The organism is Leisingera sp. CC-HEC096 (assembly GCF_059429235.1).
Genome location: NZ_JCAIJS010000001.1, coordinates 2,317,317 through 2,373,451, shown reverse-complemented (window position 1 = coordinate 2,373,451; position 56,135 = coordinate 2,317,317). Strand labels below are relative to the sequence as shown.

Genomic DNA, 56,135 nt, shown 5'->3' with positions numbered 1-56,135 from the left:
GGCCGTTTTAGACGGGTCCGCAAGAGGGGGCCGGCCTGACGGCCAAGCCCGGCCAAGTGGGGCGCGCAGGGGTGTCAGAGGCCGAGATCGCTGAGGCCGGGGTGATCTGCCGGGCGCGGGCCCTGCGGCCAGTGGAACAGGCGGTCGTCTTCTGTGATCTCCAGGTCGTTGATCGAGGCGAAGCGGTGTGCCATGCGGCCGTCTTCGGCAAATTCCCAGTTCTCGTTGCCAAAAGAGCGGTACCACTGGCCAGCGGCGTCGTGCCATTCATAGGCAAAGCGCACGGCGATACGGTTCCCTGTGAAGGCCCACAGCTCCTTGATCAGCCGGTAGTCGTTTTCGCGCTCCCACTTGGCGGCGAGGAAGGCCTGGACTGCCGCGCGCCCTTGCGGGAAGTCGGCGCGGTTGCGCCAGTTGGTGTCCGGGGTGTAGGCCAAGGACACGGCCTCGGGGTTGCGGCCGTTCCAGGCGTCTTCGGCGGCGCGGACCTTGGCGATGGCGGTGTCGCGGGTGAAGGGAGGCAGCGGGGGGCGGGGAGCTTCTGTCATGTTTGTTTACCGATCTGTCAAGTTGTGAATGCAAAGGTGAACTGATCAGTTAATCTATTCAAGGCTAATGCCCGCTGTCTGTCCGCACAGATGCGTGATCTGCCGATTCTAAATGAGAAAAACCAATTTGCGAAACTGGTTAGCTTGACGTCCGCAGCGCAAATAATGTTAACTGATCGGTGCATAAACCGTTCCGCTGGAGGTGCTATGCGGCCTAACAAACGTGCCGAGCTGATTCGCAAGTCGCTGGATCTGTTTTATGGAAACGGCTTTCACGCTACCGGAATGGACTTGGTGGCGGCGGAAACGGGGGTGTCGAAAACCTCGATCTACAAGCATTTCCGCTCTAAGGAGGAGCTGATCCTGGCGGTGCTGAAACTGCGGGACGAGGATTTCCGCACTTGGCTGTACGGCCGGCTGGAGGCGCGGGCGGATACCCCGCGCGGCCGGCTGGAGGCGCTGTTTGATGTGCTGGAGGAATGGTTCGAACAGCCCGGTTTCCAGGGTTGCATGTTCATCAAGGCAAGTGCCGAGTATCAGTCTCCGGAGGATCCGATAAACAGGCAGGCGGCGGAGCACAAGCGGCTGTTGCAGGAGCATTTTACGGGTCTGGCGGCCGGGGCCGGGGCAAGGGACCCGGACGCGCTGGCGCGGCAGCTGATGGTGCTGAAGGAGGGGGCGATTGTTCTGGCTGCCCTGACTCACAGAAGCGCCGCGGCCCGGGATGCCCGCGCCGCGGCGGCGGTGCTGATTGATCAGGCAATCGCCTGACGTCCGGGCGGTTTGCCGGCCTGAGCGCAACACTTGCGTTGTCTGGGCGTCAGGGTGTGCTGCCCGGGATGGCGGCGGCTGCGGCAATCCTGTATTCTGGAGGCAACATACGCCAACGGAGTACAGGCTGAATGACGCCATTTTCCATCGCGGGCATCCAAATGCACGTGGACGCACTGCATTCGAATGTCGACGCTATGATTCACCGGATCGATGTGCTGATGGCGCGCTTTCCCTGGACGCAGATGGCCGTGTTCAGCGAACTGGCGCCCTATGGGCCGCTGACCAAATTCGCGCAGCCGCTGCACAATGAGGCGATAGAGCGGTTTTGCGCGGCTGCTGTGAAACACGGGATCTGGGTGGTGCCGGGCTCGATGTTCGAAGTCACGGAGTCCGGCAAGATCTACAATACCTCCTCGGTCATCAATCCGCAGGGCGAAGTGGTGGCGGTCTACCGCAAGATGTTCCCATTCCGCCCGTATGAGCAGGGCGTGGAGGCCGGAACCGAATTCTGTGTGTTCGACATTCCCGATGTGGGCCGGTTCGGCCTGTCGATCTGCTATGACATCTGGTTCCCTGAAACTACCCGCCAGCTGACCAGCCAGGGGGTTGAGGTGCTGCTGCATCCGGTGCTGACCGGGACCGCCGACCGGGATGCCGAACTGTCCATCGCCCGCGCCACCGCGGCGCAGTTCCAATGCTATGTCGTCGACGTGAACGGGCTGGGTGCCGGCGGGGTGGGCCAGTCCTGCATTATTGATCCTTCCGCCACGGTGCTGCACCAGTCGGGCCGCCACGAGGACATGTTCCCGCTGGAGCTGGATCTGGATCAGGTGCGCCGCCAGCGTGAAATCGGCCTGAAGGGGCTGGGCCAGGTGCTGAAAAGCTTCCGCGACCGGGAGGTGGATTTCCCGGTGTACGACCGCAGCAGCGGGGCGGATGCGTACCTGCATACGCTGGGGCCGCTGGAGATCCCGGTGCAGGGCTCGCAAGCGGGTCTGAACGCCCGCGCGCCGGGTGAGGAAACCAACGGATTTGCCGAATTGCATTCAATACACTACCCTGAAAGAAAAGCAGGCGGTTGATCAGTCTCATTTACTAGTAGCCAGAGCCTTTTGATCTCCCGCCGATAACCAGGATGGGAGGTGCATATGCAAGTAATGGGCGACTATTACTCCGCGATCCAGCTGCGTCATGACCAATGGACAACGCTGAGAGAAGTAACTGAAGCCCTGGCCAGTGCCCGAAAACCCAAACGTGAAGCAGCGCTCGTGACGAATGTCCGGGCGCTGTTTGATTTACTGGGCCCGATCGAAGCCTACTGGGCCTTTCCCGGCGTGCAGGCGTTTGATCAGCTGCGGCGCCAGTTCGAGCACGGCAATTACGCCGATGTGGCGTTTTCCGTGCAGCGGATTTGCCGCGCCCTGTCCACCGGCGCCTACCGGCGGCGGCATGTGCCGCTGGACCGCGATTCTGCGGATGCGGACGAGCATGAGGACGAGGTGATCCAGCCGCCCGAGGCCCGGGCGCTGGCCAAGCCCTATTTCGAGGTCCTGGTGGTCGACAACGTCAACGAGCACCAGGAGCGCTGGCTGCACAGCAACTTTAAGAAGATGCGCCGGCCGGAGGATCCGTTTCATTATGAAACCGTGGTGGTGCCCAGCCTGCAGGATGCGCTGATCGGGATCCTGTTCAACTACAACATTCAGGCGATTGTGGTGCGGCCGGGCCTGAAGTTCGATTCAAAGATGGAGATGTCGCTGCTGACCCGCTATCTGGACTGGGCTGGCGGCACCGACGGGATCGAGGCGATGCGCGCCCATGATCACGGCCCGGCGCTGTGCCGGCTGGTGGCAAATGTCCGGCCGGAACTGGACGCCTATCTGGTCACCGACCGCTCCGTTGAGGAAATCGCAGGCCATGACCTGGGGATCTGCCGCCGGGTGTTTTACAATCAGGAAGATTTCATGGAGCTGCACCTCAATATCCTGAGGGGGGTGCAGGCGCGCTATAAGACGCCGTTTTTCACGGCGCTGGTGGAATATTCCAAACAGCCCACCGGCGTCTTCCACGCGATGCCGATCAGCCGCGGCAAATCGGTTTCGCGCAGCCATTGGATTCAGGACATGGGGGCGTTTTATGGCTCCAACATTTTCCTGGCCGAGACCTCTGCCACCTCCGGCGGGCTGGACAGCCTGCTGGAGCCGCACGGGCCCATCAAGCAGGCGCAGGAACAGGCCAGCCGGGCGTTCGGGTCGAAACAGACGTTCTTTGCCACCAACGGCACCTCCACCTGCAACAAGATCGTGGTGCAGGCATTGGTGCGGCCCGGTGATATCGTGCTGGTGGACCGCGACTGCCACAAGTCGCACCACTACGGGCTGGTGCTGGCGGGGGCGCAGGTGGTCTATCTCGACAGTTACCCGCTGCATGAATACTCGATGTATGGCGCGGTGCCGCTGCGGGAGATCAAGCACACGCTGCTGCACCTCAAGGCGCAGGGCAAGCTGGACCGGGTGCGGATGCTGCTGCTGACCAACTGCACCTTTGACGGTATCGTCTACAACGTCGAACGCATGATGGAGGAGTGCCTGGCGATCAAGCCGGACCTGATCTTCCTGTGGGACGAGGCGTGGTTTGCCTTTGCCCGGTTCAGCCCGCTGTACCGGCAGCGGACCGCGATGAACGCCGCCAACGTTCTGCGCGAGCGGCTGCGCAGCGACGCCCATGCCAAGGCCTGGGAAGAGCAGCAGAAGCAGCTGAAGGATGCCGGCGAGGAGGAGTATTTGAGTACTCGGCTGCTGCCGGCGCCGGATGCACGGGTGCGGGTCTATGCCACCCAGTCCACCCACAAGACGCTGACCTCGCTGCGGCAGGGGTCGATGATCCATGTGAACGACCAGGATTTCAAAGGCGAGGTGGAGGTAAGTTTCCATGAGGCCTACATGACGCATACGTCGACCTCGCCGAACTACCAGATCATTGCTTCGCTGGATGTGGGGCGGCGGCAGGTCGAGCTGGAAGGCTTCGAATTCGTGCACCGGCAGGTGGAAGCGGGCATGGCGATGCGGCGGGCGATCATGACGCACCCGCGCCTAAGCAAGTATTTCCGGATCCTGAGCGCTGCGGACATGATCCCGAGCGAGCACCGCGAAAGCGGATTGGAAAGCTATTATGATCCCCAACGCGGCTGGACCGATGTGTGGGACAGCCTTGTGCATGACGAGTTCGTGCTGGATCCGACCCGGGTGACGCTGGCGGTGGGCGGCACCGGCTGGGACGGCGACACGTTCAAGACCCAGATCCTGATGGACAAATACGGGATCCAGATCAACAAGACCTCACGCAATACAGTGCTGTTCATGACCAACATCGGGACGACGCGGTCGTCGGTGGCTTATCTGATCGAGGTTCTGGTGGAAATCGCCACCGATCTGGACGAATTGCTGGATGATGCCTCGATAATGGAGAAGCGCGGGTTCGAGAAGCGGGTGGCCAACCTGATGCACGATCTGCCGCCGCTGCCCGACTTCAGCCGCTTCCACGATGCTTTCCGCTCGTCCCCGGAAACCCCTGAGGGCGATATCCGTTCGGCATTCTTCCTCAGCTATGAAGAAAACAACTGCGACTATCTGGAACTCGACGGGTCGATCAGGGCGGCGATGGAAAGCGGCCAGGAGGTGGTCTCGGCCTCTTTCATCATTCCGTATCCGCCAGGGTTTCCGATCCTGGTGCCGGGGCAGGTGGTGAGCCAGGAGATCCTGGCGTTCATGCGGGCTCTGGATGTCAGCGAAATCCACGGCTACCGGGCCGATCTGGGGCTGCGCGTGTTCACCGAGGAGGCCTTGAAACAGCAGGCCAAGGCCAACGCCGCGCGGCTGAAGCTGAACGCGGCCCGGCACAAGATATTCTAAAGGGAGAAAAATGGTATGCCATCTGCAGTACTGAACAATATCTCTGAGATCCGCCGTCACTTCCACCGTAACGAGGACCCGGTGTATTTTGTCTCGGCAACCAATTTCAACCTGCTGGGCTTGGATGAATGGTGTAAGAATTTCAAATACATATGTTACATTGACTGCTACGGCGGCAAGCACCCGAATGTGTTCTGCCCGTCTGAGCAGCCGCATGCGGAATTCCAGTCGATCGAGGATATCAACAACTACCTGCTGCAGCACAAGGAGGTGGTCGAGTGGATCAAGGGGCGCGGCGGCAAGCCCAAGTTCGTGTTCCTGATGTTCGACGAAGAGACCGAGCGGCTGGCCAAGGAACTGGGCGGCGAGGTCTGGTTCCCCAGCGCCAAGCTGCGCCAGAGCATGGACAACAAGATCGAAACGGTCCGGATCGGCAACAAGGCAGGGGTGCCTTCGGTGCCGAACGTGCTGGCGGAGGTCAAGGATTACGAGGATCTGAAAAAGACCTGCGAGAAGGCGGGCATCGGCCATGACGTGGTGCTGCAGTCGGCCTTTGGCGACAGCGGGCACACCACGTTCTTCATCAATTCCGAAGCCGATTTCCGCCGCCACGAGCATGAGATCGTCGGCGAGGGCGAGATCAAGATCATGAAGCGGATCGACTGCCGCGGCTCGGCCATCGAGGCCTGCGCCACCAAGGAGGGCACCATCGTCGGGCCGCTGATGACGGAACTGGTCGGCTTCAAGGAGCTGACCCCCTACCGCGGCGGCTGGTGCGGCAACGAGATCTTCTCGACCGCGTTCCCGCCCAAGACCCGCGAGCGGGCGCGCGAGCTGACCTTCAAGTTCGGCGAGCAGCTGCGCAAGGAAGGCTACCGCGGCTATTTCGAGCTGGATTTCCTGATCGACAAGAAGACCGGGGATATCTGGCTGGGCGAATTGAACCCGCGCATCACCGGTGCGTCGTCGATGACCAACCACGCGGCCTTTGCCCATGCGGATGCGCCCTTGTTCCTGTTCCACTTGCTGGAGTTCTCGAAGAAGAAGTTCAAGCTGGACGTGGCGGAGCTGAACAACCGCTGGGCCGATCCCAAGATGATCGACAGCTGGTCGCAGATGGTGATCAAGCACACCGACGATTCCGTCGATATCGCCACGGAGGTGCCGGAGACCGGCATTTACCGCATGGCCGAGGACGGCACCGTGCAGTTCGACCGGTTCGACTATCACCGCCGCGCGGTCGAGAGCGAGCAGGAGGCGTTTTTCCTGCGCATCCTGCAGCCGGGCGACTACCGGTACGAGGGGGCTGACATCGGCATCCTGGTGACCCGCGGCCGGTCGATGACGCCGGGGTTCCAGCTGAACGACCGCGGCAAGCGCTGGATCGACGCCATCAAGAGCAATGTCAAAGCGCGGCCGCTGCCGATGCAGGAGGCGGGGCCGGTGGTGTCCGACCCTGCCTTCAAGATCATGTAGACCCCGTGAGGGCATGATCATCCGCTGGCGCGCCATCGACGAACCCCAGCCTGGTCCCAAGTGGGCCGGGCTGTTCCTGGAGTTCTGGCCGGACTACCACAAGTGGTGGATCCGCGAGGGCCCGGAGGCGCGTCCGGGCTACCTGGACAGCGTCAACGCGCTGAAGACCCATATGCCGGAACTGCTGCCGCTTTATGAGGAGCTGTGCGCTCTGGCGGGCGGGGCGGATCATGCGGCGCGGTTTCTGAGCTTCTACTGCCCGCCGCCGTATCTCTCGGCCTGCTCCCAGGCGCTGTGGCCTGGCCCGGATCCGGTGCTGGTGCGCAATTACGACTACAGCCCGCACGCCTTTGACGGGGTGGTGATGCGGACCGAATGGCTGGGGCGCACGGTGCTGGGCACCAGCGACAGCCTGTGGGGGCTGGTGGACGGGATCAATGATGCCGGGCTGGCGGTGTCGCTGACCTTCGGCGGCCGCCGGGTGGTCGGCGAAGGTTTCGGGGTGCCGCTGATCCTGCGCTATGTGCTGCAGACCTGCGAGACCGCGGAGGAGGCGGGGGCGGCGCTGTCGCGGCTGCCGACGCATATGAGCTACAACGTCACCGTGGTCGACCGCTCCCGCAAGTTCCTGACCGCCTTCATGGCGCCGGACCGCAAGGCCGTGCTCAAGCATGTGGGGGTTGCCACCAACCACCAGGAAAAGGTGGAGTGGGACAGCCATGCGCGGTTCACGGCGACCGTCGAACGGGAGCGTTTCCTGCTGCAGCGGCTGACGCTGCATGTGGAGCCGGAGGAGAAATTCATCGGCGCCTTCCTGAAGCCGCCCTTGTATTCCTCAGCCTTCAGCGAGGGCTTCGGCACGCTTTACACGGCGGTTTACCGGCCCCGGAAGCTTGAGATGGAAGTCCGCTGGCCCGGCACCGTCTGGCACCTGCCGCTGGCTGCCTTTGACGAACGTACCCTGGCTGTGCAGGTGCCAGGGTTCTAGGCGAAACCACCTTTTTCCGCTTCGAATGACCGCTGCGCTAGGGCAGGCCGGATTTCTCCGGCTGCCTGAAAGCTTGAGCGCGCAGGTCTGCCGCAATGCAGGCGACGGCCCTGATCGAACCGCAAAAGGCCGCACGTTCCGGGAATATTGGAACTGATCGGGTGTGCCGTGAGTTGTCCAAGTATCGAACCGACCGATACAGCCCGGGGAGGAAGCCATGCACAGTATTTTCTACATCATTGGCGTCGTTGTCGTCGTTCTCGCGTTGCTCAACTTTATCGCCTGATCAAAGGGAGACATCAGATGTCCGGAACAGACAAAGTGAAAACCGCCGCACAAAACGTTGCCGAAAGCGCCAAGTCCGCTGCGGCGACCGCTGCTGAAACTGCAAAGAAAGAGGCACATGCCCGCGCCGAGGCGGCCAAGGAAGGCGTTGCCGATGAGGTCAAATCCGTGGCCTCGGCCCTGCGCACCGCCTCCGATGAGATGCGCAGCGGCTCGCCGCACGAGCGTGCAATCGGCCAGATGGCCGGCACCCTGGCAGACGTGTCCGATACGATCCGCAACCAGGACCTGGGCGAAATGGTCCACTCGGTTTCGGATTTCGCCCGCAAGAACCCGGTCGTGTTCCTGAGCAGCGCTGCGCTGCTGGGCTTTGCCGCCGCGCGTTTTGCCAAGGCATCGGACAACAGCCAGCCTGATGGCCCGCGCGCGCCTGCGGCCGCACCCGCCACCAGCCCTGCGCAGCCGACCGGCGCGTATACGGTCCCGCAGGCGAAGGGGAACATGCAATGACACACACGAATCCTGAACCTGGCACAACGCCGAATGCGGCCAGCATCGTCGCTGAGGCGCTTAACAACATCAGCTCGCTGATCCGCAACGAGCTCGCTCTGGCGCGGGCAGAGATCGGCGAAAACATCAACCGCGCAGCCGTGGCCCTCGGCCTGATTGTTGGCGGTGTCGTCGTGGCGCTGACGGCGCTGAATGTTCTGGCGGCGGCGCTGTCCGCCGGGCTGACTGAGGCCGGAATGGACCCGGGCTGGGCGGCTCTGCTGGTGGGTGTGGCCTTTGCTGCCGCGGCCTTTGGCATGATCGCCAAGGGGACCAGCGATCTGAAGCTGTCGAGCCTGGCGCCCACCCGCACCGCTGAGAACGTGAAGCGCGACGCGCAATCCATCAAGGAGACGTACAATGACAAATGATGACCGTTCTGTTCACGAGATTGAGCGCGAGATTGAACGGGATCGCGCGCAGCTGACCAGCAACCTGGAGCATCTGCAGAACAAGCTTTCCGTTGACGGTGTGATGCAGCAGCTGGGCGAACAGCTGCGAGAGCATGGCGGCGAGATCGGAAATGCCATCACCCGGACGGTGAAGGAAAACCCGGCAGCCGTGGTTCTGACTGGCGTCGGACTGGCCTGGATGATCTTTGGCAAGGGCCGCTCCGGCAGCCGCAGCTATACGGCTGAGACTGGCGACCCGGACTACTCCAGCCGCCGCTACGGCAGCAGCGGCACCTACCGGGACAGCGGCTGGGAAGACCGCGCCGCAGGCGGCAGCTATGGCAGCCACGCTTCCAGCGGCACGCTGGTGACACGGCCCGATCCGCGCATGAAGGGCGGCTCTGAAGGTGTCCCGTCCTGGGCGCGCGAGGATGACGACGATGACGATGGCCGCAGCCTGGCGGACCGTGCCTCTGGCGCTGCTGCATCGGCGCAGGCCAAGGCGTCGGCCGCGGGATCGGCCATGCATGACAAGGCATCGGCGGCGGGCTCTGCCGTCAAGGACGCTGGTGCAGCCGCCAAGGGCAAAGCCGCTGCCGCCGGGCAGGCTGTGCGCGATGGCGCTGCCTCTGCGGCTTCGTCGGTGTCGGATGCCGCAGAAGCTGCCCGGCTTCGCGCTGCCCGCTTGCGTGCCCGCCTGTCGGAAGGCACCGAGAACCTTTCGGAAGAGGCCAAGGCCCGTGTGATCGCGGCGCGTGAGGCAGCGGTCGACGCCCGCCGCAAGGCCGGCGAGGCGCTGGCATCGGGGTCGCGCCAGTCGGCGGATTTCTACAACCGACAGCCGCTGGTTGCGGGGGCGTTGGCACTGGCGCTGGGCGCAGCGATTGGCGGCGCGCTGCCGCGCACGCGCACCGAGGATGATGCGCTGGGGCAGTATAGCGACAAGATGATGGAGCGCGCCGAGGCGATCTTCCGCGAAGAGCAGGAGAAGGCCCTGGCTGTAATGCAGGCCGCCCGCGAAGAGGCCGAAACCATCGCTAAGGAAAAACGCGAAGCTATGGACAGCGCCGCCCCGCAAGGCAAGTCGGCGGCCCAGGCTGCAGCCGATGAGGTGAAGTCTGCGGGTAAGCGGATCGCCAGTGCGGCTGCCGATAAGGCCAAGGAAAAGGACCTTGGAAAACCCTCATCATAAGACGTGTGCGGAGGCTGCTGCTGCGGCCTCCGCCTATTGCACGCATAAGGCTTTGGAGGAGAAACGATGACTCGCGGCAGGCACGCGGAAGCGCCGCATAGGATCCCGCCCAAGGGCTGGAAGGATATCGCCCTGCGGGTCAAGGATGAGATTGCCGCCGACCATGTCGGGCTGATCGCCGCCGGTGTTGCCTTTTACGGGCTGATGGCGCTGTTCCCGGCGATTACGGCGCTGCTGGCCATTGGCGGCCTGATGGTTGAGCCTAGCCAGATCGTGGATCAGATTTCGCAGCTCGAAGGCGTGGTGCCGGACGAGGTGATGGAGATCGTCATCGGCCAGGCCACCCAAGTCGCCGGCTCGCGGGAAGGCGGGCTGGGCCTTGCGGCGGTGGCGGGCATCCTGATTGCGCTTTATTCGGCGTCCAAGGGCATGAACAGCCTGATCGAAGGCATGAACGTGGCCTATGACGAGGAGGAGAAGCGCGGCTTCTTCATGAAGACCTTTGTCACCCTCACCCTGACATTGTTCCTGATTACCGGCTTGCTGATGGGGCTGCTGGCGACGCTGGCGGTGCCTTCGATCATCGCGCTGGTTGACGCCGGGCCCGTGACCGAAGTCCTGGGCTCGCTGCTAGCCTGGGGTGTGCTGCTGGTGATGACCATGGCCGGGCTTGCGGTGCTGTACCGCTATGGCCCGTCGCGGGACAAGCCGGAGCTGCTGTGGGCATCGCCCGGTGCGATTGCCGCCTGTGTGCTGTGGCTGGCGGGGTCGGCGGGGTTTGCGTTCTACGTTGGCAACTTCGGCTCCTACAACGAAAGTTTCGGCGCGCTGGCCGGGGTTGTTGTGCTGCTGATGTGGCTGTGGATCTCCGCCTTCATCGTGCTCCTGGGCGCCGAGATCAACGCCGAGGTCGAGGCGCAGACCGCCTATGACACAACCGTTGGCCCGGAGGAGCCGATGGGCGAGCGCGGCGCGGTGAAAGCCGACAAACTGGGCGCGCGGCAGAGCAGCTGAGGCGGCGGGACCCGCCCCGCGCCTTACGGATACGCAGCGGGTGAAAGCGGCCGCGCGGCGGCCAAGGCGTTTATCGCTGCAGACTGAAGTTTTTCCATAGTGATTGAAGAGAGGCCCGGAATGACAAACTCCAATGATAACAAATCCACACCCCCGACCACCACGGATGCGGGACAGCGCGTTCATAGCGACGAGCACTCGCTGACCGTGGGGCCGGATGGACCGATTGTCCTGAACGACCATTACCTGATCGAACAGATGGCCAACTTCAACCGGGAGCGCATCCCGGAGCGCCAGCCCCATGCCAAGGGCGGCGGGGCGTTCGGCTATTTCGAGACCACGCAGGACGTGTCCAAGTACACCAAGGCCAAGATCTTTCAGCCTGGGGCGAAATGCGATGCGGTTGTCCGCTTCTCGACGGTGGCCGGCGAGCGGGGCAGCCCCGACACCTGGCGCGACCCGCGCGGCTTTTCGGTGAAGATGTACACCGAGGACGGCAACTTTGACATGGTGGGCAACAATACGCCCGTTTTCTTCATTCGCGATCCGATGAAGTTCCAGCACTTCATCCGGAGTCAAAAACGCCGGGCCGACAATGACCTGCGCGACCATGACATGCAGTGGGATTTCTGGACGCTGTCGCCCGAAAGCGCGCATCAGGTGGCCTATCTGATGGGCGACCGGGGGATCCCGAAGACCTGGCGCGAGATGAACGGCTATTCCAGCCACACCTACTCGCTGGTGAATGCCGAGGGGGAGAAGTTCTGGGTCAAGTTCCACTTCCACACCGATCAGGGTGACGGAAATGCGTACCTGAGCCAGGACGAGGCCGGCAAGCTGGCCGGCAGCGACGGCGACTACCACCGGCGCGATCTGTTCAATGCGATCCGCGACGGCAATCCCCCCAGCTGGACCCTGAAATGGCAGGTCATGCCCTATGAGGAGGCCAAGACCTACCGCCTCAACCCCTTTGACCTGACCAAAGTGTGGCCGCACGCGGATTATCCGCTGATTGAAGTGGGCAAGCTGGTGTTGGACCGGAACCCCACCGACTTTCACACGGAGATCGAACAGGCGGCGTTTGAGCCGAACAACATGGTGCCCGGGGTTGGGCTGTCGCCGGACAAGATGCTGCTGGCGCGGGGCTTTTCCTATGCGGATGCGCACCGGGCCCGGCTGGGTGTGAACTACAAGGAAATCCCGGTGAACAAGGCGAAATGCCCGGTCTACAGCTATTCGAAGGACGGGGCGGGGCGCACGGAGAAGGTGGCCGACCCGGTCTATGCGCCCAATTCGTACGGCGGACCGGCAGCGCAGCCCGCCGCTGGTCCCGAGGCGGGCCTGTGGCATGCGGACGGCGATATGGTCCGCCAGGCCTATACGCTGCGGGAAGACGACGATGACTGGAGCCAGGCCGGCCAGCTGGTCCGCGAGGTGATGGACGATGACGCGCGCGACCGGCTGGTGTCGAACGTGGTCGGCCACCTGTGCGACGGTGTCAGCGAGACGGTGCTGCAACGGGCCTTCGATTACTGGCGCAACATCGACGGCGAGACGGGCGACAGGATCGAAGCCGGGGTGCGCGAAAAGCTCGGCGGGGCGTCGGACGCGCCGGGCTTGGCCTCAGCTGAAAGCATCAGCGGCACCAAGGCAGCAGAGTAGAAGCCCCTTTGGTATCGGCAGGCGGGCCCGCTGAGGGCCCGTTTTTGCGTTTGAGGAGGCGTCAGTCCCCGACCGTGCCCGGGGCTTGGTCAGGCAGTGCCTAGCTTTCGCCCGGCTGGAGCCAGTGCCGCAGGGATGGCAGCCACAGGCGTCGGCCTTACGGGCCGTGCCTAGTTCTTCCGGTTTTCATGGGGAAGGGTGGTAGCGGAGGAGGGACTTGAACCCCCGACACGCGGATTATGATTCCGCTGCTCTAACCAACTGAGCTACTCCGCCGCTCGCTGTGTGGACGCGATTTAAGGAATGGCGGCGGTGGGGTCAAGCGGAAAAGCTGACGAAATGCAGATTCTTCCGAATTTTTTCCGATGGGCGAGAAAAGAATTGGAAAAACAAAATCTTACATGCGTCCTCGCGCCTCGCGCGCCGGGCCGCGTTGCGTGGGAGTTCAGATCGCTGAGGAGTTTTGCGGTTATTCGGTCTGGGTGTCCAAGGTGGTCAGCGCTGGCCGCGGCAGGCGGTCCAGCAGCTGGAACACCAGCGCGCGGCAGGTCTCTCCGGTCCAGTCCTCGGGGTGGAAGCTGGGCGGAAGATCCGGGTGGCGCAGCACCACGCGGCGCCAGCGGTGCACGATCAGCGTCCTTAAAGTTCCGGTCTGCGCCGGCGTCAGGCCCGAAGGCGGCGGGGCGATGTTTTCAAGGTCGCGCTGCAGCGCGGAACAGGCGGCCCGCAGCGGTTCGGGAAACAGCCGGGCCTTGAGCCAGCCGGGCACGCTCATGCTGCTGACACGGGCCGCCATCAGATCGTCCAGGCTGCGCGGTACCGGACCGTGGCCAAGCGCGGTGGTGCGGTTGACGGCCACATAATTGGACAGCAGCAGCACCTCGTCCAGTGTTGTCTGGCCTGCGCCATCTTCGGCGATCAGCAGGTGCCAGTCGGTTGGGGTTGCGGCGCGGCGTTCGTAGATGCGGGGCGTCACCGCGGCCGATTGGCTGCGCCCGTATTCGGTCAGGTAATGGACAGAGGCACGGCCCGCGCGCTCGCTTTCGATCCAGCCGTCCTTGCGCAGCCGGTGCAGGGCCACCCGGATTGCCTCGGGCTTGATACCCATCGGGGTGATGATGCGGGTGAGTGCCCCGCCGCTGATCTGGGCGCCCTTGTCCTGCGCCAGATCGCCGAACAGCGATACGATCACCGACCAGACCCGCTGGTTTTGCGGATCGTTCAGCTGCTGGACGGTGGTGTCAAACCAAGGGTTATGCTGTTCGTTCATAGGGATAAATATAGTTCGCCCGGACCGGTAAGGCCAGTCCGGGCGCACGGCAGCTTTACCGCTGCCTGCCGCATTTGCGCTGTCTTAGAAGGCGTTCATCGTCAGCAGTTCATACTCTGCCGCAATCTCGCCGTCCTGGTTGGTCAGGGTCACGTGCCAGCGGACCTCGCCGTATTCCTCGTTGCGGGGGGTCTTCTTCTTGACCGTGAGGCGCACCTTGATGCTTTCGCCTGCCGAAATGGGTTTCATGAAGCGCAGATTGTCGAGGCCGGTATTGGCCAGGACCGGGCCTTCGTCCGGCTGCACGAACATGCCGGCGGCGAAGGACAAGAGCAGGTAGCCATGCGCCACGCGGCCCGGGAAGAACGGGTTCCGCTTGGCGGCCTCGTCGTCCATGTGGGCATAGAAGGTGTCGCCGGTGAAATGGGCGAAGGTCTCAATATCTTCCAGCGTGACGGTGCGCGGGGCGGTGTGCAGGGTCTCGCCGATGGAAAGCTCGCCGAATTTGCGGGTGAAGGGGTGTGCCGGGCCTTCGATCTCGGTGCCGCCGGGGACCCATTTGTCGCCGATTGCTGACAGTATGTCGGGCGAGCCCTGGATGGCGGTGCGCTGCATGTAGTGTTTGACGCCGCGCACGCCGCCCATTTCTTCGCCGCCGCCGGCCCGGCCCGGGCCGCCGTGCACCATGTGGGGCAGGGGGGAGCCGTGGCCGGTCGATTCCTTCATCGAGTCGCGGTTGTTGAAATAGAGGCGGCCGTGGTAGGCGCCGGCGCCAATGGCGACCTCGCGGGCGGTGGCGGGGTCATGGGTGATGACCGAGGCCACCAGCGAGCCCTGGCCGCGGTTGGCCAGATCAATCGCGTGGTCCAGATCGCGGTAGCCCATGATGGTGGAGACGGGGCCAAATGCCTCAGTGTCGTGCACGCGCTGGGCGTTGTCGGGGGCGGCGCAGTGGAACAGCATCGGCGGGACAAAGGCGCCTTTTTCAGCGTCGGCGCCATCGACGGAGAAGTTCGCCGGGTCGCCAAAGACGCGCTCTGCTTCCTGGCCGATGATTTCAGCCTTTTCAAGAACGTCGCGTTTCTGGCTGTTTGAGACCAGCGCGCCCATCCGGGTGGTTTCAAGGCGCGGATCGCCGATAACGGTTTTGGACAGGCGGGCAGAGAGCGCTTCGATCACTGCATCCACTTGCGCTTGCGGTGCGATGATGCGGCGGATGGCGGTGCATTTCTGGCCCGCCTTGGTGGTCATCTCGCGGCTGACTTCCTTGACGAAGAGGTCGAACTCCGGCGTGCCGGGCTGCGCATCGGGGCCCAGGATCGAGGCGTTGAGGCTGTCCTGTTCAGCGACGAAACGGACCGAGTTTTCTAGGATCACCGGGTCGGCGCGCAGCTTCAGAGCGGTGCTGGCGGAGCCGGTGAAGCTGACCACGTCCTGCATGGTCAGATGGTCCAGCATGTCGCCGAGGCCGCCGGAGACCAGCTGCAGCGCGCCCTCGGGCAGGATGCCCGAGTCCAGCATCAGTTTCACCGCCAGCTCCGTCACATAGCAACTGTTGGTGGCGGGTTTGACGATGGCCGGGACACCTGCCAGCAGGGTAGGGGCGAGCTTCTCCAGCATGCCCCAGACCGGGAAGTTGAAGGCGTTGATATGCACCGCGACGCCGCGCAGCGGGGTGCAGATGTGCTGACCCAGGAAGGTGCCGTTGCGGGAGAGCTGCTCCACATCGCCATCGAGGTAGACATGCGCGTCCGGCATCTCGCGGCGGCCCTTGGAGGCGAAGACGAACATGGTGCCGATGCCGCCGTCAATGTCGATCATGTGGTCGGACTGCGTGGCGCCGGTGTTGAACGACAGGTCATAGAGCGCTTGCTTGTGCTGGTTCAGGTGGCCGGCGAGCGCCTTCAGCATCCGGGCGCGGTCGTGGAAGGTCAGCTTGCGCAGGTTGGCGCCGCCCACGGTGCGGGCGTAGTCGAGCATTCCTTGCACGTCGAGCGCGTCATTGCCGGCGCTGGCAATCACCTCGCCGGTGATGGCGCTGGCGATGTTGCGGGCACCTGCGCCCGGTGCGACCCATTGACCCGCTGCAAAGCTGGAAATCTTTAGAAGGCTCATGATGCTGTCCTTTTCGTCAGGCCGGCAGGGGCCGGCTGGCTGGAATCCGATGCTGAGATATATTGACCGTCCGGTCGGTTTATGCAAGGAATTTGTCAAATGCACCGCTGACAGGGTGAGGGAGCGATGAGCGATACGATTCTGGTGGAGGACCACGGGACCTGGGTGGAGATCACTCTGAACCGTCCGGACCGGTTGAACAGTTTCAACGAAGAGATGCACAACGCATTGCGCGCGGCACTTGAGGCGGCGCGTGATGGCGGCGCCCGCGCGGTGCTGCTGACCGGAGCGGGCCGTGGCTTCTGCGCCGGTCAGGATCTGGGCGACCGCGACCCGCGCAAGATGGACGGGCCGCCGGACCTGAGCCAGACGGTGCGCAAATTCTATGCGCCGCTGGTGCGGTTGATCCGTGACCTGGACTTTCCGGTGATCTGTGCCGTCAACGGCGTGGCCGCTGGGGCGGGCGCCAATCTGGCGCTGGCTTGCGACGTCGTGCTGGCGGCGGAAAGCGCCAAGTTCATCCAGTCATTTTCAAAGGTTGGCCTGATCCCGGACACGGGCGGCAGCTGGCATCTGCCGCGGCTGCTGGGCGAGGCGCGCGCCAAGGGGCTGGCGCTGACGGCTGAGCCGCTGCCAGCCAGGAAGGCCGAGGACTGGGGCCTGATCTGGAAGGCGCTGCCGGATGACGAACTGATGACAGAAGGCCGCGCGATGGCAGAGAAATTCGCCAACGGGCCGACACTGGGGCTGGGACTGACCAAACAGTGCATTCAGGCGGCTGCGGTCAACACGCTCTCTGACCAGCTGGAGATCGAGGCGGACGCGATGAAGACCTGCGGCGAAAGCGCGGATTATGCAGAGGGTGTTGCCAGCTTCCTGGAAAAGCGCGCGCCTGAGTTCAAGGGCAAGTGACCATGACCCCGAAAGAACGCGCCGAAAAATCCGCCGCCGCCATGTGGGCCGACGACCACGCGTCCAAGTGGGCGGGCATGGAGATCACCCATGTGGACGAGGGCGAGGCCACGCTGAAGCTGACCATCGCGCAGCACCACTGCAACGGGCACGGCATTTGCCATGGCGGTGTGACCTTCATGCTGGCCGACAGCGCCTTTGCCTTTGCCTGCAACAGCCGAAACCAGTCGACCGTGGCGCAGCACAACGTGATCAGCTTCACCGCGCCGGGACGGCTGGGTGACAAACTGATCGCAAAGGCCCGCGAGATTTCCCTGACCGGGCGCAGCGGTATTTACGACGTGACAGTGACCAATCAGGACGGCCAGCAGATCGCCGAGTTCCGGGGCTTTTCCCGGGCGGTCAAAGGCCAGTTGTTTGACGAATAAGGTGTGGAGGACGCCATGGAAGATCTGAGCCCCAAGAAGGGTGAACTGGAGCCGATCGAGATTGCCTCGATCGACGAAATCCGGAGCTTACAGCTGGAGCGGCTGAAGTGGTCGGTGCGCCATGCCTATGACAACGTGGCGATGTACAAGCAGCGGTTCGACGAGGCGGGTGTGCATCCAGACGATTTGCAGCAGCTGTCCGATCTGGCCAAGTTCCCCTTCACCTACAAGAACGACCTGCGGGACAACTATCCGTTCGGCCTGTTCGCGGTGCCGCGCAGTGAAATCATCCGTCTCCATGCGTCTTCCGGCACCACCGGCAAGCCGACGGTGGTGGGCTATACCGCCAATGACATCAGCAACTGGGCGGATCTGGTGGCGCGCAGCTTGCGTGCCTCGGGCCTGCGCAAGGGCGATATGGTGCATAACGCCTATGGCTACGGGTTGTTCACCGGCGGCCTGGGCGCGCACTACGGGATTGAGCGCTTGGGCGCGACCGTGGTGCCGATGTCGGGCGGCCAGACCGAAAAGCAGGTTGGCCTGATCACCGATTTCAAGCCTGATGGCATCATGGTGACGCCGTCCTACATGCTCAACATCCTGGAGCAGTACCACAAGGTCGGCATGGACCCGCGCGAATGCTCGCTGAAGGTGGGTGTTTTCGGGGCTGAACCCTGGACCGACGCGATGCGCAAGGAGGTCGAGGATGCCTTTGACATGCATGCGGTCGACATCTACGGCCTGAGCGAGATCATGGGGCCGGGTGTCGCCAACGAATGCGTCGAGACCAAGGACGGCCCGGTGATCTGGGAGGACCACTTCCTGCCCGAGATCATTGATCCGCAGACCGGTGAAGTGCTGCCGGACGGCGAGCTGGGCGAGCTGGTATTCACCACGCTGACCAAGGAAGGCCTGCCGATGGTCCGTTACCGCACACGCGACCTGACCCGGCTGCTGCCGGGCACCGCGCGGTCGATGCGGCGGATGGAGAAGATCACCGGCCGCAGTGACGACATGATCATCCTGCGCGGTGTCAACGTCTTCCCTAGCCAAGTGGAGGAACAGCTGATGGCGACCGGCGGGCTGGCACCGCATTACCAGATCGAGCTGTACAAATCCGGCCGCATGGATGCGATGCGGGTGTTTGTGGAGGCCAATCCGGATGCCACTGACGAACTGAGCAAAACAGCCGCGGCGCGGATGCTGACCAAGCGGATCAAGGATATGGTTGGCGTTTCGACCGAGATCATTGTAGGCGACCCGGGGTCCGTCGAGCGCAGCCAGGGCAAGGCCAAGCGCGTCGTCGACAACCGCAGCAAGTCCTGAACCGGGGAAGTGAGCCTTGGCCCGCACGATCGCAAAAGACCATGATGAGAAACGCGCGCAGATCCTGAAGTCGGCGGCAAAGGTGTTCGCCGAATCCGGTTACGACCGCGCGTCGATGACCCAGCTGGCGCGGGAATGCGGGATCTCCAAGGCAAATATCTACCACTATTACGACAGCAAGGACGCCGTGCTTTTCGGCGTCCTTGACACGTACCTCAAAGACCTGCGCGACCGGGTCTGCGAGGTGGAACTGGACGGTTACGGCCCGCAGGAGCGGCTGCGCCGCATCGTCTCGGAAATCCTGCTGGCCTATCAGGGCGCGGATCACGAGCACCAGGTGCAGCTGGGGGCGATGGGCGCGCTGCCCGAGGAGCAGCAGAAGCATCTGCGCAGCTATCAGCGCGAAATGGTCCAGTTCATGAGCGATGCCCTGCAGGCCGTGGCGCCCGAGATCTTTGACGGCGACGGCACCAAGCTGCGCGGCGCCACAATGTCTGTCTTCGGGATGCTGAACTGGTATTACATGTGGAACAGCGGCGCCGGCTCCAAGGCCCGCGAGGACTATGCCCGTCTTGTTTCGGATCTGACGTTGCACGGGGTAAGGGGGCTGTAATAGCGCGCCCGTGTTGCGTTTCCGCCTTTCTGCGCTAGCTTTCTCCGCCAAGGGAGGATGCGATGCAGAAACCTGAGAGCTTTGAGAATTTCTACTACAAGAAAGTCGGCCTGGGCGAAGCCTGCGGCTGCGCCGAACGGGCCATCGACATGTATGAGTTCGACCGGACCTCGGGCGGGCGGAAAGGTGCAAGAACCGGCAGGCGTCGGTTTTCCCTGAAGTCATTTGCCCTAAAGTACGGGCTTTTGTCCCGCCGCAGGACACCGGCGGAATAGGGACGGAAATACACCCGGCGGGGAAGTCCCGCCGGGTGCAGTTGTTCAAGCTTTAAGATCAGCCTTCGCTGCCCAGCAGCGGCGTGATCCGGCGCACGGCGACGCGGCGGTTGACGCGTTCGGCGTCCAGTGTCTTCACGGCCAGATCGCTTTCGCCATAGCCCTGCACCACCATGTTTTCCGGCGGCACGTCGAAGTATTCGGTCAGCGCCAGCGCCACGGTTTCGGCGCGCCGGTCCGACAGCGCCAGGTTATAGGTGGCTGCGCCCACCGCGTCGGTGTGGCCTTCGATCAGGAACACCTCGCCCGGGTTGCGGTCGATCATGTCGCGCAGGGCGTTGCCCAGGGCCGCCAGCTCTTCGGCTTCCTGCGGGCGGATCACTGCAGAGCCGGTATCGAAGTTCACCGAATCCACGTTAATCACCGGCACCAGGCGGCGCACGGCGTCGATGTTGCGGACCTGCGCCAGCGAGAAGCGGCGGTCAACCTGGGAAGCGTCCTGTGCGGCCAGCGCTGCGGCCAGGTCCTCGGCCGATACCGCGCCGGTGCTGGAGAAGGCGCGGCGGTTGTCCTGAACCTGCGGCAGTTCATTGACGACCACCTTTTCCGCCTTTTGGGTGTCATCGAACAGAACCACGCTGCGGCCGTCCGGCAGAATGCGGGTGCGGCGCAGAACCCGGCCCTCGGCGGAGCGGATGGTTTCCACCTCAACCCCGTTCTCGCGGGTCACCACGGTGCGGGTGGAGCCGTCCTGGAACCGGTAGGTGGTCACGTTCGAGCCCGGCTGGCGCAGCAGCGCGTCGTCGTCTTTCAGCACGCGGTACTGGCCGTCCTGCTCGACGATGGCGCGGTCGCCCGTGTTGGAGACCACCTTGCCGCCGTTGTTGAGCAGCGTGCCGATGGCCAGGGCGCCAAGGCCGAGCAGGGCGTTACGCTGCTGGTCGGACAGGCCGCCGTCATCCTCTTCCGCAGCGGCATTGGCCTGCGGGGCAGGGGCTTCTGCCGCCTGAGTGTTTTCACCGACTTGGGTTTCAAATTCCTCGTCAGAGCTGCGTACGGTGTCTTCGGTCACCGTTTCCTCGATCACCTCGGCTTCGCCTTCGCTGCTTTCCGCGGCGGCTGCGGCAGCTGCTGCGGTCTCAGTCTCGGCTTCGGCCTGAGCGTCGGCCTGGGCCTGGCTGTCCAGTTCGACCAGCTCGGGGTTGTCGGTTTCCTCGCTGGTCTCACCCTGTGACTGGGCCAGATCGGCGGCAATGGCTTCTGCAGTTGCGCCGGTGCTTTCAACCGCTGTGTCCTCTGCGGGCTGTTCCATGGTCTGGTCAGCTTGCACTTCGGTCTGCTGCCCGGCCTGGGTTTCGTCTTGCTGTACGGCCTCAGCTTCGGGCTGCGGTTCGGTCTGGGCCTCTGCCTGCTGGTCAGCCTGTGCTTCGGTTTGTTCTTCCTGAGCGCCGGCCTGAGTCTCGGCCTGAGCTTCGGCTTGCTGTTCCAGTGCCTCTGCCAGAGCCGCGGCTTCTGCAGCTTCCTGAGCGGCCGCGGATTCAGCGGCGGCCTCTGTCTCAGCGTTGGCCTCTGCATTGGCCTCGGCCCCGGTCTCAGTCCCGGCGGCCTCTTCCGGCTGCTGGGTGTCTTCACCGCCGGCCGCCTGGCCTTCCGCAGCGGCCTGGGCTTGCACCTCTGCTTCGGCAGCGGCCTGTGCTTCGGCGATGACTTCGGTTTCCGCCTCAGCCTCAGCACCGGCGGTCATCTCCGCCACGCTGGCCAGCACGCTGGCGGATTGCAGTTCACCCGGCAGCTCCGCGTCAAAGGCGCCAGTGCCGTAGGCCTGGCAGAACTTGGCGATCCGGCCGGTCTTTTCTTCGATCTCCGCGCCAGCGGCCAGTTTCTTCTGCCGCTTCTCGGCGCGTTTCCGGCAGCGGTCGACCAGATCGCCGATCTCGGCGGTGGTCATCTGGGTGAGGTCAATGCGCTTGTTGCCCTTGTCCTGCGACAGGGCGGGCAGCGGGGCTGCCAGCGAGACCATCACTGCCAGCGCCGTGGTCGATTTGAAAATTCCCGGTTTCATTGCGGTTCCTTCCTTGTTCCGGCACGGGGCCGTACGGGGGTAACCGCTGAGTGGCGGAAAAGTTTCCGCGCGTCCCGGCAAAAAAGAAGCCGCCCCCGGAGGGGCGGCTGAAATGCGGCCGGTTTCCGCCAGCGGCGACCCGTTTCAGAGGCTTACGGGCGGAACCATGCCGACGATGTCATAGGTCTTGCGCAGGATCGGCGCGGTGATTTCGCGTGCGCGCTCCGATCCGCGGGACAGGATCTTGTCGATTTCGTCCTGGTGCTGCATCAGCCGCGCCATCTCGGTCGAGATCGGAGCCAGTTTCGACACCGCCAGATCCGCCAGCATCGGCTTGAACTCCGAGAACTGCTTGCCGCCGACATCCGCCAGCACCTGTTCCACGGTTTGCTCGTTCAGCGCTGCGTAGATGTTGATCAGGTTGCGTGCCTCGGGGCGGTCCTCCAGGCCTTCGGTTTCGGAGGGCAGTGCCTCTGGGTCGGTCTTGGCCTTGCGGATCTTCTTGGCGATGGCATCGGCGTCATCGGTCAGGTTGATGCGGGAGGCGTCGGAAGGGTCCGATTTCGACATCTTCTTGGACCCGTCGCGCAGGCTCATGACGCGGGTGGCGGCGCCTTCAATCACCGGCTCGGTTTCCGGGAAGAAGTTGACGCCGTAGTCATGGTTGAACTTGATGGCGATGTCGCGGGTCAGCTCTAGGTGTTGTTTCTGGTCTTCGCCCACCGGAACATGGGTGGCGTGGTAGACCAGGATGTCCGCCGCCATCAGCGCCGGATAGGCAAACAGGCCCAGCGAGGCGTTCTGCTGGTTCTTGCCCGCCTTGTCCTTCCACTGGGTCATCCGCTGCATCCAGCCCATGCGGGCGACGCAGTTGAAGATCCAGGCCAGCTGTGCGTGTTCGGGCACCTGGGACTGGTTGATCAGAATCGAGTCTTCAGGGTCGATCCCGGCGGCGATGAAGCCGGCGCAGAGCTCGCGGGTAGATTTCTGCAGATCCGCGGGATCCTGCCAGACGGTGATCGCATGCAGATCGACCATGCAATAGATGGTCTCAATGTCCTTGGCCTGCCAGTCGACGAAGCGCTTCAGCGCACCGAGGTAATTCCCCAAGTGCAGGTTGCCCGAAGGCTGGATCCCCGAAAAGACGCGCGGGGTGAAGCTGGTTTCGCTCATGGCCGGAAACTCCCGTCTGGAATTATGCACCATCGTCGCTTACCCATGGGGCCAGGATAGGTCAACAGGCGCGGGAGATTCCGTGCCGCAAGGAGTTTGGATGAGCAGCCAGCCCCACAATGCCCCGGTCAACCCTTTGCCCGCCGCGGTGGTGGCGCTGGTCCTGATCATCATCGGGATCGAGGCCGTGTTTTCACTCGGCGCGCGCGGCATCCTGGGCGGTCCGGAGGCAATTGGCTGGCGGCTGGAGGCGGTCCAGTCCTATGCGTTTTCCAGCGAGATTTTCTGGTGGATGCAGGAGAGCGGCCGCTGGCTGCCGGAGCATTTGAAGCGGTTTGTTTCCTACATCTTCGTGCATGGCGCCTTTACCCATGCGTTGTTTGTCTGCGTCTTTGTGCTGGCGATGGGCAAGATGGTCGGCGAGGTGATGGGCGATCTGGCGATGGTCATCATCTTTATCCTGTCCGGCGCCGGCGGCGCGCTGGGCTATGCGCTGCTGGTCAGCGGCGGACAGCCTCTGATCGGCGGCTTCCCGGCGGTCTATGGGCTGATCGGGGCGTTCACCTTTCTGCTGTGGCGCTCGCTGGCCTCGGTCGGGGCGCAGCAAAGCCGGGCGTTCACGCTGATTGCCTTCCTTATGGGGGCGCAGCTGGTGTTCGGACTGCTGTTTGGCGGCCAGAAGGACTGGGTCGCTGACCTGGCGGGTTTTGCCACCGGGTTCGGGCTGTCGTTTTTCCTGGCGCCGGGCGGCTGGGCACGGATCCGCAACCGCATCCGCCACGATTGAAGCGGGGCGCTCCCGCCCGCTGGTGACGCCCCTGGCGGGGCATCGCCAGCCGTTGGGCCGGGCCGCGCTGACGCGCGGCGGCTTTGCCGCCCTTGACCCGGCATTGGCCAGAAGGCTCAGCCCTGTTTTTTCAGCGAGCAGGTGTTCAGGCCGATGATCTGATAGAGCGGGCAGTAGCCCATGAGGCCGGTCGCCAGCGGCACCAGGCCAATGAGGCCCCACAGGGTTTGCGGGCCGATGAACACCAGCGACAGCAGGATCAGGCCGAGGATTACGCGCAGGGCGCGGTCGAGGGTGCCTTCGTTACGGAGCATTGTGCGGTCCTTTCGAACTCAGGTTGCAATTTCTGAGCCTATTTTAGACCGCAGCAGGGGGGCTGTCGGTGACAGTGTCACCAAAGCTCAGGTTTCATCCTGAGCCACCCGCTCCAGCCCGGCGCGGTCGAGGATGCGCAGCTGCCCGCGCTGTGTTTCGACCAGCCCGAGGCGGGCGAATTCGCGCAGGCGGCGGGTGACGAATGCGCGGCCGGAAGCGGTTTCGGCGGCCAGCGCGTCATGGGTGGTGCGGATCTCATCGCTGTTCTGTGCCAGCCGCAGCAGCACCCGGGCGAGGCGGGCGTCAAAGCCGGTGAGGGCGACGTCCTCGACCAGCTGCTCATAGTCGGCAAAGCGGCGGGCGACGGCGGTCAGGACTTCGCTGCGGAACGCCCCGTCCTCCGACATTGCCTGGCGGAATGCGGCGTGCGGGATGATCTCGCCTTCCAGCGGGGTTTCCGCGACGCCTTCCGCCGCATAGGTGCGCCCGTCGGTGAGGCAGGCGAAGGTCTGCAGGCAGACATCGCCCGGGCCGACGCGGTAGAGCACCACCTCGCGGCCGTTGGCGGCGGTCAGCGTGACCTTAATGCGGCCGGAGGTGAGGCGGACAAAGCCGGGGCAATCCTGGCCCGGGCGGAATAGAACTGTACCAGCGGGGCAGGCGAGGCGGTTCATGCCTGTCTCCGGCGGCTGAGCGCACTGCGGAATTCCGACAGGCGGAAGGCTCCAAGCGCCTGGCCGGCGGCGAAATAGACCACGCCGCCCAGGACCACCAGACCCAGCAGGGACAGGTAGCGCCAGTAGTTGAGGGTGAACAGCCAGCCCGCCGTTTGCGCCACCGTGTAGAGCACCGCGCCCATCACCGCAGAGGCGGCCAGGATACGCCAGGCGCGGCGGCGGAAGCGGGCATCGAACCGGGCTTCCTCCCCCATGCCGCGGGCGCCAAGTGCCAAGAGCGCCACCATGGCCCAGCCGGCGGCAGAGGCGGCAATGGCGGGGGCGATCCAGCCCAGAACCGGTTTGAGTCCAAAGGCCAGCCCGGCGTTCACCGCCATCGCCACCAGCGCATAGTGGAACGGGGTCCGGGTGTCTTCGCGCGCGAAATAGAGCGGTTGCAGCACCTTCTGCAGCATGAAGGCCGGCAGGCCCGCGCCGTAGATGGCAACGGCGATAGCGATGGCGGCGACGTCTTCGGGGCCGGTGGCGCCGCGTTCATAGAGAACAGAGACCAGTGGCAGCGGCACGGTGATGAAGGCAACGGCGGAGGGGACGGCCAGCAGCAGCGAGAACTCTCCGGCACGCGACAGGGCGTCTTGCGAGCCCGCGCCGTCACCGGCCCGCAGGCGGCGCGACAGGGCGGGCAGCAGCACGATGCCGACGGCAATGCCCACGACGCCCAGCGGCAGCTGATAGAGGCGGTCGGCGATGAACAGCCAGCTGGCGGCCTTCTCGATGTCCGAGGCTACGTATTGCCCGACCACAAGGTTGATCTGGGTGACACCCATGGCCAGCGCCGCAGGCACGGCAACCCGGACCAGATTGCGCATTTCGCTGTTCCAGCGCGGCAGGCCGGGGCGCAGAGCGATGCCTGCCCGGGCTGCGGCAACCCAGACCAGCGCCAATTGTGCTACGCCGGCCACAGGGATGGTCCAGACCAGCCAAATTACCACATCGCCTCCCAGGATCGCCCCGGCTGTCATCGCTGTGCAAGCGAAGATATTGAGCAGCACCGGCGCGGCGGCCGCGGCGGCAAAGCGTCCGGTGGCGTTTAGCACTCCGGAAAACAGCGCCGCCAGCGACATGAACAGAATGTAGGGAAAGACGATATGGCCGTATCCCACCGCCATATCGAACCGCGCATCGCCGACAAAGCCGCCCGCCGTGAGCCAAACCAGTCCAGGCATGAACACCATGCCCAGGCCGACCAGCGTCAGCACCGCAGCAGCCAGCAGGTTAAAGGCCTGCTGCGCATAGGCGTTGGCGTCATCGCCAGCCTCGTAGCGCTTGGCAAAGGCCGGGACAAAGGCCGCGTTGAAGGCGCCTTCGGCAAAGAAGCGGCGGAACATGTTGGGCAGGCGGAAGGCCACAATAAAGGCATCCAGCACCGGCCCCGGGCCGATGAAGGCGGCGATCAGGATCTCGCGCGCAAAGCCCAGCACGCGGCTGGCCAGCGTCCAGAACCCGACGGTCAGGAACCCCGAAAGCAATCTGATTGGCTTCATATATCCGCCCGCTTTGCGCCCTCGGCAATCGCCTCGCGCAGCTTCTTCTCCAGCGTCCGCTGTTTGGACTCGGAATAGTACTTCAAGCCGAACATGTCCTTGACATAGAAGGCATCCACCACCTGCTCGCCATAGGTCGCAATCACCGCATTGGCAATATAGACATTGGCCGCGGCCAGGGCGCGTGCCAGGTCATAGAGCAGGCCCGGCCGGTCGCGGGTGTCGACCTCGATGATGGTGTAGATCTCCGAGCCCTCGTTGTCGAAGGTGATATGCGTCGGCACCTTGAAGGCGCGCTCGCGCTTCTTGATCTTGTCGCGGGATTTCAGCGCATCGCGGGCAATTACCTCGCCATTTAGCGTCTTCTCGATCATCTGCTTGAGCCGGTGCAGGCGCATCGGGTCGAAGGGGTGGCCTTCGCTGTCCTGGATCCAGAAGGCGTCCGTGACATACCCGTCCTTGGTGGTGTAGGAGCGCGCGTCCACCACATTGGCCCCGACCAGCGCCAGCGCGCCGACGATGCGGGCAAAGATGCCGGGGTGGTCTTCCATCACGAAACAGGCGCGGGTGGCGTCGCGGTCGACGTCAGGGTAGAGCCGGATCATCACCTCGCCAGGGTCGCCCTTGGCGGTGAATTCGCGCAGCATCTCGGCAAAGTCCACATGCGCGGTGACATGCAGCCCGTGCCAGTAGGGCGGGTAGTGGCGGGCGGTTTCTGTCTTTAGGTCTGCCTTGGACCAGTCCGGCAGCGCCTGGCGCAGGGCTTTCTTGGCGGACGCGCCGCGGTGCTCGCGGTTCAGTGCTTCCATGCCGCCTTCGAGTGCGGCGCGGGTCTGGCCGTAGAGCGCCCTGAGCAGCGCCGCTTTCCAGTTGTTCCAGGTGTCCGGTCCGACGCCGCGGATATCGCAAACGGTCAGCAGCAAGAGAAGGTCCAGCCGCTTGACGGTCTGCACTGCCTTGGCGAAGTCGCGCACCGTACGCGGGTCGGCAATATCGCGTTTCTGGGCCATATCCGACATCAGCAGGTGATAGCGGACAAGCCATTCCACAGTTTCGCATTCCGAGGGTTTCAGCCCCAGCCGCGGCGCCACCTTGCGGGCAATCTGGGCGCCGAGGATCGAATGGTCCTGCGCACGGCCCTTGCCGATGTCATGCAAGAGCATCGCCACCATCAGCACCTTGCGGTTCAGCCCCTTGCGCAGCACCTCTGACGACAGCGGCAGCTCATCTTCCAGCTCGCCGCGCTCAATGGCGGCGAAATTGGCGATCACCTGGATGGTGTGCTCGTCCACCGTATAGGAGTGGTACATGTTGAACTGCATCATCGCCACGATCGGCTCGAACTCGGGCAGGAAGGCAGACAGCACGCCCAGTTCGTTCATCCGCCGCAGTGCGCGTTCCGGGTTGCCGTGCTTGAGCAGCAGATCGAGGAAGAGCTTCCGCGCTTCCTTGTCGTTGCGCATGTTTTCGTCGATCAGGTGCAGGTTCGCTGTCACCAGCCGCATCGCGTCCGGATGGATCAGCATACCGGTCCGCAGAGCTTCCTCGAACAGCCGCAGAAGGTTGACCTTGTCCTGCAGAAACGCCTCCGGGTCGACGACATCCAGCCGGTTGTGGACCACCCGGTAGCCCGGCTTAATCCGGGGGCGGCGGCGGAAGATCCGTTCTAGCAGCGGCGCGCCTTTCTGGTGGCTAGCCTCCAGCTTGGTCAGGAAAATCCGCGTGAGGTCGCCGACGCGGGTGGCGTGTCGGAAATAATCCTGCATGAACAGCTCGACGCCGCGACGGCCGGCCCGGTCCTCATACCCCATGCGCGAAGCCACTTCGACCTGCATGTCAAAGGTCAGCTGCTCGGTGGCGCGGCCGGTGGCCAGATGCAGATGCGAGCGCACCGCCCACAAGAAGGACGCCGCCTTGGCGAACAGCTCCATTTCCTCGGGGTGGAACAGGCCCAGGGGCACCAGGTCTTCGGCGTCCTTGACCTGGTAGAGGTACTTGGCGATCCAGAACAGAGACTGCAGGTCGCGCAGGCCGCCTTTGCCCTCTTTCACGTTGGGCTCAACCACATAGCGCTGGCCTTGCTTCAGGTGGCGGGCGTCGCGCTCGGCCAGCTTGGCTTCGATGAACTGCTCGGCATCCTTCGAGAACAGCTCTGCCCGCAGCCGCTTGTCCAGCTCCTTGGCCAGCGGTGCGTGGCCGGCCAGGAACCGGTGCTCCAGCATCGCGGTGCGGATGGTGTAGTCCTCGCCGCCCAGCCGGATGCAATCCTTGATGGTGCGGCTGGCGTGGCCGACCTTCAGCCGCAGGTCCCACAGGATATAGAGCATGGATTCGATGACGCTCTCGGCCCAGGCGGTGATCTTGTAGGGGGTCAGGAACAGCAGATCGACATCCGAGGCCGGCGCCATCTCGCCCCGGCCGTAACCGCCGACAGCCAGCACGGCGATACGCTCGCCGCGGGTCGGGTTGGCAAGCGGATGCAGCAGGCCGCTGGCCACATGCAGCGCGGTGGTGACCAGCCCGTCAGTGAGGAAGGTGTAGGAGCGGGTCAGCTCGCGCGCGGCAAAGGGTTTGGCGGCAAAGGCCTCGGCAATGACTGCGCGCCCGGCCTTGTTCGCGGCGCGCAGGATCTTCACGGTTTCGCCGCGCAGTTCTGCCGGGCTGGTATCCGCTGCCGTTGCTTCGATCTGCGCACGGACGGCCGTGGCGTCAAAGATGTCCGCGGGGTCGCAGATGAGCGGCCCCAGCGGTTCGGGATACCCGTTGGCAGTGTGCCGCGGGGAGCCGGCGGAGGCTTCAGAAACCTGCGCCGGCGAAGCTGCTTGGGGCTGGGTCAATGACTACGACCTTCTGTTCTTGGATGGTGGCAACTGCCAGGCCGCGCTCATTGGTGCCGTCGGGCCGCAGACGGAAGATGCCGCCCGCCCCTCTGAAACCTGCCCCTTGGGTCAGTGCGCCGCCGGTCAGGGCGTCGGATTTACCGGCCGCGACCAAGGCGCCGATGGCGGCAATGCCGTCATAGGCGAGGCTGCCGATGGAATGCGGCGCTGCACCATAGCTGGCCTGGTAGCGGGCGCTGAACTGCTGCACCTTGCTCTGGTCCGGCAGGGCAAACCAGCCGCCTTGCACGCCGGGCAGGGTCAGGGTTTGCGGCGGGATGTCCCAGCGGGTCAGGCCGATGTATTGCGTCACCGACGGATCGACGCCTGCTTCGGGCATCAGCTGCGCCAGCAGCGGCAGCGCGCCTGCGGTAGTCGAGGTCAGGAACACAGCATCCGCACCCGCCACTTCGGTGCGGATGGTGGGGATGGCATTGATCACGCCCTGCTGCGACAGCTCATAGCCCACGCTGCCTGCAATACTGACACCGCTCTCGCTGGCTGCGCGCTGGATGGCAGCACGGCCTGCAGAGCCGGCTGCATCATTGCCGCCGACAATCAGGATGTTGCGCTTGCCGTTGCGGGCCGCAAAGCTGGTCAGCCTGCGGGCGGTGTTGTCGAACGTTGGCCCCAGGATAAAGACATTGCCGCCGGCAATCGCCGGGTTGTTGGAGAAGGCCAGCACGTTCACCCCGCGCTGGCGGGCGGCGATACCCGCCGCATTGGCGGCCTCGGCATAGACCGGGCCCAGGATCACCCGGGCGCCGTCGTCCAGCGCCTGCTGCGCGGCGGTGGAGGCGGTTGCCGGGTTGCCTGCGGTGTCATAGACCCGCAGGTCGATCTGCGCCCCCTGCAGGTCGCCGATTGCCATCCGGGCGGCATTTTCCAGGCTTTGGGCCAGCACCCGGTCGCCCTGCTGGGCGGAACCGCGCGGCACCAGCAGCGCTACCGGCACGGGCTTGGACGTGTTAATTGTCGGGCCGGTGCCGATGGCAACCGGATCACAGGCAGTCAGGGCAATGGCGGAAAGTGCCGCAGCGGCTGTCAATGCCGCCTTGCGGGCCCGTTTGAAAACAGCAAACATAATGGCTTGAAACTCCGTTCTCCCGGCGCGGTTGCGCCGTGTGGGTTTAAAGACGGATCATAAACGACCAAAAAGGCGGGTCCAGCGTTGAATCACCAGAATGTCATATTGTCCCCCGGGCTGTACTTTGTTGCCACTCCGATAGGCACTGCCCGCGACATTACCCTGCGTGCGCTGGATGTGCTTGCCTCGGCCGATGTGCTTGCGGCTGAGGATACACGCTCGCTGCGCAAGCTGATGGAGATACATGGCGTGCCGCTGGGCGGGCGGCGGATCATCGCCTACCACGACCACAGCGGCACCGGCGCGCGGTCGAAACTGCTGGAGGCGCTGGCGGAGGGGAAATCGGTTGCCTATGCCTCCGAGGCCGGGATGCCGCTGATCGCCGACCCGGGATTTGACCTCAGCCGCGCCGCGGCGGAGGCCGGGCACACGGTGACTTGCGCACCCGGCGCCTCGGCGGCGGCGACTGCGCTGACATTGGCCGGGCTGCCGACAGATGCGTTTTTCTTTGCGGGCTTCCTGCCCAATGCCTCCGGCACCCGCCGCAAGCGGCTGGAGGAGCTGCGGGAGATCCCCGGCACGCTGATCTTCTATGAATCGCCCAAGCGCGTTGCCGCCTCGGTGGCGGACATGGCCGCGGTGCTGGGCAACCGCCCGGCAGCGATGTGCCGCGAGCTGACCAAGAAGTTCGAGGAAGTGCGCCGTGCGCCGCTGGCGGATCTGGCCGCGGGTCTGGAGGACAGCCCGGTCAAGGGGGAGATCGTGCTGCTGGTCGACCGCGCGCAGGAAGCGGAGGTGAGCGAAGGCGATCTGGAAAGCGATTTGCAGGCGGCTTTGCTGGGCAATTCGGTCAAGGACGCCGCCGGGATCGTCGCCGAGATGCACGGGCTGCCCCGGCGCAAGGTCTATCAGCTTGCACTGCAGCTGGCGAAGGGCAGCTGAGGCATGACCCGCGCCCGCCAGCACCGCGGTGCCCGCGCCCACCTGGCGGGCGAAGCGGCAGAGGAGATCGTGGCCCGCCACTATGAAAACCGCGGTTATACCGTGGCAGAGCGCCGCTGGCGCGGGCAGGGCGGCGAGATCGACCTGATCCTGCGCGGGCCTGACGGGCTGGTGTTTGTTGAAGTAAAGCACAGCGCCACCAGCGCCGCCGCTGCCCTGCGCATCACACCGCGGCAGGCGGAACGCATCTATGCCAGCGCCGGGCAGTATCTGGAGAACACGCCCCAGGGGCAGCTGACGCCGGTCCGCTTCGACGCGGCGCTGGTTGATGGAACCGGCGCCGTGGAAATCATCGAAAACGCTTTCGGAATGGATTGAACCGCGTCTGACCCATTGAACCCCGGAGCGGGGTGCGCCATGTATTTGGCCAGTTTATAAGGGATAAAGCCATGAAGATCGCCTTTCAGATGGACCCGGTCATGGGCGTGGACATCAACGCGGACAGCAGCTTCCGCCTGGCCGAAGAGGCCCAGGCGCGCGGGCATGAGCTGTTCTTCTACGGCCCCGACCATCTGGCCTATCAGGAGGGCCGCATTACCGCCCGCGGCCATGACATGACCGTGCAGAGGGTGGCAGGCACACCGGCGGTCCTGGGTCCGGAACGCGAGGTGGATCTGGCGGATTTCGACGTGGTCTGGCTGCGCCAGGATCCGCCGTTTGACATGCACTACATCACCTCGACCCATCTGCTGGACATGCTGAAGGGGCAGACGCTGGTGGTGAATGACCCGTTCTGGGTCCGCAATTACCCTGAAAAGCTGCTGGTTCTGAACTTTCCGGATCTGACGCCGCCGACCACCATCGCCCGTGATTTGCAGACCATCAAGACCTTCAAGGAGAAGCATGGCGACGTGATCCTCAAGCCGCTTTACGGCAATGGCGGCGCCGGCGTGTTCCGGCTGGATGCAAACGACCGCAACCTCACTTCGCTGCACGAGCTTTTCACCGGCTTCAGCCGCGAGCCGCTGATCGTGCAGAAATTCCTGCCCGACGTCAGTAACGGCGACAAGCGGGTGATCCTGGTTGATGGCGAGCCGGTTGGAGCAATCAACCGCGTTCCCGCGGCGGGCGAGACCCGGTCCAACATGCACGTGGGCGGCCGGCCCGAGAAGATTGGTCTCAGCGAACGCGATCTGGAGATCTGCGCCGCCATCGGCCCGTTGCTGCGCGAAAAGGGCCAGATCTTTGTCGGCATCGACGTGATCGGCGACTACCTGACCGAGATCAACGTGACCTCGCCCACCGGCATTCAGGAGCTGGAGCGCTTTGACGGGGTGAGCATCGCCGAAAAGATCTGGCAGGCGATCGAAGCCAAGATCCGCTGATGAGCTGGCAGCGCCGGGCCATCAATGCGTGGATGCGCTATGGCATGAAACCGGTGCTGCAGGTGACCAGCAGCCCGCAGCTGGCGCGCAGGGTCTTTGAGCTGACCGCGCCGCTGTTCTGCCCGGCGCTGCCATACACCCGGGTGCTGCGGCGGCCTGCACCGGTGCCGCTGTATCTGGTATCTGCCGGACGGACCCGCAGCAGGCAGGTCATCCTGTTCCTGCATGGCGGCGCCTTTCTGGCTGGCAGCGCCCGGGCCTATCAGGGGATGCTGTCCCGTCTCTCTTATGCTTCCGGGTTGGAAATTGCGGTACCGGATTACAGGCTGTTGCAGGAGGCTCCGTTCCCGGCGGCGTATGACGATGCGATGACGGCGTGGCAATCCCTGCGCCGTATGGGGTACGGGCCGGGTGACATTCTGCTTGCGGGCGACAGTGCAGGCGGCGGGCTGGCACTGGCACTGCTGGGCGGGCTTCTGGCCAAGGGCGAGCGCCCGGCGGGTGTGGTTGCGTTTTCCCCCTGGTGCGATCTGACGCTGAGCGGCGCAAGCATCAGCGCCAACCAGGCCAAGGATGTGCTGATCCCGACGGGGCGGATGAATGAGGTAGTGGAGCAGTATCTGGCGGGCGCGGACCCTGCTGATGCCCGTGCGTCGCCTCTCTTCGCCGAGTTTACCGATCCTCCGCCGGTGCTGATCCAGGCAGGCGACGTCGAAGTGCTGCTGTCGGATGCGGAGCGGATGGCGGAACGGCTGCAGGCCGCGGGCGGCAGCGTGCGCCTCACCCTGTGGCGCGATGTGCCGCACGTCTGGCAGTTCATGGCCGGGCACTTGCCGGAAGGGCAGGCGGCGCTGGAAGAGGCGGCCGCCTTTGCGGTCACGGCGCTGGACAGCAGCTCAGCGGGTTGAAGGCAGCCGGAAGCTCAGCGCCTCGGCGAAATGGGGGCGCTGGACCTTTTCTTCGCACGCGAGATCCGCAATCGTGCGGGCAACCCGCAGCACCCGGTGATATCCGCGCGCGCTGAGGCCGAACCGTTCGGCAGCGCGGACCAGCAAGGCGCGGCTTTCGGTACAAGGCGCGGCGATTTCCTCCAGCAGGCCGCCCTCGGCATCGGCGTTCTGGCGCAGGCCGGCATGGTCATAAAACCGCGCTGCCTGCATCTCGCGGGCGATGGCCACCCGCTGCGCCACCTCAGCAGAGCCTTCAGCGCTGGGCGGCAGCTCCAGGTCGGCGACATCCACCGGCGGCACGTCCAGGTGCAGGTCGAAGCGGTCCAGCAGTGGGCCGGAGATCCGGCCCAGGTAATTCGCCCCGCAAATAGGCGCCTGAGAGCAGGCGCGGTTGGCATCGGCCAGATAGCCGCATTTGCAGGGGTTGGCGGCGGCCACCAGCATGCAGCGGCTGGGGTATTTCACATGTGCATTGGCACGCGCCACCATCACCTCGCCGGTTTCCAGCGGCTGGCGCAGGGTTTCCAGAACAGGGCGGCCGAACTCCGGCAGCTCATCCAGGAACAGCACGCCGTTGTGGGCCAGGCTGATCTCCCCGGGCTGCGCCCGCCGCCCACCGCCCGCAATCGCCGCCATCGAAGCAGTATGGTGCGGCTCGCGAAAAGGGCGGGCGCGGCTGATGCCGCCCTCGTCGATCAGCCCGCACAAGGAATGAATCATCGAGGTTTCCAGCGCTTCCGCGGGCGACAGCGGCGGCAGGATCGAGGGCAACCGCGCCGCCAGCATCGACTTGCCTGAGCCCGGCGGGCCGATCATAAGCATATGATGGCGCCCGGCGGCAGCGATTTCCAGCGCCCGCTTGGCCGTTTCCTGGCCTTTCACGTCACGCAGGTCCTTGCCGCCCAGCCCGCTGAAGGCCTCACCGGGTGCCGAAGGTTCAATGCGCCGCTGGCCGGTGAAATGCTGCACCACCTCCGTCAGCGTGGCGGCGCCGATCACCTGCGCGGCATCGACCCAGGCGGCCTCCGGCCCCGATGGTTTCGGGCAAAGCAGCATCCGGCCTTCCTCCGCAGCGGTCACAGCGGCAGGCAGGGCGCCGACCACCGGCATCAGATGGCCGTCCAGCGATAGCTCCCCCAGCGCGATGGTCTCCTCGGCCTTTTCGGCCGGCAGGATGCCGATGGCGGCGAGCAGGGCCAGGGCAATCGGCAGATCGAAATGGCTGCCCTCCTTGGGCAGGTCCGCCGGCGACAGGTTCACGGTGATCCGGCGCGAGGGCAGGGCGATGGACATCGCCGCAAAGGCCGCCCGCACCCGCTCGCGCGCCTCGGAAACCGCCTTGTCCGGCAATCCGACCACGGAGAAGGCGGGCAGGCCCGGGGCAACGGCGCATTGCACCTCGACCAGCCGGGCCTCGACCCCTTGAAAGGCAACTGTGTAGGACCGTGCGGTCATCTCTCCCAACCCTCCTGGTTCAGGGAGAAATGCTTGGCAATCGTGGTTTCCGAGTCGTTAACGCGAGGGGCGGGCGAAGGCGAATTCACGCAGAATTCGCGCTCGCTGCAGGTTCAGTCCAGCGGCCAGGGGCGCCGCGGCAGATCCATTGCGTAAGGCTCAGGGTCATATCTGACTTCATGCGCCTGCTCCTGCCAGCGCAGGACCGCGGGGTCGGACAGCAGCAGTTCGCAGTAGTCCCGGGTCTCAGCGGACACCGGAAGGCCGTAACCCACGATCCGCGCCGCCACCGGGGTGTAGAACACATCCGCCAGCGAATACGCCCCGAACAGATAACCGCTGCTGCGGCCCGAAACTTTGCGGGCATGGTCAAACAGGGTTTCGATCCGGTTCAGATCCGACTTCACAGCCTCTGAGACCTCAAACCCCTCGTACACATGGGCCAGTTGCATCGGGCACGCGCTGCGCAGCGCGCCAAAGCCCGCGGCCATTTCTGCGCAAAGCCAGCGCGCCGTGGCACGTTGCTCCGGGGCGGGCGGCCACAGGCCTGCCTCCGGGTGCCGTTCGGCCAGGGTCTCGGCGATGGCAAGGCTTTCGCCGACCACCGTGCCCTCGGGCGTGCGCAAGGCGGGCACCAGCCGGGCAGGGGCCAGATGCGCCATGTCATCGGCCATGGTTCCGGAATACAGCCCCACCATATGCACGGTGTGGGGCAGGGAGAATTTTTCGAGCATGAGCCAGCCGCGCAAGGACCAACTGGAGAACATGCGGTCGCCAATATAGAGTTCATAAGCCATGTCAGGAGGCTAGCGCCTGGCGGGGTATCGCGAAATGGAATGTTTGTGATGTTATCCGTCACGGAAGGTGATTGATCACACCCGTTTGCCAGCCCTCGGGCCCATGCAGCACTTCGCTGACCGACAGGTTGTCGATGCGGTGTGCAAAGGCCTCTTCCGCGGTCAGCAGCTCCGCCCGCTGAATCTGCGTCAGGATCTGGCCGAAATGGCCCACCACGATCAGATCGCGGCCCCGGTGCGCGTCAATCAGCCCGTCAACCGCCGCATTCACCCGGTTGCAGACCTGGTGCCAGCTCTCGCCGCCCGGCGGGGTCACATCGCCCGGGGTCTCCCAATAGGCGCGGATTCGCTCCGGGTCCTCGGCGTCCACCTCGGCCCAGGTCCGCAGCTCCCAGGCGCCAAAGTGGATCTCGCGCAGGGCCTGCACGTGCGGCAGGCGCTGGCGGCGTCCCTGGATGGCGGTGGCGGTCTCTGCCGCGCGGGACAAGTCCGACGACACTACCAGCGCGTTTGCGGGCAGGTAGTCCGACAGGCGCGCCAGCGCTGCCGAATCAGACAGGTCGGCGGGCAGGTCCGACCAGCCGACCATTGATTTGGCGTGAGTTGGCCCATGCCGGATCAGGAACAGCCGGGTAATCATATGGCCCCCTTCAGCACCAGCGGCAGCCCCGCGGTCACTTGCACAACGGTGTCCGCCCGCGCCGCCAGCGCGATGTTGAGCCGCCCCTGCGCCTCGCGGAACCGGCGGGCCAGCGCGTTTTCAGGCACGATGCCAAGGCCGGTTTCATTGGACACGATCACCAGGTCCGCCTGGCAACTTTCCACAGCCGCCAGCAGCCCGTCCTGGGCGGCGTGCAGGTCATGATCTGCCAGTAAATGATTGGTCAGCCACATGGTGGCGCAGTCCATCAGGCAGATCTGGCCCGGCTCCAGTGCGGCTAGAACATTGCCCGCCGTTTCCGGTTCCTCAACAGTGCGCCAGCCCGAGCCTCTTTGTTTGAGGTGCCGGGACACTTTCGCGCGCATTTCACTGTCGAAAATTTGCGCAGTAGCCCAGTAAACTCTGTCTTTCCCGGAGTTTATGCAAAGCTGTTCGGCAAAGGCTGACTTCCCCGAGGCGGCGCCGCCAAGAATAAAAGTTACATTTGCAGGCATTCTTTGCTAACCTGTAAGTACGAAGCCGTTCCTGTGGGTAACCGCAGGGCCCGGTGAAGACAAGAGACCGCAGCATCCCGGGGTTCCACTTATTAAGGCCGGGAAAGTCTGTGCAAGGGGCCAAAATAAAATTTTACCTTCCCATTTTGGCCTTTGGATGAGCCAAGAGTCGCATCCAGTGCGCGGTTGCTGTCGGCCTATATAAACCGGGCCCCCGTTTGTTCCATGCGCGTCCCCAGGCGGCAGTTTGTTAATTAGTTTCCGGGGGGAAATCACATGGCACTTGATCAAACAGTCGAAAACCCATTGCCGAGACAGGCGATGAAGGCGGAGCTTTTGGACGCCGAAACAGAGCGGCGGCTGGCCTATGCCTGGCGCGACGACCGTGATGTCGAATCGCTGCACCGGCTCATTAACGCGTATATGCGCCTCGCCATTTCCATGGCAGCCAAGTTCAAGCGGTACGGGGCGCCGATGAACGATCTGATCCAGGAGGCGGGCCTCGGCCTGATGAAAGCGGCCGACAAGTTCGATCCGGACCGCGGTGTCCGGTTCTCGACCTATGCGGTCTGGTGGATCAAGGCATCGATCCAGGACTACGTGATGCGCAACTGGTCGATGGTGCGTACCGGCTCGACCTCGTCGCAGAAGTCTCTGTTCTTCAACATGCGCCGGGTGCAGGCGCAGCTGGAGCGGGAAGCGCGGTCCTCGGGCGTGCGTCTGGACCAGCATCAGCTGCACCAGAAGATCGCCACCGAGATCGGCGTGCCGCTGCGCGATGTGGAGATGATGGAGGGGCGCCTGTCCGGCGCCGACTTCTCGCTCAACGCGGTGCAGTCCACCGAAGAAGAGGGTCGCGAGTGGATCGATGCGCTGGAGGATGACGCTTCCCAAGCCGAAGAGCTGGTGCAGGAGCGGCACGACCGCCGCCAGCTGCGCAAATGGCTGGTCACGGCGCTGCAGGCGCTCAATGACCGCGAGCGCTTCATCATCACCGAGCGCAAGCTGCGTGAACGGCCGCGTACGCTGGAAAGCCTCGGCACCGAGCTGGGTCTCTCCAAAGAGCGGGTGCGCCAGCTGGAGGCTGGAGCCTTCCAGAAGATGCGCAAGAGCCTTGAAAGCCAATCGCGCGAGGTGCACAGACTGCTTTCATGAGAAAGCGGTTTCAGATCCTGAAAACACTGGCAAGCGCCGCCGTTCTGGCGGCGCTTAGCCTGTCTGCCGCCCGCGCTGGCGAACTGTCCGAGGCGATTGAAGTGCTGCGGGGCGCGGATGTGGCGATACTTGGCGAGGTGCATGACAATGCGGTTCACCACCAGCGGCAGGCAGCGCTGCTGGCAGCGTTGCAGCCCAAGGCCGTGGTCTGGGAGATGATCACGGCAGAGCAGGCGGCAGGGCTTGACCCGGACATGATGGCAGATGCGGAGCAGGTCGCGCAGGCCTTGGATTGGGCGCAGTCCGGCTGGCCGGAGTTCGTCCTTTATGCGCCCGTCTTTGCGGCAGCCAAGGGCGCCCGCCAGTACGGCGCGCTGGTGCCGCGGGAGGAAGCCTACAGGGCGCTGGATCAGGGTGTGGCCGCCTATTTCGGCGCGGAGGACGCTGCACGCTTTGGTCTTGATCAGCCGCTGCCGGCTGCTGAGCAGGCGGCGCGTGAAACAGATCAGCTGGCCAATCACTGCAACGCGATGCCGGTAGAGATGCTGCCGGTTCTGGTGGATTTCCAGCGCCTGCGCGACGCGGCTTTGGCCGCTGCCGCGGACAAGGCCCTGGCGGAAACCGGCGGTCCGGTGGCTGTCATTACAGGCAATGGCCACGCCCGCGCCGACCGCGGGCTGGCGGTGTACCTGGCCAAGGCACGACCTGAGGCCCGGATCCGCAGCCTGGGGCAGTCGGAGGACGGGCAGATCAGCGGCACTTTCGATGTGGTGCTGGATGCCCCGGCGGCAGAACGTCCCGATCCCTGTCTGGTGTTTCAGAAAAGCAATTGAGGAACTTTGCGCACGCAGCTGACGGTGCATTTGTACCTGACCGCGCCGTGCGCAGCGCGGCGCCCGGCCCAACGCAGCCAGGGGCAGGGGCAGCAGGCCCGTGCCGCGCGGAGGCGGGAGCTTCTGCGTGCGCCCTCGTGCTGCGGGGCGGGGCCGGGAAAACCGTTTCACACTTGCGCTGCGGCGCAGTACAGTCGCGGCAAACCGGGCGAGGACGCGCAAATGCTGGCTGGCAAACATATTCTTCTGATCATCGGCGGCGGCATCGCGGCCTATAAATCGCTGGAGCTGATCCGCCGCCTGCAGGATCAGGGCGCCCGGGTGACCCCGGTGCTGACCAAGTCCGGTGCCGAGTTTGTGACCCCCCTGTCAGTCTCGGCGCTGGCCGGAACGCCGGTGCATCAGGAGCTGTTCGACCTGACGGCGGAGGCTGAGATGGGCCATATCCAGCTGTCGCGCAGCGCCGATCTGCTGGTTGTGGCGCCTGCAACGGCTGACCTGATGGCTAAGATGGCCCAGGGCCACGCAAATGACCTCGCCTCGACGCTGCTGCTGGCCACCGACACGCCGGTTTTGCTGGCGCCCGCCATGAACGTGCGCATGTGGGACCACCCCGCCACCCGGCGCAATCTTGAAACCCTGAAAGGGGACGGTGTCTCTTTCGTGGGCCCAAATGAGGGCAGCATGGCCTGCGGCGAATTCGGCCCCGGGCGGATGGCGGAACCGGAGGAGATCCTGGCCGCCATCGCGGCCAAGCTTGCGGACGGGCCCTTGAAGGGCAAGCGCATTCTGGTGACCTCCGGTCCCACGCATGAGCCGATCGACCCGGTGCGCTATATCGCCAACCGCTCCTCCGGGGCGCAGGGGGCGGCGGTCGCCCGTGCTCTGCGGGACCAGGGCGCGGACGTGGTGTTCATCACAGGCCCGGCAGCGGTCCGCCCGCCGGAGGGCGTGCAGGTGGTGCCGGTGGAAAGCGCCCGCGAGATGGAGGCGGCGGTGCAAGCGGCGCTGCCCGCCGATGCCGGGGTCTTTGCCGCCGCGGTGGCGGACTGGCGGGTCGCCAGTGCCTCTGACCGCAAACTGAAGAAATCCAAGGACGGGCTGCCGGTTCTGGAGTTCGCGGAGAACCCCGACATTCTGAAATCCGTCTCGCAGATGAAGGACGGCCGCCCGCCGCTGGTGGTTGGTTTTGCCGCGGAAACCAACGACGTGGTCGAGAACGCCACTGCCAAGCGCAAGCGCAAGGGCTGCGACTGGATCGTCGCCAATGACGTCTCGCCTGCAACCGGCATCATGGGCGGCAGCGAAAACGCGGTGGTCCTGATCTCTGACGACGGTGCTGAGGAGTGGCCGCGCATGGGCAAGGATGAGGTCGCGCGCAAGCTGGCAGAACGGATTGCTGCGGCGCTGGCCGGGTGATTTTGAGTATTTTGGGAAAGATGAAGAGGGAGCGGGTATGGTCACGATCCGTGTGAGCCATGAGGAAGCTGCGGACCGGGATGTGCCGCTGCCGACTTATGAGACTGCTGGTGCCGCCGGCGCCGATGTGCGTGCCAACCTGCCGGACCGAGGCTGCCTGGTGCTGCAGCCGGGGGAGCGGGCTCTGGTCCCCACCGGGCTGCGCATTGAGATCCCGGCAGGCTATGAGGTGCAGATCCGGCCCCGCTCCGGGCTGGCGCTGAAACACGGGATCACCTTGCCCAACACCCCGGGCACCATCGATAGCGACTACCGCGGTCCATTGGGGGTAATCCTGCTGAATGCGGGGCAGGAGGCATTTCAGATCGCGCACGGCGACCGTATTGCGCAAATGGTGGTGGCCCCGGTGCTGCAAGCGGGTTTCGAGCTGGCGGATACGCTGTCAGAAACCAGACGCGGTGCTGGCGGCTTTGGCTCCACCGGGCAGGCCTGATGCTGCGGATCCTGATCCTGGCAGCGCTGATCTGGTGGGGCGGCCGGTTCCTTGGCCTGCCGCGCAATCTGCGTATCACGCTGCTGGCGGTGCTGTTCCTCGCCGTGCTGGCGGTGCAGCTGACCCTGCCGGACGGGCATCCCTTGCGCGAAGGGACCGGCGGCTCGGTGGCACCCTGGCTGATGCTGGGCGGCGTTGCCCTTGTGGCCGGATTCTATGCGCGTATCGTGACGGCTTTGAAGACCCGCGCCCAGCCTCAGGATACACCGGTGACTCAGCCCGCAGGGACGTTCACCGAAAGCGAGCTTGACCGCTATGCCCGCCATATCGTCCTGCGGGAACTGGGCGGGCCGGGGCAGAAGAGACTGAAGCATGCCAAGGTGCTGGTGATCGGCGCGGGCGGTCTCGGCGCACCTGCGCTGCAGTATCTGGCCGCCGCCGGTATTGGCACCATAGGGGTGATCGACGACGATCAGGTCGACAATGCCAATCTGCAGCGCCAGGTGATCCACCGCGACAAGGATATCGGCACGCCCAAGGTGTTCTCCGCTCAGGCCGCGATGGAGGCTCAGAACCCCTATGTGGAGGTGCGTCCGTACAACCGCCGCCTGACGGAAGAGATCGCGGCGGAGCTGTTTGCGGAGTATGACCTGATCCTGGACGGCACCGATAACTTTGACACCCGCTATCTGGCAAACCGCACCGCCGTGGCGCTGGGCAAGCCGCTGATTTCCGGCGCGCTGTCGCAGTGGGAGGGGCAGCTGAGCGTGTTTCACCCGGCCGAAAGCGGGCCTTGCTATCAGTGCATCTTCCCCGAGGCTCCCGCTGCCGGCCTGGCGCCCAGTTGCTCCGAGGCCGGGGTGATCGGCCCGCTGCCGGGCGTGGTCGGGTCGATGATGGCGGTGGAGGCGGTCAAGCAGATCACCGGGGCCGGAGCCGTCCTGCGGGGCGAGATGCTGATCTATGACGGGCTCTATGGTGAAACCCGCAAGATCCGGCTGTCCCGGCGGGACAGTTGCCCGGCCTGCGGCGGCACGCCAGAAAGCTGATCGTTTCCCGTGAACGAAGCCTACTACATTGCGCTGCTGTGCGGCGCCCTGTTCGGCGGCCAGCCGGAAACGGTGCATGAGTTCACCTATCCTGGCGGCGCGGCGTCGATCCGGACTGACTGTGAAAACGGCAACCGGGTCATCGAATTCGGCCTAGACAAGCGCAGCAGCCTGGACAGTCTCCAGCAGTCGATGTTTGCGGCGGAAATCACCGGGAAGGAGCCTGTGGTTGTGCTGATTGACACCGATGGCGCGATGGGCCGGTTCGAGTGGCGGATCGCCCGCGCAGCCAATGTGGCAGGGGTTCCGATCCGGATCATTCCAGCGGTTCTGGCGGACGGCCTGGGGGCTGGCGGCTGAACAGCCCATGCCTTCAGAGCTTGGAGGCCCAGACAAGCTTATGCGCGTTTCTCAGCCTGATTGCAGCCCCCTGGCTTTCCCGCTAGCGTCGCCAGCAAAGGAGATCAGCACATGTCCAACCCGCTTTTGTCCCGCTGGGACACGCCGTTTGAAATCGCGCCGTTCCACAGCATTTCCGATGACGATTTCGCCCCCGCGCTGGAGCAGGCGCTGGCGTCGCACAAGGCACAGATAGACGCCATCGCAAGCAGCAGCGAGCCGCCTGGCTTTGCCAATGTAATCGAGGCGCTGGAAACCCCGTGCCGGGAACTGGAGCAGGTGCTGGGCGTGTTCTTCACCGTGGCAGGTGCCGACAACAACCCCAAGCGGCAGGAGCTGCAGCGGGAGTTTTCGCCGAAGCTTGCAGCGCATTTCTCCGCCATTACTGCCAACAAGGCGCTGTATGCGCGGGTCAAGGCGGTGTGGGACCAGCGGGAGGAGCTGGATCTGACAGCAGAGCAGCAGCGCGTCCTGATGCTGACCCATCGCGGTTTTGTCCGCGGCGGCGCGGCGCTGGAGGGCGCGGCCGACACCCGGATGCAGGAAATCAAGGGGCGGCTGGCGACCCTGGGCACCCAGTTCACCCAAAACCTGCTGGCGGATGAACGCGACTGGTTCATGGAGCTGTCCGAGGGCGATCTGGAAGGCTTGCCGGAGTTTGTCGTAAAGGCCGCGCGCGCAGCGGGGGAGGAAAAGGGCGCGGGCGGCCCGGTTGTGACCCTGTCGCGCTCGCTGATCACGCCGTTCCTGCAGTTCTCCCCGCGACGCGACCTGCGCGAGAAAGCGTTCAACGCCTGGGCCGCCCGCGGCGCCAATGGCGGTGAGACCGACAACCGTGCGATTGCGGCCGAGATCCTGCAGCTGCGCGAGGAGCGGGCGCAGCTTCTGGGTTATGATAACTTTGCCGCATACAAGCTGGAAACCGAAATGGCCAAGACACCGGAGGCGGTGCGCGGGCTGCTGATGGAGGTCTGGGAGGCGGCCAAGGCGCAGGCGGAAACGGATGCGGACGTGCTGACCGGGATGATGCAGGCCGATGGCATCAACGGCGACCTGGAGCCCTGGGACTGGCGCTATTATGCGGAGAAACGCCGCAAGGCCGAACACGATCTGGATGATGCGGAGCTGAAGCCCTATCTGCAGCTGGACCGGATGATCGAGGCATCCTTTGCCTGCGCAAACCGCCTGTTCGGGCTGGAGTTCACACCGCTGGATGTGCCGCTCTACCACCCCGACTGCCGCGCTTGGGAGGTGACCCGGGGCGGCCGGCATGTGGCGGTGTTCATCGGCGACTACTTCGCCCGCAGCTCGAAACGTTCCGGCGCCTGGTGTTCCGCGATGCGGCAGCAGGCCAAGTTCCCCGAGGTGCAGGCGCCGGTGGTGATCAACGTCTGCAACTTCGCCAAGGGCGACCCTGCGCTGTTGTCCTGGGATGATGCCCGCACCCTGTTCCATGAATTCGGCCATGCGCTGCACCAGATGCTGTCGGATGTGACCTATGAGAGCATCTCCGGCACGTCGGTGGCACGCGATTTTGTCGAGCTGCCCAGCCAGCTTTATGAACACTGGCTGGAGGTGCCTGAAGTGCTGCAGGAGTTTGCCACCCACGCGGAAACGGGCGCGCCGATGCCGCAGGAGATGCTGGAGAAGGTGCTGGGCGCGGCCAATTTCGACATGGGCTTCCAGACCGTGGAGTATGCGGCCTCTGCGCTGGTGGATCTGGCCTTCCATGACGGCCCGGCACCTTCCGACCCGATGGCCAAGCAGGCCGAGGTGCTGGCGGAAATCGGTATGCCGCACGCGATCATCATGCGCCACGCCACGCCGCATTTTGCGCATGTGTTTTCCGGCGACGGCTACTCCTCGGGCTACTACAGCTACATGTGGTCGGAGGTGATGGACGCCGATGCCTTTGCCGCCTTTGAGGAAGCAGGCGGGGCCTTTGACTCGGAACGTGCCAAGGCGCTGGAGGCGCATATCCTTTCTACCGGCGGTTCCGCGGACCCGGCGGAGCTGTATACCGCCTTCCGCGGGCGGCTGCCCGGTGTTGATGCGCTGCTGAAAGGCCGCGGGCTGGCTGCGGAGTAAGTGAAGCGCCCTGACGGGCGCTGCCTCCCCTTCCGGCGGCAAAGCCGCCTTCCGGGCAGCGGGGCTTGAGTATTTGGGAAAGATGAAAGAGCGGGCGGCTGTCCGCTCTTTTTCGTTTAGTAGCCGAGGCTGCGGTCGACGAGGTGCAGCAGCGGCTCGCCAGCCTCGGCGCGGCGGATGTTTTCGGCAATGACTTCGGCCGCGGTGCTTTCGCGGGTTTCCGAGGCGATATGCGGGGTCACCGTTACATTGGGATGCGCCCAATAGGGGTGTTCCGGCGGCAGCGGCTCGATGCGGAAGACATCCAGTGTCGCATGGCCCACCTGGCCGCTGCCGAGCGCGGCCAGCAGCGCGTCATCGTCGATCAATGGCCCGCGGCCCGGGTTGATGATCATTGCCCCTTTGGGCAGCAGGGCCAGCGTTTCGGCGTTCAGCGTGTTTTCAGTCGCAGGCGTGTCCGGCAGCAGCAGGATCACGATTTCCGCGAGCTTAAGCGCCGCCTTTAACCCCTCGGGCCCGGCGTGGCAGGTGATGCCTTCGATCTCCTTCGGGGTGCGGCTCCAGCCGGAGACATCAAACCCCAGCCCCGCCAGCGCCCTGGCCGATGCGGTACCCAGCGCGCCGAGGCCCAGCACGGTGACGTGCCGGTCCTTGGCCAACGGCGGGATATGCCGGTGCCAGCGCCCGTTCAGCCCTTGGATATGCATGTCCATGCCCAGGTGATAGCGCAGCGTGTGGCCAACCACCCATTCGGTCATGCCCTGTTCCAGCCCGCTGTCCACCATCCGGGTGAGCGGAACCGCGGCAGGAACAACAGGCACAATTTTCTCAACGCCGGCCCACATGCTCAGCACGGCTTTCAGCCGGCTGAACGGGGTAAAATCACTGACCGGACCGCTGGGGGCGTAGACGATGTAGTCCACCTCTTCCGGCGCAAAATCATTGCGCAGGTCTGCCTCAACACCCAGCCGGACCAGCTCCGCTTTCAGCAGCGGCTCATAGGTTGGCCAGCTATCGGCGCGGCCTGCAAACAGGACATTGGCGGTCATGGAAACTCCCTGAATTTCTAGCGTGAGGCTTGCCTTGGACGGTGGATATGGGCGCTTTGCACGATGCCGAAGGCGCCCAAGAGCACCAGCATCGCCGAGCCGCCATAAGACACCATCGGCAGCGGCACGCCAACCACCGGCGCCAGCCCCATCACCATCGACATATTCACAGCAAAGAACAGGAAGAAGGTGATGGCGATGCCCATGATCACCAGCGAGGAGAACCGGTCCTTGGTCGCAATCGCCGCGGCGATGCAGAACAGGATGATCAGGATGTAGATGAACAGAAGGGTCACGCCGCCGATAAAGCCGAATTCTTCTGCCAGGGTGGTGAAAATGAAGTCGGTGTGTTTCTCCGGCAGGAAGTTCAGCCGCGATTGGGTGCCTTGCATGAAGCCGCGCCCCGACCAGCCGCCGGAGCCGAGCGCGATCTTGGACTGGGTGATGTGATAGCCCGCGCCCAAGGGGTCCTGCGAGGGATCCAGAAAGGTGTCGATGCGGCGGAACTGATAGTCCTTCAAGAGCTGCCACTCGGTGCCGCGGCTTTGGAACACGGCGCTGACCAGTCCCACAGCGGCTGCAATCACCGCGGCGAAATAGGCCCAGTGCACGCCCGCGAGGAACATCACCCCGCCGCCTGCCGCCATCAAGAGGATCGAGGTGCCAAGGTCCGGCTGTTTCAGCACCAGAGCCGTGGGCAGCAGGATCAGGGCCACCGGCAGCAGCACCCACAGGGGCCTGGAAGTTTTCTCGGGCGGCAGCCAGTCGTAATAAGCCGCCAGCAGCATCACCAGGGCAATCTTAGTGACTTCCGAGGGTTGCAGCCGCATAAACCCAATGTCGATCCAGCGCTGCGCGCCCATGCCGACGGTGCCGAACAGCTCCACCGCGACCAGCAACGCCAGCGACCCCAGGTAAGCCACCACCGAGACATTGCGCCAGAACCAGATCGGGATCATCGCAACCACGAACATGGCGGCGAGGCCCAGGGCAAACCGCTTGACCTGCGGCTCCACCCAGGGGCTGAAGGAACCGCCCGCCACCGAGTAGAGCATAAGAAAGCCGACACAGGCGACCGTGACCAGCAGCAGCGTCAATCCCCAGTTCAGATAGAGGATCTTGCGCAGACCCGTGGGGGTCGACTTGGCGTGGTACTCAAGATAGCTCATGCCCGGCTGCTCCTGCTGCCCAGGGGCCGTTTGACGCGCTCGCGTTCCAGCCGTTCCTGCTGGGCCTTGATGCGGCTGCGATCGGCCTTGGGGTAGGCCTCCAGCGGCGGGGTGCCGTCGTAAAGCGCCTGCAGCATCACGTCGCGGGCAATCGGTGCCGCCGCCTTGGAACCGCCGCCGCCGTGTTCAACCACTACGGCCACCGCGTATTTCGGGTTGTCATAGGGCGCGAAGCTCACGAACAGCGCGTGGTCACGGCGCTCCCAGGGCAGGTCCTCATTGCGGATCACACCTGCGGCACGCTCGGCGGCAGTGATGTTGCGCACCTGGCTGGTGCCGGTCTTGCCCGCCATCCGCATGCCTTCGCCGATGATGCGCGACCGGTAGGCGGTGCCGCGGCGGTCATTGCTGACCGAATACATGCCTTTGCGCACCATCCGCAGGCTGCTTTCGCTGACCCCTAAAGGCTCGCCGGCACCGCTTGGCTGCTCCACGCCGTCCAGCGATTTCAAGAGCCGCGGGGTCACGCTGCGCCCGGTGGCAATGCGCGCCGACATCACCGCCAGCTGCAGGGGTGAGGCCAGCATGTAGCCCTGGCCGATCGACGCGTTTGCAGTGTCGCCGATCAGCCAGTCCTTGCCATAGGAACTAGCCTTCCAATCCTTGGTCGGGGTGATCCCCTGTGCCACCGCGGACATCGGCAGGTCGTGCTTGATGCCAAGCCCGAATTTGTTCGCCATGGCAGAAATCTTGTCGATGCCGGTTTTGATGGCCACGTCATAGTAATAGACGTCGCAGGACCGCTTCAGCGAGGTGTTCAGGTCAACATGCCCGTGGCCTGCACGCTTCCAGCAGTGGAACCGGCGGCCCGCAACCTTGAGGTATCCGGGGCACCAGACTGTTTCCTCCGGGCCGACCACGCCTTCTTCCAGCGCTGCCAGCGCGGTGATCATCTTAAAGGTCGATCCTGGCGGGTAAGTGCCCTGCACGGTCTTGTTGGACAGCGGGCGGTATTTGTCCTCGGTCAGCATCCGGTAGTCGGCCACCGAAATGCCGCGCACGAACAGGTTGGGGTCAAAGCTGGGCGAGGAGCAGATTGCGCGGATGTCCCCGTCCTCGCAGTCGATCACCACCGCGGCGGCGCTTTCCCGGCCCAGCCGCGCCTGCACATAGTTCTGCAGCATGGCGTCGATGGTCAGCTGCATATCGGCGCCGGAGATCCCCTCCCGCCGGTCCAGCTCGCGCATCACCCGGCCCGTGGCGTTGACCTCCACCCGCTTGGCACCGGCCTTGCCGCGCAGCACATCCTCGCGCTTGGCCTCGAACCCCACCTTGCCGATCTGGAAGCGCGGGATCAGCAGCACCGGCTCCGGATCTTCCATCTTGCTCAGATCATAGTCGGATACCGGCCCCACGTAGCCCACCACATGGGCGAAATCGCCCAGTTGCGGATAGACCCGCGTCAGGCCGACCTCCGGCGTGACGCCGGGCAGGGCGGGGGCGTTCACCGCCACCTTGGAGATGTCCTCCCAGCCGATCCGGTCGGCCAGGGTGATCGGCAGGAACGGCGGCGAGCGGCGCATTTCGGTGCGGGCGCGCTCCAGATCCTCCGGATCCAGCAGCACCAGGCTGGAAAGCTTGCCGATCACCTCTTCCACGTCGCCCGCGTCCTCAGGCACCACTGTGATCCGGTAAGAGGGTGAATTCTGCGCGATGATCAGCCCGTTGCGGTCAAAGATCTGGCCGCGCGCGGGCGGCAGCAGGCGGATGTTGATCCGGTTTTCCTCGGCCAGCAGGCGGAATTCATCAGCCTGATCCACCTGCAGATAGCGCATCCGGGCCGCCAGCCCGCCGGCAAAGGCCAGCTGCAGCCCGCCCAGGAACAGCGCCCGCCGGGTCATCCTGCCGTGTGAGGCATCCACGTCCTTGGAATTGCGTTTCATCGGCGGCTCACCAGGGTTTCAGCTTCAGCAGGGGACAGTTTGCGCACACCCAGAATAGACTGGCTGGCCCAAACCGCCAGCGGGTAGGCGGCGATGGTCATAACCGCCTCGATCACCGTCAGGCCGAGCGGCGCCTGCTGAACGCCGAACAGGACCAGAACCAGCCGGTTCACGGTGGCGATCCCGGTCACCGCGACGGCCACCGCCAGCCACTCGCTGGCAAAGGTGCTCTCGCGGTGCGGGGCGGCGCGGGCCTTAAGAAAGCCGCAGCCCAGCACGGTGAGCAGCGCCAGCAGGCCCGGCGGGCGCTGAAACAGCAGATCGGCCAGCAGCATCACCAGGCCGATCGACAGCGCCGGCACAAAATCAGGCCGCCGCAGCGACCAGGCCATTGCCAGCAGAATCAGCAGGTCCGGCGGCGCCCAGAAGCGCGGCTCGGTCTCCAGCGGCAGCAGGTGAAAGAACATGATCATGAGCGCCAGCGCCGGGAATGCCGCGCGCATGGTCCAGATCCGGGCAGGGGAGGTGTTAGCCATTGCCTGCCTCGGCCGTGCTGCCAGCGCTCTCGGCCCCCAATCCCTCGGGCCGCGGTTGCGGAACCGGATCGCCGGGAGGTGCCCCGACCAGCCCGCCCGGGTCCTGGATCACTTCGGTGCCATGGTGGCGCAGCACCCGCAGGAACTCCAGCCGGCTGTAATCCGCGGCCAGCCGCACCCGCATCCGGCCTGAACGGTCCTTGGCGACCTGGCCGATCAGCAGCCCGGCCGGAAACACCGCGCCATCGCCGGAGGAGATCACCCGGTCGCCGGGGCGCACCATGTCTGGGTTTTCCAGAAAACTCAGTACCGGGGCGGCGCTGTTGTCGCCGGTCACCAACGCGGTCTGGCCCGAGGGCTGGATGGTGGCTGGCACCGCGCTGGCGGCGTCGGTCAGCAGGACCACCCGCGCAGTGTTGTGCCCGGTTCCGGAGATCCGGCCCACCAGCCCGATCCCGTCCATCGCCGCCCAGCCGTCATGCACCCCGTCGCGGCTGCCCACGTTCAGCAGCACCGACTGGCGGAAGGGGGAGCCGCTGTCGGCCATCACCACCCCGGTGATATAGGTGAGCTGCGGGTCGAGCCGCACGTTGTTGAGATCCAGCAGCCGGGCGTTTTCCTGCTCCAGCTGCAGGGCTGCCTCTTTCCAGGCCCGCATCTGCCGCAGCTCGCTGCGCAGCTCGCGGTTCTGCTCGGACAAGCGCTGGTAGCTTTGGAAGTCGCGGAGCAGATTGATTGTGGCGGTTACCGGCACCATCGCCCAGTCCATGCTGGGCACCACCTTGTCGACAACCTGGGCGCGGAAGCGTTCCACCCGCGGGCTGTCGATCCGCCAGACGATGAAGATCGCGGCCAGGCACAGGCACAGCACCGCTGTCAGCAGACGCCGCAGCGGGGTTGCGTAATCGTCGCGCTGTGACTTGTCCTTCGCCACGGTTCTCCTTCCAGCCGCCCTTCCAGCTTGTCAGCTGGCGCCGTTCCGGCGGTCAGGGTCTGTTAGCTGTCGTAGTCGATCGCGTGGGCAAGCTGTTTTTCGTATTCCAGCGCTTTGCCGGTGCCCAGGGCCACGCAGTTGAGGCTCTCGTCCGCAATCGACACGGCCAGGCCGGTCTGCTCGCGCAGGGCCAGATCCAGATCGCCCAAGAGAGCGCCGCCGCCGGTCAGCATTACGCCGCGGTCGACGATGTCGGCGGCCAGATCCGGCGGGGTGGTTTCCAGCGCGGTCATCACCGCTTCGCAGATCTGCTGCACCGGTTCGGCCAGCGCCTCGGCCACCTGGGCCTGGGAAATCTCGATCTCTTTCGGGACGCCGTTCAGCAGGTCGCGGCCGCGGATCTGCATCGACTGGCCGCGGCCGTCGTCGGGCATCCGGGCAGTGCCGATGGAGGTCTTGATGCGCTCGGCGGTGGATTCCCCCACCAGGAGGTTCTGCTGGCGGCGCAGGTAGCTGATGATCGCCTCATCCATGCGGTCGCCGCCGACGCGGACAGAGCGGGCGTAAACGATGTCACCCAGCGACAGGACTGCCACCTCGGTGGTGCCGCCGCCGATGTCGACAACCATGTTGCCGGTTGGGTCGGTGATCGGCATGCCTGCCCCGATGGCGGCAGCAATCGGCTCGGCAATCAGCCCGGCGCGGCGTGCGCCTGCGGACAGCACCGACTGGCGGATCGCGCGTTTTTCAACCGGGGTGGCGCCATGCGGCACGCAGACAATGATCTTGGGCTTGGAGAAGGTCGAGCGCTTGTGAACCTTGCGGATGAAGTGCTTGATCATCTCCTCGGCGGTGTCGAAATCGGCAATCACGCCTTCGCGCATCGGCCGGATCGCCTCGATCGAGCCGGGGGTGCGGCCCAGCATCAGCTTGGCGTCCTCGCCCACGGCCAGCACTTTCTTGACGCCGTCCTTGACGTGGTAGGCCACCACTGAAGGCTCGGACAGGATCACACCGCGGCCTTTGACGTAGACCAGGGTGTTCGCCGTGCCGAGGTCAATGGCCATGTCCGAGGAGAACAGACCGCCCAAGTTTCCGAAAAGCGCCATATAGAAGGGATCCTGTAAGTGCTGCCATTGTACCTTGGGCGACTCCGGAGGAGCCGCCTGCTTCCACCTTATAAGCGGCACGGGAGTGCCGCGAAAGGGCGTATTATGGTGAAACAGCGCGTTTCCGCCAAGTTGCCGTGGCTGCGCGCCGGACCGGCGGGCAAAGGCAATGTCGGTCAGGCAGCAAGGCCCGCCGCGCCGGGTTTCCTGCCAGCGCCGGTGTGCTGCACGCGCGCTGGGTGCCGATGCCCAGTCATCCTTCGGATCAGCTTGGGAAAATCCGTTGCATCTCCGACTTGAAATGGCCCCAGGTCAGGCTGGCGCTGTTGCCGGCATAGCCCTCGTAATACGATTTGCCGGTCGAGATGGGCAGCCCGGCCCAGATTTTGGCAAGGTTCAGCATGAAGGTCTTACGCGGCATTTCTGACGCCAGGAAATCGCTGTAACCCGCTTCCTCGATCAGCTGATGCGCCAGCTGGTCTTGCAGCTCGGGCGAGAAGCGGGCCTGCGGTTTGACCCCCTGGTGGCGGACCAGCCGCCGCAGGGTCGCCGGGATCATCTGATACCGCCCGATGGCGTGGGGCTGGCCCGGTGTGGCATCGATCCAGGCGTTGATTTCGGCGATCGTCATCTGGGTCGGCTTCTTTGGCGGCTTGCGGGTGGCGCCATACTGCACCGCATCGTATTGCGCCTTGCCTGCCTCGGCGCTGGCGATCAGGTCCAGCAGCTGTTTGACGCTGGGCGGCGCTTTCAGGATCGGGGCAAACAGGCCGCCGCCGCTGCGGCCGCGGAACAGGCTGGCGGCACCGGGGTTGAGCGACACCGCCCCGCGGCCCGGGTTTGCACCGGGCAGGGTGTCGGGCAAAAGGCTGGCCGCTGCCTGCGGCGCCGTGGCCCGGGCTGGCGCCGGGCCGGGTTGCGGGGCAGAGGCCTGGTGTAGGAAAAACTGATTGCCCACCAGTGAGTAGCCTTGCGCGCTGACAACCGCCGCGGCGCACAGCAGCAGGGCCAGAATAGTCAGGAAAAGGGCAAGCGCGCTCATTCTAAAGGGCATCGGAACCTGCGTTCTGCGGCAAAAGCAATAGGGGCAGTCTGCCTCTTCGGGGTTGAGATTCCGTTTATCCGCCGCACGCCGCCCCTTCCGCCCTTTTGAAATAGCGGCTAGAGGGGGCGCATGCTCTCTTATCAGCACATCTATCACGCCGGGAACCTGGCCGACGTTCAAAAGCACGCGCTGCTGGCCTGGATGCTGGCCTACCTCACGCGCAAGGACAAGCCGCTCAGCTATATCGAGACCCACGCGGGCCGGGGCCTCTATCAGCTGGATGCGCCGGAAGCAGTCAAAACGGGCGAAGCGGAACAGGGCATCACCCGGGTTCTGGCAGATCAGGGCCTGGCGGCGGATCACCCGCTGCACCGCGCGCTGTCGGAGACCCGCAGGCAGCACGGTCAGGCGGCCTATCCCGGATCGCCGCTGATTGCGGCCTCTCTGCTGCGCCAGGGCGACTCGCTGCATTTTGCGGAGCTGCATCCGCAGGAAAACGCCGCCCTGCGCGCCGCTCTGAAACCTTGGAAAGCCAAGGTGCATCAGCAGGACGGGTTCGAGCTGGCGCTGTCGCTGGCGCCGCCTGCGCCCCGCCGCGGTCTGCTGCTCATCGACCCCAGTTACGAGATCAAGTCCGACTATGCCCGCATCCCCGGCATCATCGGCCAGCTGCACAAGAAGTGGAACGTGGGTGTTCTGGCGCTGTGGTATCCGATCCTCAGGGAAGGCTCCCACAAACAGATGCTCAAAGCACTGGAGGCACAGGACCTGCCCGGAGCGCTGCGCCACGAGGTCTCCTTTCCGCCGGTCCGTGAAGGGCACCGTATGACCGGCTCAGGAATGTTTGTGGTCAATGCGCCTTATGGCGCTGCGGAGGAGGCCGCCCGGATTTCAGCGCTGTTCAAGGCCATCTCCCCGAAATAGCCGCGCAAAGGCCGAACGGAAATGGAAAAGGGCACCCGCGCGGGTGCCCTTTGCAGTTCACAGGAGGCAGACCGGCTCAGGCCAGGTCTTTATAGGAAATCTCCTTGGTGTCGGCGCCTTCGCCAACCCGGCCGCGGCGCACGATCAGGCGGTTCAGCGCGTTCACATAGGCTTTGGCAGAAGCCACCACCGTGTCGGTGTTGGCGCTCTCGCCGGTGGCGATGTTGCCATCCTCCTCCAGCCGAACGGAAACGGTCGCCTGCGCGTCGGTGCCTTCGGTCACGGCATGCACTTGGTAAAGCTGCAGACGCGCGGTGTTCGGGTAGATCTTGCGGATTGCCTTGAAGGTGGCATCCACCGGGCCGTCGCCCTCAGCCGTTTCCGTCACATCCTTGCCGTCGATCTCCATCTCGACGGTGGACTCCGCCGGGCCGCCGGTGCCGCAGACCACTTTCATCGACACGATCTTGAGGTGATCGTTCTCCGCGTCTGTGCCGATGCGCATCAGCGCGATGAGGTCGTCGTCAAACACCTCTTTCTTGCGGTCGGCCAGCTCTTTGAAGCGGACAAAAACGTCCTTCAGCTGGTTGTCGCCCACGTCATAGCCAAGATGCTCCAGCTTGTCGCGCAGCGCCGCGCGGCCGGAATGCTTGCCCAAGGGCAAGGAGGTGCCGGAGAGGCCGATGTCCTCGGGCCGCATGATCTCGAAATTCTCGCGGTTCTTCAGCATCCCGTCCTGGTGGATGCCGCTTTCATGGGCAAAGGCGTTCTTGCCGACAATCGCCTTGTTCGGCTGCACCACAAAGCCGGAAACGGTCGAGACCCGGCGCGAGATATGCATGATCTTGGTGGTGTCGATGCCGGTCGACCAGGGCATGATGTCGTTGCGCGTCTTCAGCGCCATCACCACTTCTTCCAGCGCTGTGTTGCCCGCGCGCTCGCCCAGGCCGTTGATGGTGCATTCGATCTGACGCGCGCCGCCCGCCACGGCAGCCAGCGCGTTGGCGGTCGCCATGCCGAGGTCGTTATGGCAATGGGTGGCAAAGACCACCTCATCCGCGCCCGGCACGGTCTCGATCAGGCGCTTGATCAGGTCGGCGCTCTCCGCAGGCGCGGTGTAGCCCACGGTGTCGGGGATGTTGATGGTGGTGGCGCCGGCCTTGATAGCGATCTCGATCACCCGGCACAGGTAATCCCATTCGGTCCGGGTCGCATCCATCGGCGACCATTGCACGTTGTCCACCAGGTTGCGGGCGTGGGTGACGGTTTCGTGGATCTTGTCCGCCATCTCATCCATGGTGAGGTTCGGGATGGCGCGGTGCAGCGGCGAGGTGCCGATGAAGGTGTGGATGCGCGGCTGCGCGGCCTTGCGCACCGCTTCGGCGCAGCGGTCGATGTCCTTGAAATTGGCGCGCGCCAGGCCGCAGATCATCGAATTCTTCGACCGTTCCGCAATCTCGGACACCGCAGCAAAGTCGCCTTCGGAGGCAATCGGGAAACCTGCCTCGATGATGTCCACGCCCATTTCATCCAGAAGCTCGGCAATCTCCAGCTTCTCGTCATGGGTCATGGTGGCGCCGGGGCTCTGCTCGCCGTCGCGCAGGGTGGTATCGAAAATCAATACACGGGATTTGTCGCCGGAAATCGGGGATGTGTTTGTCATTTTGGTATCTCTTGTCTCTGTCCTAGGCCCTTCCAGGGCATTCATAGCCTTCGATGGCGCGCGTGCGGCAATCCTCTGAGCGGGCGCGCCGGAAGGGCACGCTCAGAGGCGGGCTAGGATCAGTAGGGCGCGCAGAGCTGCACCGCGGGTCGCGGCGGCGGCAAAAGGGATATCTGCGCAAATGCTCATGGGACGGATTTATACAGACGTGCAGCCGAATGGGAAGGGGGATTTTGACCTGGGGGCACGCTGGCACTTTTGCTGCAGCAAAAGGCGGTAAATACCCGCCACAGGTAATTTCGCGACACTGTTGAAAAAGACGTGTAACATAATTATGGGGCGTAGCCAGTTTCAATGCGACAGTTTGTCAGTGCTGCGCCAGGCTTTGGTGCGGAAGCGCAAGCAGCTCGCATTGGCGGGTTTCCTGGCGCCTTAAGCCGGGATCCGGCGCCTTGGCCAAAAGAGGCGCCATCGATAGGAGGAAACAGTGTCGAATAAAATTGTTCTTGGGTATGACGACAGCGAGGCAGCCAAGTCAGCGCTTGCTTTTGCCGTCAGCCTTGCCAAAGCGCAAGGGGCAGAACTGGTGATTGCGCATGTGCTGGAATGGTCGCCCTATTCCTTCCTCACACCGGAGGAGATCGAGCAGCGCCACAAACGCCGGGAGGATGAGCTGAAGCGGGCCGAGGATGCGCTGCTGGCGCCGGTGCGCAAAAGCCTGGAGGGCAGCGGTGTCACCGTCACGACTGAACTGAAATACGGGCATATCGCGGAAACCCTGATTGATGTGATCAAGGAGTCCGGAGCCAGCCACCTGATCATCGGGCGCACCGGCCATTCCGCGCTGTCATCGCGGCTTTTCGGCTCTGTTGCGGGCAGCCTGGCGCAGGCCGCGCCGGTTCCGGTCACCATCGTTCCATAACAACTATTTCAGAGGACAGTCATGAGTAATTCAGTCAAGGCAGCAGCTCTGTCTGCACCGCTGCTGCTGGCCGCATCCGCGCCAGCGATGGCACAATCTGTCGACGAGCGGGTCAATGAGCTGTTTGCCAATTCGACCGGCTGGTTCGTCAACCTGATCTTCAGCCCGTTCCCCGGCACCAGCTTCCCCTGGATCGTCGCCTGGCTGGTGATCGCGGCCACCGTGTTCACCATCTACTTCGGCCTGATCCAGTTCCGCGCCTTCCCGCACTCGATCTCGCTGGTTAAGGGCGACTATTCCGACCCTAACGACGCGGGCGAGGTCAGCCACTTCCAGGCGCTGGCAACCGCGCTGTCGGGCACCGTCGGCCTCGGCAACATCGCCGGCGTTGCGGTGGCCGTGGGCATTGGCGGCCCCGGCGCGACCTTCTGGATGATCCTGGCCGGCCTGATGGGCATGGCCTCCAA

General features: G+C 64.5%; 53 protein-coding genes and 1 tRNA gene (2 of these 54 cut by a window edge). 31 read left to right on the top strand and 23 right to left on the bottom strand.

Annotated features, from left to right (window positions below; genetic code table 11):
- Positions 1-11, top strand: partial view of a GlxA family transcriptional regulator gene (locus AC5STI_RS11455; RefSeq protein WP_495446733.1) — the 3' end only. The gene continues 973 nt to the left of window position 1, outside the view; 11 of the gene's 984 nt are visible here — the last part of the coding sequence; its start codon lies off the left edge, out of view; the stop codon is at positions 9-11.
- Positions 12-74: 63 nt separating this feature from the next.
- On the opposite strand, the gene AC5STI_RS11450 is transcribed toward AC5STI_RS11455, so the two are convergent.
- Entirely contained in the window at positions 75-548 is a 474-nt protein-coding gene (locus AC5STI_RS11450) for a nuclear transport factor 2 family protein (protein WP_495446732.1), read from the bottom strand.
- 207 nt (positions 549-755) lie between these two features.
- On the opposite strand from AC5STI_RS11450, the gene AC5STI_RS11445 reads away from it, so the two are divergent.
- From AC5STI_RS11445 to AC5STI_RS11400, 10 genes are all read left to right on the top strand, one after another.
- On the top strand, positions 756-1,319 hold the full coding sequence (locus AC5STI_RS11445; RefSeq protein ID WP_495446731.1) for a TetR/AcrR family transcriptional regulator: 564 nt from the start codon (positions 756-758) through the stop codon (positions 1,317-1,319).
- A 131-nt stretch (positions 1,320-1,450) separates the two neighbouring features.
- Positions 1,451-2,404, top strand: a complete 954-nt coding sequence (locus tag AC5STI_RS11440) for a carbon-nitrogen hydrolase family protein (RefSeq protein ID WP_475047474.1) — start codon at positions 1,451-1,453, stop codon at positions 2,402-2,404.
- A 66-nt stretch (positions 2,405-2,470) separates the two neighbouring features.
- Complete coding sequence (locus AC5STI_RS11435; protein WP_495447757.1) at positions 2,471-5,233, top strand: aminotransferase class I/II-fold pyridoxal phosphate-dependent enzyme; 2,763 nt, start codon at positions 2,471-2,473, stop codon at positions 5,231-5,233.
- A 15-nt stretch (positions 5,234-5,248) separates the two neighbouring features.
- A complete protein-coding gene (locus AC5STI_RS11430) occupies positions 5,249-6,709 on the top strand; it encodes a biotin carboxylase (RefSeq protein ID WP_495446730.1) in 1,461 nt (486 codons plus the stop codon).
- Positions 6,710-6,722: 13 nt separating this feature from the next.
- Complete coding sequence (locus tag AC5STI_RS11425; protein ID WP_495446729.1) at positions 6,723-7,697, top strand: C45 family autoproteolytic acyltransferase/hydrolase; 975 nt, start codon at positions 6,723-6,725, stop codon at positions 7,695-7,697.
- 303 nt (positions 7,698-8,000) lie between these two features.
- Positions 8,001-8,492 carry a hypothetical protein gene (locus AC5STI_RS11420; RefSeq protein ID WP_495446728.1) on the top strand — a complete coding sequence of 164 codons (492 nt, stop codon included), beginning with the start codon at positions 8,001-8,003 and terminating at the stop codon, positions 8,490-8,492.
- Entirely contained in the window at positions 8,489-8,902 is a 414-nt protein-coding gene (locus tag AC5STI_RS11415; protein WP_490399769.1) for a phage holin family protein, read from the top strand. The genes AC5STI_RS11420 and AC5STI_RS11415 overlap by 4 nt, the downstream gene beginning before the upstream one ends.
- Positions 8,892-10,115 carry a DUF3618 domain-containing protein gene (locus AC5STI_RS11410; protein WP_495446727.1) on the top strand — a complete coding sequence of 408 codons (1,224 nt, stop codon included), beginning with the start codon at positions 8,892-8,894 and terminating at the stop codon, positions 10,113-10,115. Before AC5STI_RS11415 ends, AC5STI_RS11410 begins: the two co-directional genes overlap by 11 nt.
- A gap of 66 nt (positions 10,116-10,181) precedes the next feature.
- Positions 10,182-11,129 (top strand): YihY/virulence factor BrkB family protein, encoded by a 948-nt coding sequence (locus tag AC5STI_RS11405; protein ID WP_495446726.1) that lies wholly within the window; start codon positions 10,182-10,184, stop codon positions 11,127-11,129.
- Between the two features lie 120 nt (positions 11,130-11,249).
- Entirely contained in the window at positions 11,250-12,791 is a 1,542-nt protein-coding gene (locus AC5STI_RS11400) for a catalase (RefSeq protein ID WP_495446725.1), read from the top strand.
- Between the two features lie 199 nt (positions 12,792-12,990).
- Here the strand turns inward: AC5STI_RS11400 and AC5STI_RS11395 are convergent.
- The 3 genes from AC5STI_RS11395 to paaZ form a co-directional block, all read right to left on the bottom strand.
- Positions 12,991-13,067 (bottom strand) — tRNA-Met (locus AC5STI_RS11395).
- A 193-nt stretch (positions 13,068-13,260) separates the two neighbouring features.
- On the bottom strand, positions 13,261-14,061 hold the full coding sequence (locus AC5STI_RS11390) for a PaaX family transcriptional regulator C-terminal domain-containing protein (RefSeq protein WP_495446724.1): 801 nt from the start codon (positions 14,059-14,061) through the stop codon (positions 13,261-13,263).
- Between the two features lie 84 nt (positions 14,062-14,145).
- Positions 14,146-16,176: a phenylacetic acid degradation bifunctional protein PaaZ gene (paaZ, locus tag AC5STI_RS11385; RefSeq protein ID WP_495446723.1), complete on the bottom strand. Its 2,031-nt coding sequence runs from the start codon at positions 16,174-16,176 to the stop codon at positions 14,146-14,148.
- Positions 16,177-16,302: 126 nt separating this feature from the next.
- Here paaZ and paaG point away from each other — a divergent pair, with 126 nt between their 5' ends.
- From paaG to AC5STI_RS11360, 5 genes are all read left to right on the top strand, one after another.
- A complete protein-coding gene (gene paaG, locus AC5STI_RS11380) occupies positions 16,303-17,088 on the top strand; it encodes a 2-(1,2-epoxy-1,2-dihydrophenyl)acetyl-CoA isomerase PaaG (RefSeq protein ID WP_495446722.1) in 786 nt (261 codons plus the stop codon).
- 2 nt (positions 17,089-17,090) lie between these two features.
- Entirely contained in the window at positions 17,091-17,516 is a 426-nt protein-coding gene (gene paaI / locus AC5STI_RS11375) for a hydroxyphenylacetyl-CoA thioesterase PaaI (RefSeq protein WP_495446721.1), read from the top strand.
- Between the two features lie 15 nt (positions 17,517-17,531).
- Complete coding sequence (gene paaK / locus AC5STI_RS11370) at positions 17,532-18,842, top strand: phenylacetate--CoA ligase PaaK (RefSeq protein WP_495446720.1); 1,311 nt, start codon at positions 17,532-17,534, stop codon at positions 18,840-18,842.
- A gap of 16 nt (positions 18,843-18,858) precedes the next feature.
- Positions 18,859-19,455: a TetR/AcrR family transcriptional regulator gene (locus tag AC5STI_RS11365; protein ID WP_495446719.1), complete on the top strand. Its 597-nt coding sequence runs from the start codon at positions 18,859-18,861 to the stop codon at positions 19,453-19,455.
- 62 nt (positions 19,456-19,517) lie between these two features.
- Positions 19,518-19,730, top strand: a complete 213-nt coding sequence (locus AC5STI_RS11360; protein ID WP_495446718.1) for a hypothetical protein — start codon at positions 19,518-19,520, stop codon at positions 19,728-19,730.
- 58 nt (positions 19,731-19,788) lie between these two features.
- Here AC5STI_RS11360 and AC5STI_RS11355 read toward each other — a convergent pair whose 3' ends face one another.
- Complete coding sequence (locus AC5STI_RS11355; RefSeq protein WP_495446717.1) at positions 19,789-21,792, bottom strand: OmpA family protein; 2,004 nt, start codon at positions 21,790-21,792, stop codon at positions 19,789-19,791.
- Between the two features lie 144 nt (positions 21,793-21,936).
- Positions 21,937-22,965: a tryptophan--tRNA ligase gene (trpS, locus tag AC5STI_RS11350; RefSeq protein WP_495446716.1), complete on the bottom strand. Its 1,029-nt coding sequence runs from the start codon at positions 22,963-22,965 to the stop codon at positions 21,937-21,939.
- 100 nt (positions 22,966-23,065) lie between these two features.
- Between trpS and AC5STI_RS11345 the strand changes: the two genes are divergently transcribed.
- Positions 23,066-23,752, top strand: coding sequence for a rhomboid family intramembrane serine protease (locus tag AC5STI_RS11345; RefSeq protein WP_495446715.1), 687 nt, complete (start codon positions 23,066-23,068; stop codon positions 23,750-23,752).
- Between the two features lie 116 nt (positions 23,753-23,868).
- Here AC5STI_RS11345 and AC5STI_RS11340 read toward each other — a convergent pair whose 3' ends face one another.
- The 5 genes from AC5STI_RS11340 to AC5STI_RS11320 form a co-directional block, all read right to left on the bottom strand.
- Positions 23,869-24,066 carry a YgaP family membrane protein gene (locus AC5STI_RS11340; protein WP_495446714.1) on the bottom strand — a complete coding sequence of 66 codons (198 nt, stop codon included), beginning with the start codon at positions 24,064-24,066 and terminating at the stop codon, positions 23,869-23,871.
- Between the two features lie 87 nt (positions 24,067-24,153).
- Positions 24,154-24,741, bottom strand: a complete 588-nt coding sequence (locus tag AC5STI_RS11335) for a Crp/Fnr family transcriptional regulator (RefSeq protein WP_490399791.1) — start codon at positions 24,739-24,741, stop codon at positions 24,154-24,156.
- Positions 24,738-26,288 carry a murein biosynthesis integral membrane protein MurJ gene (gene murJ / locus AC5STI_RS11330; protein ID WP_495446713.1) on the bottom strand — a complete coding sequence of 517 codons (1,551 nt, stop codon included), beginning with the start codon at positions 26,286-26,288 and terminating at the stop codon, positions 24,738-24,740. Before murJ ends, AC5STI_RS11335 begins: the two co-directional genes overlap by 4 nt.
- Positions 26,285-29,125, bottom strand: a complete 2,841-nt coding sequence (locus tag AC5STI_RS11325) for a [protein-PII] uridylyltransferase (protein ID WP_495446712.1) — start codon at positions 29,123-29,125, stop codon at positions 26,285-26,287. Before AC5STI_RS11325 ends, murJ begins: the two co-directional genes overlap by 4 nt.
- A complete protein-coding gene (locus AC5STI_RS11320; protein WP_495446711.1) occupies positions 29,085-30,251 on the bottom strand; it encodes a penicillin-binding protein activator in 1,167 nt (388 codons plus the stop codon). The genes AC5STI_RS11325 and AC5STI_RS11320 overlap by 41 nt, the downstream gene beginning before the upstream one ends.
- Before the next feature lie 87 nt (positions 30,252-30,338).
- On the opposite strand from AC5STI_RS11320, the gene rsmI reads away from it, so the two are divergent.
- The 4 genes from rsmI (at position 30,339) to AC5STI_RS11300 (ending at position 33,489) form a co-directional block, all read left to right on the top strand.
- Positions 30,339-31,196 carry a 16S rRNA (cytidine(1402)-2'-O)-methyltransferase gene (rsmI, locus tag AC5STI_RS11315; RefSeq protein ID WP_495446710.1) on the top strand — a complete coding sequence of 286 codons (858 nt, stop codon included), beginning with the start codon at positions 30,339-30,341 and terminating at the stop codon, positions 31,194-31,196.
- A 3-nt stretch (positions 31,197-31,199) separates the two neighbouring features.
- Complete coding sequence (locus tag AC5STI_RS11310) at positions 31,200-31,574, top strand: YraN family protein (protein WP_475047428.1); 375 nt, start codon at positions 31,200-31,202, stop codon at positions 31,572-31,574.
- 71 nt (positions 31,575-31,645) lie between these two features.
- Positions 31,646-32,581: a glutathione synthase gene (gene gshB, locus AC5STI_RS11305; protein ID WP_495446709.1), complete on the top strand. Its 936-nt coding sequence runs from the start codon at positions 31,646-31,648 to the stop codon at positions 32,579-32,581.
- Positions 32,581-33,489: an alpha/beta hydrolase fold domain-containing protein gene (locus tag AC5STI_RS11300; RefSeq protein ID WP_495446708.1), complete on the top strand. Its 909-nt coding sequence runs from the start codon at positions 32,581-32,583 to the stop codon at positions 33,487-33,489. The genes gshB and AC5STI_RS11300 overlap by 1 nt, the downstream gene beginning before the upstream one ends.
- Here the strand turns inward: AC5STI_RS11300 and AC5STI_RS11295 are convergent.
- From AC5STI_RS11295 to cobU, 4 genes are all read right to left on the bottom strand, one after another.
- Positions 33,478-34,986 carry a YifB family Mg chelatase-like AAA ATPase gene (locus AC5STI_RS11295; RefSeq protein ID WP_495446707.1) on the bottom strand — a complete coding sequence of 503 codons (1,509 nt, stop codon included), beginning with the start codon at positions 34,984-34,986 and terminating at the stop codon, positions 33,478-33,480. The two genes, AC5STI_RS11300 and AC5STI_RS11295, sit on opposite strands and share 12 nt — an antisense overlap.
- Before the next feature lie 113 nt (positions 34,987-35,099).
- Positions 35,100-35,783 (bottom strand): glutathione S-transferase, encoded by a 684-nt coding sequence (locus AC5STI_RS11290; protein ID WP_495446706.1) that lies wholly within the window; start codon positions 35,781-35,783, stop codon positions 35,100-35,102.
- 58 nt (positions 35,784-35,841) lie between these two features.
- On the bottom strand, positions 35,842-36,423 hold the full coding sequence (locus tag AC5STI_RS11285; RefSeq protein WP_495446705.1) for a histidine phosphatase family protein: 582 nt from the start codon (positions 36,421-36,423) through the stop codon (positions 35,842-35,844).
- Complete coding sequence (gene cobU, locus AC5STI_RS11280; protein ID WP_495446704.1) at positions 36,420-36,938, bottom strand: bifunctional adenosylcobinamide kinase/adenosylcobinamide-phosphate guanylyltransferase; 519 nt, start codon at positions 36,936-36,938, stop codon at positions 36,420-36,422. The genes AC5STI_RS11285 and cobU overlap by 4 nt, the downstream gene beginning before the upstream one ends.
- Before the next feature lie 276 nt (positions 36,939-37,214).
- Between cobU and AC5STI_RS11275 the strand changes: the two genes are divergently transcribed.
- The 7 genes from AC5STI_RS11275 (at position 37,215) to AC5STI_RS11245 (ending at position 44,374) form a co-directional block, all read left to right on the top strand.
- Complete coding sequence (locus AC5STI_RS11275; protein ID WP_475047416.1) at positions 37,215-38,093, top strand: RNA polymerase factor sigma-32; 879 nt, start codon at positions 37,215-37,217, stop codon at positions 38,091-38,093.
- Positions 38,090-38,926 carry a ChaN family lipoprotein gene (locus AC5STI_RS11270; RefSeq protein WP_495446703.1) on the top strand — a complete coding sequence of 279 codons (837 nt, stop codon included), beginning with the start codon at positions 38,090-38,092 and terminating at the stop codon, positions 38,924-38,926. The genes AC5STI_RS11275 and AC5STI_RS11270 overlap by 4 nt, the downstream gene beginning before the upstream one ends.
- A 222-nt stretch (positions 38,927-39,148) precedes the next feature.
- Entirely contained in the window at positions 39,149-40,345 is a 1,197-nt protein-coding gene (coaBC, locus tag AC5STI_RS11265) for a bifunctional phosphopantothenoylcysteine decarboxylase/phosphopantothenate--cysteine ligase CoaBC (RefSeq protein ID WP_495446702.1), read from the top strand.
- Positions 40,346-40,382: 37 nt separating this feature from the next.
- Positions 40,383-40,838: a dUTP diphosphatase gene (dut, locus tag AC5STI_RS11260; protein WP_495446701.1), complete on the top strand. Its 456-nt coding sequence runs from the start codon at positions 40,383-40,385 to the stop codon at positions 40,836-40,838.
- Entirely contained in the window at positions 40,838-41,887 is a 1,050-nt protein-coding gene (locus AC5STI_RS11255; RefSeq protein WP_495446700.1) for a HesA/MoeB/ThiF family protein, read from the top strand. Before dut ends, AC5STI_RS11255 begins: the two co-directional genes overlap by 1 nt.
- Before the next feature lie 9 nt (positions 41,888-41,896).
- Positions 41,897-42,247: a hypothetical protein gene (locus AC5STI_RS11250; protein ID WP_495446699.1), complete on the top strand. Its 351-nt coding sequence runs from the start codon at positions 41,897-41,899 to the stop codon at positions 42,245-42,247.
- Positions 42,248-42,358: 111 nt separating this feature from the next.
- Positions 42,359-44,374, top strand: coding sequence for a M3 family metallopeptidase (locus AC5STI_RS11245; protein WP_495446698.1), 2,016 nt, complete (start codon positions 42,359-42,361; stop codon positions 44,372-44,374).
- A 116-nt stretch (positions 44,375-44,490) separates the two neighbouring features.
- On the opposite strand, the gene AC5STI_RS11240 is transcribed toward AC5STI_RS11245, so the two are convergent.
- From AC5STI_RS11240 to AC5STI_RS11210, 7 genes are all read right to left on the bottom strand, one after another.
- A complete protein-coding gene (locus AC5STI_RS11240) occupies positions 44,491-45,423 on the bottom strand; it encodes a 2-hydroxyacid dehydrogenase (RefSeq protein ID WP_495446697.1) in 933 nt (310 codons plus the stop codon).
- Between the two features lie 17 nt (positions 45,424-45,440).
- Positions 45,441-46,592 carry a rod shape-determining protein RodA gene (rodA, locus tag AC5STI_RS11235; RefSeq protein WP_495446696.1) on the bottom strand — a complete coding sequence of 384 codons (1,152 nt, stop codon included), beginning with the start codon at positions 46,590-46,592 and terminating at the stop codon, positions 45,441-45,443.
- Complete coding sequence (gene mrdA, locus AC5STI_RS11230; protein WP_475047399.1) at positions 46,589-48,535, bottom strand: penicillin-binding protein 2; 1,947 nt, start codon at positions 48,533-48,535, stop codon at positions 46,589-46,591. The genes rodA and mrdA overlap by 4 nt, the downstream gene beginning before the upstream one ends.
- A complete protein-coding gene (locus AC5STI_RS11225; RefSeq protein ID WP_495446695.1) occupies positions 48,532-49,071 on the bottom strand; it encodes a rod shape-determining protein MreD in 540 nt (179 codons plus the stop codon). Before AC5STI_RS11225 ends, mrdA begins: the two co-directional genes overlap by 4 nt.
- Positions 49,064-50,005 (bottom strand): rod shape-determining protein MreC, encoded by a 942-nt coding sequence (mreC, locus tag AC5STI_RS11220; protein WP_475047396.1) that lies wholly within the window; start codon positions 50,003-50,005, stop codon positions 49,064-49,066. The genes AC5STI_RS11225 and mreC overlap by 8 nt, the downstream gene beginning before the upstream one ends.
- Before the next feature lie 62 nt (positions 50,006-50,067).
- On the bottom strand, positions 50,068-51,114 hold the full coding sequence (locus AC5STI_RS11215) for a rod shape-determining protein (RefSeq protein ID WP_008554722.1): 1,047 nt from the start codon (positions 51,112-51,114) through the stop codon (positions 50,068-50,070).
- 265 nt (positions 51,115-51,379) lie between these two features.
- Positions 51,380-52,156, bottom strand: a complete 777-nt coding sequence (locus tag AC5STI_RS11210) for a lysozyme family protein (protein ID WP_495446694.1) — start codon at positions 52,154-52,156, stop codon at positions 51,380-51,382.
- A 132-nt stretch (positions 52,157-52,288) separates the two neighbouring features.
- On the opposite strand from AC5STI_RS11210, the gene AC5STI_RS11205 reads away from it, so the two are divergent.
- Complete coding sequence (locus AC5STI_RS11205; protein ID WP_495446693.1) at positions 52,289-53,083, top strand: 23S rRNA (adenine(2030)-N(6))-methyltransferase RlmJ; 795 nt, start codon at positions 52,289-52,291, stop codon at positions 53,081-53,083.
- A gap of 76 nt (positions 53,084-53,159) precedes the next feature.
- On the opposite strand, the gene AC5STI_RS11200 is transcribed toward AC5STI_RS11205, so the two are convergent.
- Positions 53,160-54,746, bottom strand: coding sequence for a 2-isopropylmalate synthase (locus tag AC5STI_RS11200; RefSeq protein WP_495446692.1), 1,587 nt, complete (start codon positions 54,744-54,746; stop codon positions 53,160-53,162).
- A 487-nt stretch (positions 54,747-55,233) separates the two neighbouring features.
- Between AC5STI_RS11200 and AC5STI_RS11195 the strand changes: the two genes are divergently transcribed.
- Positions 55,234-55,668, top strand: a complete 435-nt coding sequence (locus tag AC5STI_RS11195; RefSeq protein ID WP_475047389.1) for a universal stress protein — start codon at positions 55,234-55,236, stop codon at positions 55,666-55,668.
- A 21-nt stretch (positions 55,669-55,689) separates the two neighbouring features.
- On the top strand, positions 55,690-56,135 hold the beginning of the coding sequence (locus AC5STI_RS11190) for an alanine/glycine:cation symporter family protein (RefSeq protein WP_495446691.1). 1,099 nt of this gene lie beyond the right edge of the window; only the first 446 of its 1,545 coding nucleotides appear in the window; the start codon lies at positions 55,690-55,692; its stop codon lies beyond the right edge, outside the window.

Bases quoted from the DNA above. Each gene is read 5' to 3' on its own strand.
- AC5STI_RS11275 (WP_475047416.1), top strand. From the start codon at position 37,215: ATGGCACTTGATCAAACAGTCGAAAACCCATTGCCGAGACAGGCGATG.
- AC5STI_RS11360 (WP_495446718.1), top strand. From the start codon at position 19,518: ATGCAGAAACCTGAGAGCTTTGAGAATTTCTACTACAAGAAAGTCGGC.
- AC5STI_RS11440 (WP_475047474.1), top strand. From the start codon at position 1,451: ATGACGCCATTTTCCATCGCGGGCATCCAAATGCACGTGGACGCACTG.
- AC5STI_RS11270 (WP_495446703.1), top strand. From the start codon at position 38,090: ATGAGAAAGCGGTTTCAGATCCTGAAAACACTGGCAAGCGCCGCCGTT.
- gshB (WP_495446709.1), top strand. From the start codon at position 31,646: ATGAAGATCGCCTTTCAGATGGACCCGGTCATGGGCGTGGACATCAAC.
- AC5STI_RS11355 (WP_495446717.1), bottom strand. From the start codon at position 21,792: ATGAAACCGGGAATTTTCAAATCGACCACGGCGCTGGCAGTGATGGTC.
- trpS (WP_495446716.1), bottom strand. From the start codon at position 22,965: ATGAGCGAAACCAGCTTCACCCCGCGCGTCTTTTCGGGGATCCAGCCT.
- AC5STI_RS11215 (WP_008554722.1), bottom strand. From the start codon at position 51,114: ATGGCGCTTTTCGGAAACTTGGGCGGTCTGTTCTCCTCGGACATGGCC.
- AC5STI_RS11245 (WP_495446698.1), top strand. From the start codon at position 42,359: ATGTCCAACCCGCTTTTGTCCCGCTGGGACACGCCGTTTGAAATCGCG.
- AC5STI_RS11420 (WP_495446728.1), top strand. From the start codon at position 8,001: ATGTCCGGAACAGACAAAGTGAAAACCGCCGCACAAAACGTTGCCGAA.
- AC5STI_RS11400 (WP_495446725.1), top strand. From the start codon at position 11,250: ATGACAAACTCCAATGATAACAAATCCACACCCCCGACCACCACGGAT.
- AC5STI_RS11210 (WP_495446694.1), bottom strand. From the start codon at position 52,156: ATGAGCGCGCTTGCCCTTTTCCTGACTATTCTGGCCCTGCTGCTGTGC.
- dut (WP_495446701.1), top strand. From the start codon at position 40,383: ATGGTCACGATCCGTGTGAGCCATGAGGAAGCTGCGGACCGGGATGTG.
- paaI (WP_495446721.1), top strand. From the start codon at position 17,091: ATGACCCCGAAAGAACGCGCCGAAAAATCCGCCGCCGCCATGTGGGCC.
- mrdA (WP_475047399.1), bottom strand. From the start codon at position 48,535: ATGAAACGCAATTCCAAGGACGTGGATGCCTCACACGGCAGGATGACC.
- cobU (WP_495446704.1), bottom strand. From the start codon at position 36,938: ATGCCTGCAAATGTAACTTTTATTCTTGGCGGCGCCGCCTCGGGGAAG.
- AC5STI_RS11290 (WP_495446706.1), bottom strand. From the start codon at position 35,783: ATGGCTTATGAACTCTATATTGGCGACCGCATGTTCTCCAGTTGGTCC.
- AC5STI_RS11320 (WP_495446711.1), bottom strand. From the start codon at position 30,251: ATGTTTGCTGTTTTCAAACGGGCCCGCAAGGCGGCATTGACAGCCGCT.
- AC5STI_RS11405 (WP_495446726.1), top strand. From the start codon at position 10,182: ATGACTCGCGGCAGGCACGCGGAAGCGCCGCATAGGATCCCGCCCAAG.
- rodA (WP_495446696.1), bottom strand. From the start codon at position 46,592: ATGAGCTATCTTGAGTACCACGCCAAGTCGACCCCCACGGGTCTGCGC.
- AC5STI_RS11225 (WP_495446695.1), bottom strand. From the start codon at position 49,071: ATGGCTAACACCTCCCCTGCCCGGATCTGGACCATGCGCGCGGCATTC.
- AC5STI_RS11295 (WP_495446707.1), bottom strand. From the start codon at position 34,986: ATGACCGCACGGTCCTACACAGTTGCCTTTCAAGGGGTCGAGGCCCGG.
- AC5STI_RS11430 (WP_495446730.1), top strand. From the start codon at position 5,249: ATGCCATCTGCAGTACTGAACAATATCTCTGAGATCCGCCGTCACTTC.
- paaK (WP_495446720.1), top strand. From the start codon at position 17,532: ATGGAAGATCTGAGCCCCAAGAAGGGTGAACTGGAGCCGATCGAGATT.
- paaZ (WP_495446723.1), bottom strand. From the start codon at position 16,176: ATGAGCCTTCTAAAGATTTCCAGCTTTGCAGCGGGTCAATGGGTCGCA.
- AC5STI_RS11415 (WP_490399769.1), top strand. From the start codon at position 8,489: ATGACACACACGAATCCTGAACCTGGCACAACGCCGAATGCGGCCAGC.
- AC5STI_RS11240 (WP_495446697.1), bottom strand. From the start codon at position 45,423: ATGACCGCCAATGTCCTGTTTGCAGGCCGCGCCGATAGCTGGCCAACC.
- paaG (WP_495446722.1), top strand. From the start codon at position 16,303: ATGAGCGATACGATTCTGGTGGAGGACCACGGGACCTGGGTGGAGATC.
- AC5STI_RS11335 (WP_490399791.1), bottom strand. From the start codon at position 24,741: ATGAACCGCCTCGCCTGCCCCGCTGGTACAGTTCTATTCCGCCCGGGC.
- AC5STI_RS11205 (WP_495446693.1), top strand. From the start codon at position 52,289: ATGCTCTCTTATCAGCACATCTATCACGCCGGGAACCTGGCCGACGTT.
- AC5STI_RS11445 (WP_495446731.1), top strand. From the start codon at position 756: ATGCGGCCTAACAAACGTGCCGAGCTGATTCGCAAGTCGCTGGATCTG.
- AC5STI_RS11425 (WP_495446729.1), top strand. From the start codon at position 6,723: ATGATCATCCGCTGGCGCGCCATCGACGAACCCCAGCCTGGTCCCAAG.
- AC5STI_RS11310 (WP_475047428.1), top strand. From the start codon at position 31,200: ATGACCCGCGCCCGCCAGCACCGCGGTGCCCGCGCCCACCTGGCGGGC.
- coaBC (WP_495446702.1), top strand. From the start codon at position 39,149: ATGCTGGCTGGCAAACATATTCTTCTGATCATCGGCGGCGGCATCGCG.
- AC5STI_RS11285 (WP_495446705.1), bottom strand. From the start codon at position 36,423: ATGATTACCCGGCTGTTCCTGATCCGGCATGGGCCAACTCACGCCAAA.
- AC5STI_RS11255 (WP_495446700.1), top strand. From the start codon at position 40,838: ATGCTGCGGATCCTGATCCTGGCAGCGCTGATCTGGTGGGGCGGCCGG.
- AC5STI_RS11435 (WP_495447757.1), top strand. From the start codon at position 2,471: ATGCAAGTAATGGGCGACTATTACTCCGCGATCCAGCTGCGTCATGAC.
- AC5STI_RS11300 (WP_495446708.1), top strand. From the start codon at position 32,581: ATGAGCTGGCAGCGCCGGGCCATCAATGCGTGGATGCGCTATGGCATG.
- AC5STI_RS11410 (WP_495446727.1), top strand. From the start codon at position 8,892: ATGACAAATGATGACCGTTCTGTTCACGAGATTGAGCGCGAGATTGAA.
- AC5STI_RS11390 (WP_495446724.1), bottom strand. From the start codon at position 14,061: ATGAACGAACAGCATAACCCTTGGTTTGACACCACCGTCCAGCAGCTG.
- AC5STI_RS11200 (WP_495446692.1), bottom strand. From the start codon at position 54,746: ATGACAAACACATCCCCGATTTCCGGCGACAAATCCCGTGTATTGATT.
- AC5STI_RS11450 (WP_495446732.1), bottom strand. From the start codon at position 548: ATGACAGAAGCTCCCCGCCCCCCGCTGCCTCCCTTCACCCGCGACACC.
- AC5STI_RS11345 (WP_495446715.1), top strand. From the start codon at position 23,066: ATGAGCAGCCAGCCCCACAATGCCCCGGTCAACCCTTTGCCCGCCGCG.
- murJ (WP_495446713.1), bottom strand. From the start codon at position 26,288: ATGAAGCCAATCAGATTGCTTTCGGGGTTCCTGACCGTCGGGTTCTGG.
- AC5STI_RS11340 (WP_495446714.1), bottom strand. From the start codon at position 24,066: ATGCTCCGTAACGAAGGCACCCTCGACCGCGCCCTGCGCGTAATCCTC.